Source organism: Cryobacterium sp. TMT2-17-1 (assembly GCF_004402765.1).
Lineage (GTDB): Bacteria > Actinomycetota > Actinomycetes > Actinomycetales > Microbacteriaceae > Cryobacterium > Cryobacterium sandaracinum.
On the sequence record NZ_SOGC01000038.1, the window covers coordinates 1 to 57,671 of the forward strand.

48 protein-coding genes and 1 tRNA gene (1 of these 49 running past the window's edge) are annotated in these 57,671 nt (G+C 68.0%); 38 read left to right on the plus strand and 11 right to left on the minus strand.

All coding sequences use genetic code 11. From position 1 onward, the window contains the following. Positions 1–320: 320 nt before the first annotated feature. Together E3O47_RS10290 and E3O47_RS10295 are read left to right on the plus strand one after the other, a co-directional pair. Positions 321–2,840 (plus strand): DEAD/DEAH box helicase, encoded by a 2,520-nt coding sequence (locus E3O47_RS10290; protein ID WP_241973042.1) that lies wholly within the window; start codon positions 321–323, stop codon positions 2,838–2,840. A 39-nt stretch (positions 2,841–2,879) separates the two neighbouring features. Then, entirely contained in the window at positions 2,880–3,929 is a 1,050-nt protein-coding gene (locus tag E3O47_RS10295; protein WP_104100795.1) for a Gfo/Idh/MocA family oxidoreductase, read from the plus strand. A 410-nt stretch (positions 3,930–4,339) separates the two neighbouring features. Here E3O47_RS10295 and E3O47_RS10300 read toward each other — a convergent pair whose 3' ends face one another. The 4 genes from E3O47_RS10300 to E3O47_RS10315 all read right to left on the minus strand — a co-directional run bounded on the left by E3O47_RS10300 (position 4,340) and on the right by E3O47_RS10315 (position 8,247). After that, the gene (locus tag E3O47_RS10300) at positions 4,340–4,825 is read right to left on the minus strand and encodes a LysM domain-containing protein (RefSeq protein ID WP_134343507.1); all 486 of its coding nucleotides are present in this window, start codon (positions 4,823–4,825) and stop codon (positions 4,340–4,342) included. Positions 4,826–4,900: 75 nt separating this feature from the next. After that, positions 4,901–6,274: an L-serine ammonia-lyase gene (locus E3O47_RS10305; protein ID WP_134401731.1), complete on the minus strand. Its 1,374-nt coding sequence runs from the start codon at positions 6,272–6,274 to the stop codon at positions 4,901–4,903. A gap of 42 nt (positions 6,275–6,316) precedes the next feature. Then, positions 6,317–6,808: a CoA-binding protein gene (locus E3O47_RS10310; protein ID WP_241976895.1), complete on the minus strand. Its 492-nt coding sequence runs from the start codon at positions 6,806–6,808 to the stop codon at positions 6,317–6,319. Between the two features lie 146 nt (positions 6,809–6,954). Then, positions 6,955–8,247 carry an O-acetylhomoserine aminocarboxypropyltransferase/cysteine synthase family protein gene (locus tag E3O47_RS10315; RefSeq protein WP_134420441.1) on the minus strand — a complete coding sequence of 431 codons (1,293 nt, stop codon included), beginning with the start codon at positions 8,245–8,247 and terminating at the stop codon, positions 6,955–6,957. Positions 8,248–8,368: 121 nt separating this feature from the next. Here E3O47_RS10315 and E3O47_RS10320 point away from each other — a divergent pair, with 121 nt between their 5' ends. Then, the gene (locus E3O47_RS10320; protein WP_134420443.1) at positions 8,369–9,544 is read left to right on the plus strand and encodes an FAD-dependent oxidoreductase; all 1,176 of its coding nucleotides are present in this window, start codon (positions 8,369–8,371) and stop codon (positions 9,542–9,544) included. Between the two features lie 133 nt (positions 9,545–9,677). Here the strand turns inward: E3O47_RS10320 and E3O47_RS10325 are convergent, their stop codons facing one another. The 3 genes from E3O47_RS10325 to E3O47_RS10335 form a co-directional block, all read right to left on the minus strand. Continuing rightward, the gene (locus E3O47_RS10325; protein WP_134420445.1) at positions 9,678–10,703 is read right to left on the minus strand and encodes a putative sulfate exporter family transporter; all 1,026 of its coding nucleotides are present in this window, start codon (positions 10,701–10,703) and stop codon (positions 9,678–9,680) included. 127 nt (positions 10,704–10,830) lie between these two features. Then, on the minus strand, positions 10,831–11,931 hold the full coding sequence (locus E3O47_RS10330) for an acyl-CoA desaturase (RefSeq protein ID WP_134343501.1): 1,101 nt from the start codon (positions 11,929–11,931) through the stop codon (positions 10,831–10,833). 182 nt (positions 11,932–12,113) lie between these two features. Then, entirely contained in the window at positions 12,114–13,601 is a 1,488-nt protein-coding gene (locus E3O47_RS10335) for a phospholipid carrier-dependent glycosyltransferase (protein ID WP_134420447.1), read from the minus strand. A 39-nt stretch (positions 13,602–13,640) separates the two neighbouring features. On the opposite strand from E3O47_RS10335, the gene rsmI reads away from it, so the two are divergent. The 21 genes from rsmI to E3O47_RS10445 all read left to right on the plus strand — a co-directional run bounded on the left by rsmI (position 13,641) and on the right by E3O47_RS10445 (position 39,063). Then, on the plus strand, positions 13,641–14,507 hold the full coding sequence (gene rsmI, locus E3O47_RS10340; RefSeq protein ID WP_134420449.1) for a 16S rRNA (cytidine(1402)-2'-O)-methyltransferase: 867 nt from the start codon (positions 13,641–13,643) through the stop codon (positions 14,505–14,507). A gap of 243 nt (positions 14,508–14,750) precedes the next feature. After that, on the plus strand, positions 14,751–16,313 hold the full coding sequence (gene metG / locus E3O47_RS10345) for a methionine--tRNA ligase (protein ID WP_134374562.1): 1,563 nt from the start codon (positions 14,751–14,753) through the stop codon (positions 16,311–16,313). Then, complete coding sequence (locus tag E3O47_RS10350; protein ID WP_241986173.1) at positions 16,306–17,265, plus strand: TatD family hydrolase; 960 nt, start codon at positions 16,306–16,308, stop codon at positions 17,263–17,265. The genes metG and E3O47_RS10350 overlap by 8 nt, the downstream gene beginning before the upstream one ends. Before the next feature lie 236 nt (positions 17,266–17,501). Further along, on the plus strand, positions 17,502–18,302 hold the full coding sequence (rsmA, locus tag E3O47_RS10355) for a 16S rRNA (adenine(1518)-N(6)/adenine(1519)-N(6))-dimethyltransferase RsmA (RefSeq protein WP_233191393.1): 801 nt from the start codon (positions 17,502–17,504) through the stop codon (positions 18,300–18,302). Between the two features lie 52 nt (positions 18,303–18,354). Continuing rightward, positions 18,355–19,290, plus strand: a complete 936-nt coding sequence (locus E3O47_RS10360) for a 4-(cytidine 5'-diphospho)-2-C-methyl-D-erythritol kinase (RefSeq protein ID WP_104100807.1) — start codon at positions 18,355–18,357, stop codon at positions 19,288–19,290. A gap of 146 nt (positions 19,291–19,436) precedes the next feature. Continuing rightward, positions 19,437–21,242: an ABC-F family ATP-binding cassette domain-containing protein gene (locus tag E3O47_RS10365; protein WP_104100808.1), complete on the plus strand. Its 1,806-nt coding sequence runs from the start codon at positions 19,437–19,439 to the stop codon at positions 21,240–21,242. Positions 21,243–21,437: 195 nt separating this feature from the next. Continuing rightward, entirely contained in the window at positions 21,438–22,307 is an 870-nt protein-coding gene (locus E3O47_RS10370; RefSeq protein ID WP_134343499.1) for a MetQ/NlpA family ABC transporter substrate-binding protein, read from the plus strand. Between the two features lie 66 nt (positions 22,308–22,373). Then, on the plus strand, positions 22,374–23,435 hold the full coding sequence (locus E3O47_RS10375; protein ID WP_104100810.1) for a methionine ABC transporter ATP-binding protein: 1,062 nt from the start codon (positions 22,374–22,376) through the stop codon (positions 23,433–23,435). Between the two features lies 1 nt (position 23,436). Beyond that, positions 23,437–24,096 (plus strand): ABC transporter permease subunit, encoded by a 660-nt coding sequence (locus tag E3O47_RS10380; RefSeq protein WP_104100811.1) that lies wholly within the window; start codon positions 23,437–23,439, stop codon positions 24,094–24,096. A gap of 261 nt (positions 24,097–24,357) precedes the next feature. After that, positions 24,358–24,828, plus strand: a complete 471-nt coding sequence (locus tag E3O47_RS10385) for a hypothetical protein (protein ID WP_134343497.1) — start codon at positions 24,358–24,360, stop codon at positions 24,826–24,828. Between the two features lie 2 nt (positions 24,829–24,830). Then, complete coding sequence (locus tag E3O47_RS10390) at positions 24,831–25,643, plus strand: lytic murein transglycosylase (protein ID WP_241973040.1); 813 nt, start codon at positions 24,831–24,833, stop codon at positions 25,641–25,643. Positions 25,644–25,945: 302 nt separating this feature from the next. Further along, on the plus strand, positions 25,946–26,986 hold the full coding sequence (gene pstC / locus E3O47_RS10395; RefSeq protein ID WP_134415466.1) for a phosphate ABC transporter permease subunit PstC: 1,041 nt from the start codon (positions 25,946–25,948) through the stop codon (positions 26,984–26,986). Continuing rightward, the gene (pstA, locus tag E3O47_RS10400) at positions 26,986–28,287 is read left to right on the plus strand and encodes a phosphate ABC transporter permease PstA (protein ID WP_134420451.1); all 1,302 of its coding nucleotides are present in this window, start codon (positions 26,986–26,988) and stop codon (positions 28,285–28,287) included. Before pstC ends, pstA begins: the two co-directional genes overlap by 1 nt. After that, a complete protein-coding gene (gene pstS / locus E3O47_RS10405) occupies positions 28,284–29,963 on the plus strand; it encodes a phosphate ABC transporter substrate-binding protein PstS (RefSeq protein ID WP_166785376.1) in 1,680 nt (559 codons plus the stop codon). Before pstA ends, pstS begins: the two co-directional genes overlap by 4 nt. Then, positions 29,960–32,626, plus strand: coding sequence for a hypothetical protein (locus E3O47_RS10410; protein ID WP_134420453.1), 2,667 nt, complete (start codon positions 29,960–29,962; stop codon positions 32,624–32,626). The genes pstS and E3O47_RS10410 overlap by 4 nt, the downstream gene beginning before the upstream one ends. Positions 32,627–32,736: 110 nt before the next feature. Then, on the plus strand, positions 32,737–33,828 hold the full coding sequence (locus E3O47_RS10415) for a hypothetical protein (RefSeq protein WP_104100817.1): 1,092 nt from the start codon (positions 32,737–32,739) through the stop codon (positions 33,826–33,828). Positions 33,829–33,857: 29 nt separating this feature from the next. Beyond that, the gene (locus E3O47_RS16015) at positions 33,858–34,724 is read left to right on the plus strand and encodes an LPXTG cell wall anchor domain-containing protein (protein WP_166785377.1); all 867 of its coding nucleotides are present in this window, start codon (positions 33,858–33,860) and stop codon (positions 34,722–34,724) included. A 174-nt stretch (positions 34,725–34,898) separates the two neighbouring features. Beyond that, a complete protein-coding gene (locus E3O47_RS10430) occupies positions 34,899–35,528 on the plus strand; it encodes a hypothetical protein (protein ID WP_134343492.1) in 630 nt (209 codons plus the stop codon). Positions 35,529–35,584: 56 nt separating this feature from the next. Beyond that, complete coding sequence (locus E3O47_RS10435; protein WP_241977431.1) at positions 35,585–36,457, plus strand: sortase; 873 nt, start codon at positions 35,585–35,587, stop codon at positions 36,455–36,457. Between the two features lie 224 nt (positions 36,458–36,681). Next, positions 36,682–37,455 carry a phosphate ABC transporter ATP-binding protein gene (locus E3O47_RS10440; RefSeq protein WP_198412015.1) on the plus strand — a complete coding sequence of 258 codons (774 nt, stop codon included), beginning with the start codon at positions 36,682–36,684 and terminating at the stop codon, positions 37,453–37,455. Positions 37,456–37,542: 87 nt separating this feature from the next. Next, complete coding sequence (locus tag E3O47_RS10445) at positions 37,543–39,063, plus strand: CYTH and CHAD domain-containing protein (RefSeq protein WP_134343490.1); 1,521 nt, start codon at positions 37,543–37,545, stop codon at positions 39,061–39,063. A gap of 1 nt (position 39,064) precedes the next feature. Here the strand turns inward: E3O47_RS10445 and E3O47_RS10450 are convergent, their stop codons facing one another. Then, complete coding sequence (locus E3O47_RS10450) at positions 39,065–39,556, minus strand: MarR family transcriptional regulator (RefSeq protein WP_104100822.1); 492 nt, start codon at positions 39,554–39,556, stop codon at positions 39,065–39,067. A gap of 123 nt (positions 39,557–39,679) precedes the next feature. Here E3O47_RS10450 and E3O47_RS10455 point away from each other — a divergent pair. The 3 genes from E3O47_RS10455 (at position 39,680) to E3O47_RS10465 (ending at position 42,216) form a co-directional block, all read left to right on the plus strand. Continuing rightward, a tRNA-Gln gene (locus tag E3O47_RS10455) sits at positions 39,680–39,751 on the plus strand. 62 nt (positions 39,752–39,813) lie between these two features. Then, positions 39,814–41,238, plus strand: a complete 1,425-nt coding sequence (gene glmU, locus E3O47_RS10460; protein WP_104100823.1) for a bifunctional UDP-N-acetylglucosamine diphosphorylase/glucosamine-1-phosphate N-acetyltransferase GlmU — start codon at positions 39,814–39,816, stop codon at positions 41,236–41,238. Then, positions 41,239–42,216, plus strand: coding sequence for a ribose-phosphate diphosphokinase (locus E3O47_RS10465; RefSeq protein ID WP_104100824.1), 978 nt, complete (start codon positions 41,239–41,241; stop codon positions 42,214–42,216). 97 nt (positions 42,217–42,313) lie between these two features. Here the strand turns inward: E3O47_RS10465 and E3O47_RS10470 are convergent, their stop codons facing one another. Continuing rightward, a complete protein-coding gene (locus E3O47_RS10470; protein WP_104100825.1) occupies positions 42,314–42,682 on the minus strand; it encodes a hypothetical protein in 369 nt (122 codons plus the stop codon). Between the two features lie 225 nt (positions 42,683–42,907). On the opposite strand from E3O47_RS10470, the gene E3O47_RS10475 reads away from it, so the two are divergent. Beyond that, the gene (locus E3O47_RS10475; RefSeq protein ID WP_134420459.1) at positions 42,908–43,867 is read left to right on the plus strand and encodes a hypothetical protein; all 960 of its coding nucleotides are present in this window, start codon (positions 42,908–42,910) and stop codon (positions 43,865–43,867) included. Positions 43,868–43,989: 122 nt separating this feature from the next. Here E3O47_RS10475 and gndA read toward each other — a convergent pair whose 3' ends face one another. Next, positions 43,990–45,447, minus strand: coding sequence for an NADP-dependent phosphogluconate dehydrogenase (gndA, locus tag E3O47_RS10480; protein ID WP_104100827.1), 1,458 nt, complete (start codon positions 45,445–45,447; stop codon positions 43,990–43,992). A 339-nt stretch (positions 45,448–45,786) separates the two neighbouring features. Here gndA and E3O47_RS10485 point away from each other — a divergent pair, with 339 nt between their 5' ends. Genes E3O47_RS10485 through mfd form a run of 3 tightly spaced genes read left to right on the plus strand, consistent with a single transcriptional unit; the run spans position 45,787 to position 50,697 of the window. Further along, the gene (locus E3O47_RS10485) at positions 45,787–46,398 is read left to right on the plus strand and encodes a 50S ribosomal protein L25/general stress protein Ctc (RefSeq protein ID WP_134343487.1); all 612 of its coding nucleotides are present in this window, start codon (positions 45,787–45,789) and stop codon (positions 46,396–46,398) included. Positions 46,399–46,436: 38 nt separating this feature from the next. Further along, positions 46,437–47,018, plus strand: a complete 582-nt coding sequence (pth, locus tag E3O47_RS10490) for an aminoacyl-tRNA hydrolase (RefSeq protein ID WP_134401713.1) — start codon at positions 46,437–46,439, stop codon at positions 47,016–47,018. Between the two features lie 52 nt (positions 47,019–47,070). Then, a complete protein-coding gene (gene mfd, locus E3O47_RS10495; RefSeq protein ID WP_134401712.1) occupies positions 47,071–50,697 on the plus strand; it encodes a transcription-repair coupling factor in 3,627 nt (1,208 codons plus the stop codon). A gap of 183 nt (positions 50,698–50,880) precedes the next feature. Here mfd and E3O47_RS16020 read toward each other — a convergent pair whose 3' ends face one another. Then, complete coding sequence (locus E3O47_RS16020; protein ID WP_166785378.1) at positions 50,881–51,051, minus strand: hypothetical protein; 171 nt, start codon at positions 51,049–51,051, stop codon at positions 50,881–50,883. 88 nt (positions 51,052–51,139) lie between these two features. Between E3O47_RS16020 and E3O47_RS10500 the strand changes: the two genes are divergently transcribed. The 7 genes from E3O47_RS10500 to E3O47_RS10530 form a co-directional block, all read left to right on the plus strand. After that, a complete protein-coding gene (locus E3O47_RS10500) occupies positions 51,140–51,871 on the plus strand; it encodes a MazG family protein (protein ID WP_134401711.1) in 732 nt (243 codons plus the stop codon). A gap of 388 nt (positions 51,872–52,259) precedes the next feature. Beyond that, complete coding sequence (hisS, locus tag E3O47_RS10505) at positions 52,260–53,516, plus strand: histidine--tRNA ligase (RefSeq protein ID WP_134401710.1); 1,257 nt, start codon at positions 52,260–52,262, stop codon at positions 53,514–53,516. 106 nt (positions 53,517–53,622) lie between these two features. Then, positions 53,623–54,903 (plus strand): phosphopyruvate hydratase, encoded by a 1,281-nt coding sequence (eno, locus tag E3O47_RS10510; protein WP_104170826.1) that lies wholly within the window; start codon positions 53,623–53,625, stop codon positions 54,901–54,903. Positions 54,904–55,027: 124 nt separating this feature from the next. Then, a complete protein-coding gene (locus E3O47_RS10515) occupies positions 55,028–55,504 on the plus strand; it encodes a septum formation initiator family protein (protein ID WP_134343481.1) in 477 nt (158 codons plus the stop codon). Then, the gene (locus E3O47_RS10520; RefSeq protein ID WP_104100835.1) at positions 55,501–56,022 is read left to right on the plus strand and encodes a DUF501 domain-containing protein; all 522 of its coding nucleotides are present in this window, start codon (positions 55,501–55,503) and stop codon (positions 56,020–56,022) included. Before E3O47_RS10515 ends, E3O47_RS10520 begins: the two co-directional genes overlap by 4 nt. Positions 56,023–56,072: 50 nt before the next feature. After that, on the plus strand, positions 56,073–57,299 hold the full coding sequence (locus E3O47_RS10525; RefSeq protein WP_104100890.1) for a S8 family serine peptidase: 1,227 nt from the start codon (positions 56,073–56,075) through the stop codon (positions 57,297–57,299). 38 nt (positions 57,300–57,337) lie between these two features. Next, positions 57,338–57,671, plus strand: partial view of an NAD(P)/FAD-dependent oxidoreductase gene (locus tag E3O47_RS10530; protein WP_104100836.1) — the start only. Its footprint extends 1,199 nt past the window's final position; 334 of the gene's 1,533 nt are visible here — the first part of the coding sequence; it begins with the start codon at positions 57,338–57,340; its stop codon lies beyond the right edge, outside the window.

Consider the following 57,671-nt stretch of genomic DNA (forward strand, 5'->3'; position numbering starts at 1 on the left):
CGCGCCGAGGCCGGCCAGGGCGGCGGCCACGCCGGCCGTCGCGGGCCGCCCGAGCCTTGCCGGGGCCGATCGGGCCGGCGGCCCGGGCGCGGGAGGCGTCGGCGGCGTCGGAAATGAGGACGAGGAAACGTCGCGGCTGGCCATGTCGCCAGCTTAGATTTGCGGCCTGTGAGTCCTCCGCAACGGCCCGTGACGGCCGCGGTGATCGGGCATATCGTCCCCGTGTTCACGCTCAGCCGGAGGAGAGACCATGCTCGGTTCCGACCCGGCCGCCGGGCGCGGAGCGGATGCCCAGTGGAATAGGGCAGGATCGAAGGATCATGGCAACTCTCACCGCCCTCCCGCATGTCACCGATCCGGATGTGCTGTTCGAGGCCTTCGAAACGTGGGCGGGGGAGCAGGGTCTGTCCCTGTATCCCGCGCAGGAAGAGGCCCTGATCGAGATCGTCTCCGGGGCGAACCTGATCCTCAGCACCCCGACCGGCACCGGTAAGTCCCTGGTCGCCGTCGGTGCGCACTTCGCCGCGCTCTCGGCCGGCAAGCGCACCTTCTACACGGCGCCGATCAAGGCCCTCGTCAGCGAAAAGTTCTTCGCGCTGGTGGAGATCTTCGGCGCCGAGAACGTGGGCATGATGACGGGGGATTCCTCGGTCAACTCCGACGCCCCGATCATCTGCTGCACGGCGGAGATCCTGGCCAACCTCGCCCTGAGAAACGGTGAGGACACTCCTGTGGACCAGGTCGTGATGGACGAGTTCCACTTCTACGGCGACCCCGACCGCGGCTGGGCCTGGCAGGTGCCGCTGCTGCTCCTGCCCGGGGTGCAGTTCATCCTCATGTCGGCGACCCTCGGCGACGTCACGTTCATCGCCGACGACCTCTCGCGCCGCACCCGTCGGACCACCGCGGTCGTCACGGGCGTGGAGCGCCCGGTGCCGCTGCACTACTACTACGAGACCACGCCCGTGCATGAAACGGTGGAGGAGCTACTGAAGACCGGGCAGGCTCCGATCTACATCGTGCACTTCGCCCAGGCGGCCGCGCTCGAACGGGCTCAGGCCCTCAGCAGCGTCAAGGTCGCCACCAAGGAACAGAAGGAGGCGATCGCGGAGCTGATCGGCGAGTTCCGCTTCACCACGAGCTTCGGCAAGACCCTGTCCCGGCTGATCCGGATGGGCATTGGCGTGCACCACGCCGGCATGCTGCCCAAGTACCGCCGCCTGGTGGAGCAGCTTGCTCAGCGCGGCCTGCTCCGCGTCATCTGCGGCACCGATACCCTCGGCGTGGGCATCAACGTGCCGATCCGCACCGTGCTCTTCACCGCACTCACCAAGTACGACGGCGTCAAGATGCGCCAGCTCAACGCCCGCGAATTCCACCAGATCGCTGGCCGCGCGGGCCGGGCCGGCTACGACACGGCCGGCACCGTCGTCATCCAGGCGCCCGACCACGAAACCGACAACCTCAAGGCCATCGAGAAGGCCGGCGACGACCCCAAGAAGAAGCGCAAGATCATCCGCAAGAAGGCGCCCGAGGGTTTCGTGTCCTGGGGTGAGCCCTCGTTCCAGCGGCTCGTGGCGGCCGAGCCGGAAACGATGCACTCGAGCATGCAGATGACCGCGGCGATGCTGATCAATGTCATCGGGCGCGGCGGTGACGCGTTCACCCACGTCCACGACCTGATCTTCGACAACCACGAACCCTGGAATCGCCAGCTCGCGCACGCCCGGCGTGCCCTCGGGATCTACAAGACCCTGCGCGCGGCAGGGATCGTGGAGCAAAGCGCGGCCGGGGACATCCGTCTCACCGTCGACCTGCAGCCCAACTTCGCCCTCAACCAGCCACTGTCGCCGTTCGCGCTCGCCGCGTTCGACCTGCTCGACGCCGACCCCGATGTGGCCGGCCCCGGCAGCGGCCACTACGCCCTCGACATGATCTCCATCGTCGAGGCCACCCTCGACAACCCGCGCCCGGTGCTGATGGGCCAGCAGTTCGCGGCCCGCGGCGAGGCCGTGAACGCCATGAAACGCGAGGGCATCGAATACGACGAGCGGATGGCGCTGCTCGAGGAGATCACCTGGCCGAAGCCGCTCGAGGAGTTGCTGCACGTCACCTTCACCACCTACAAGGAATCCCAGCCGTGGATCGCCGACTTCGAGCTCAGCCCGAAGACGGTCGTGCGGGACATGTACGAGCGGGCCATGTCCTTCGGTGAGTTCGTGGCCTTCTACAAGCTCGCCCGCAGCGAGGGCGTCGTTCTCCGCTATCTCTCGGATGCGTACCGGGCCGCCCGGCAAACCATCCCCGACGACGCCAAGACGGAAGACCTGCTCGACCTGATCGAGTGGCTGGGCGAGCTGGTGCGCCAGGTCGACTCGAGCCTGCTCGACGAGTGGGAGGAACTCATCCACCCGGACCTTGCCGTGCACTCGGATGCTGCGCAGTCGGTGCTGCCGCCCGCGCCCCGCCGCCTGACCACCAATGCGCGCGCGTTCCGCATCCTGGTGCGCAACGAGCTCTTCCGCCGGGTGCAGCTGGCCGCGCTCGAGAACTATGACGCCCTGGGCGAGCTTGACCGGGAACACGGTTTCCACACGGATGCCTGGGTCGATGCCATGGACGGCTATTTCGCCGAGCACGACGAGCTGCTGACCGGGGCGAATGCGCGCAGCGCAGACCTGATCATCTTCGACGAGGGCGCATCCGTCTGGACCGTGCGGCAGATATTCGACGACCCGGCGGGGGACCACGACTGGGGCATCAGTGCCACGGTCGACCTGGCCGACTCCGACGAGCTGGGCGCCGCCGTCGTGCGCGTCACCGGCGTCGACCGGCTGTAGCGGGCCGGGCGGAAGCCGCACCGGGAGTACCGTGGGAGCATGACGCAGTCGCCAGCATCCGTCGCCCCAATCCGCACCGGACTGATCGGGTTCGGCACGTCCGGACGCGTGTTCCACAGCCCGCTCCTCGGCGCGAACCCCGAGTTCTCGCTCGACCTGATCGTCACCCGCGACCCCGTGCGGCGCGAGCAGGCCGGTGAGCGTCACCCGGGGGTGCGCCTGATGTCGACCGCCGAGGACCTGTTCGCCGCCGCGGACGACCTGGACCTGGTCGTGATCGGCTCACCGTCGGGCACGCACGTCGAACTCGCCCACGCCGCCCTCGACGCCGGGCTCGCCGTGGTCGTCGACAAGCCCTTCGCGGTGACGGCCCGGGAAGGCCGCGGCCTGATCGAGAAGGCCGTGAGCCTCGGCCTGCCGCTCACCGTGTTCCAGAACCGGCGCTGGGACGGCGACTTCCTCACCCTGCGTGGCGTAATCGAAGCGGGGGCGCTCGGCGATGTGCGCCGGTTCGAGTCCCGGTTCGAATGGTGGAAGCCGGAGCAGACCAAATCGTGGAAGGTCGGCGCGACCATCCAACAGGGCGGTGGGGTGCTCTTCGACCTCGGCGCCCACCTGATCGACCAGGCCCTGCAACTGTTCGGCCCGGTCGACGACGTCTACGCGGAGACCCTCATTCGACGCCCGGGTGGGGTCGCCGACGATGACACCTTCGTGGCGCTGCACCACGGGTCGGGGGTGCGCTCGCACCTGTGGATGAACGGGATCGCCGCCCAGGTCGGCCCGCGCTTCCACGTCCTCGGCTCCGAGGCGGGCTACACCAAGTGGGGCCTCGACGGCCAGGAGACCGCCCTCGCGGCGGGTGCCCGACCGACCGACCCGGGTTTCGGCGTCGACCCGGAGTCCGCCTGGGGCGTACTCGGACGGGACGGCGCGCTGACCCGGGTGCCGACCGAGCGCGGCAACTATGCGGCGTTCTACACCGGTCTGGCCGACGCGATCCTGCGTGGGGCTCCGATCCCGGTCGACCCGCGGGAGTCGCTGCGCACGATCACCCTGATCGAGCGCATCAACCTGCTGACGCACTAGGGCACGTGCGTCCCGGCCCCGCCGTTGCGGCGCACCCGGACGGACGGGGCCGACTCCACCGCGTGGACGCTGTCCATCGCTTAGGGAGGGCCGTGCCCCGTGTCGAACCAATTCGACGGAGATCCTGCTGTAAAAGTGCGTTCTCGGCGTGACTGGGTGCGATTCGGCCACAATCTCCGTCGAATTCGTTCGCAACGGAGTCGTTGAAGGGACGGCCCGACCGTCCCGCGAGAATGCTCTCCCGCGTGGATGGCGGTGCCATCCGGAGCGTCCGTTTCCGCGTCGGTCTCGGCCCGGAGAATTGTGGGAACCCCACTGCCGTGCCGCCCCGACGTTCGAGGCGTGTCACCACCTTGACGAGCGGACTACCGGAGCCCTAGAGAGAAGCTGGGAATGTACCCCTGAGCGCGCTACCCAGTGGTGGTCCAGTCGAGGTTGATCACGTCCCGGATGTAGATATTCTCACCCAGACCCGACACCGACGGATTCATGCGCAACAGCTGCTGCACCGGTAGGTCGAAGCGCTGCGCGATGGCGAAGAAGTCGTCGCCCTCCAGCACGGAGTAGCTGGTCGGGGCGCCCGCACCATCGGTGACCGGGGCGCCGGTGGCCCCCGTACTGGCGCCCAGGTCGACGGCCGGGCCCTCGGGCAGCGGCTCCACGGGCACGGCCTCGGCGTTGGGCGTGATAGTCGGATTCGGCACAACCGGGGCCTCGGGCTCAGGGGTCGGCGTGGGGGTGGGAGTCGCAGTGGGCGTCGGCGTGAGGGTAACCGTCGCGGTGACCACCGGAGCGGGGGCGCCGGCGCACCCGGTGAGGCCGAGCGGGAGCAGCAGCATGGCGGCCAGAGCGACCCGCGCCCAGACAGGAGTGGTTGTCGGTCGCGCAGAATTCATCGGATGTCCCCCTCGCAGAAAGTTCCGTTCGTGCCCCCGAGCGGATGCGTCCAGCTTAGGGCGCGAGTGGCGATGTCAGCACTCGATCACGTTGACGGCGAGGCCACCCTCACTGGTCTCCTTGTACTTGGTCGACATGTCCAGGCCGGTCTGGCGCATGGTTTCGATCACGGCGTCGAGGGAGACGAGGTGCGTGCCGTCGCCGTGCAGGGCCAGCCGGGCCGCCGACACGGCGGTCGACGCGGCGATGGCGTTGCGCTCGATGCACGGCACCTGCACGAGCCCGCCGACGGGGTCGCAGGTGAGGCCCAGGTGGTGCTCCATCGCGATCTCGGCCGCGTTCTCCACCTGCCGCGGCGTGCCGCCGAGAACGGCGCAGAGTGCGCCGGACGCCATGGCGCAAGCGGAGCCGACCTCGGCCTGGCAGCCGCCCTCCGCCCCGGAGATGGAGGCGTTGGCCTTTACGAGCGAACCGATGGCGACGGCGGTGAGCAGATAGCGACGGATTCCCGCGGCATCCGCCCCGGGCACGAAGCGCAGGTAGTAGTGGCCGACCGCGGGGATGATGCCGGCCGCGCCGTTGGTGGGGGCGGTGACCACGCGGCCGCCGGAGGCGTTCTCCTCGTTGACGGCGAGGGCGAATGCATGCAGCCATTCGGTCGAGGTGTCGCGTTCACGCGACGGCAGCCGGTCATATTCCTCTAGCTGCATGCGCACGGCCGCCGCGCGGCGCTTGACCTGAAGGCCGCCGGGGAGGGTGCCAGTGGCCTCGAGTCCTGACTCCACGCAGTCGCTCATGGCGTTCCAAATCGCGTCGAGGCCGACGTCGAGCGCCTCGGCCCCGTGGATCGTCTCCTCGTTGGCGCGTGCGATGTCGCAGATTGCGACGGCGTAAAGGTCGCAGAGGGCGAGGAGTTCGGCGCTGGAGGAGTACTGCCGCGGCTGTGGCACGGCCCTGCATGGGCCGATCGGGTCGCCGTCGCGCCGAATGAAGCCGCCGCCGATCGAGTACCAGGTCTCCTCGAGCAGGGGGACGGCGTCGTGCCCCCAGGCCGTGAGGGTCAGCGCGTTGGGGTGGCCGGGCAGCCGGGTGCGCGCCTCGAAGGACACGTCGTCCTTTCGCACGGGGATGGCATGGCTGCCGCCGAGCATCAGCACGGCGTCGTCGGCCAGGCCGGACCAGGCGGAGCGCACGTCATCCGGGTCGCAGGTCTCGGGGCGGAGCCCGGAGAGGCCGGCCAGGACTGCGTCGGGCGTGCCGTGGCCGAGTCCGGTCGAGCCGAGCGAGCCGTAGAGCGAGCAGCCGATTCGGGCCACGTCGGCGAGCAGACCGGCCTCGCGCAGGTGGTCGGCGAAGGTGAGCGCCGCCCGCATCGGGCCCACCGTGTGGGAGCTGGAGGGGCCGATGCCGATGGAGAAGAGGTCGAGTGCCGACACATACGCAGTCATCCGACCATCGTAACCGTGCCGGGGTTGTGCCCCGGGGACGGATCAGCGGATGGTTTTGCGCGCCGTGATCTGGCCGGTGTCGAACCCGAGGAGGTGCAGCCCGCCGTGGAACCGGGCGTGCTCGATCTTGATGCAGCGGTCCATCACCACGGTGAGCCCCTTCGATTCGCCGTATTCGGCGGCCTCTTGGTTCCAGATGCCCAGCTGCACCCAGACGGTGGGCGCCCCGATTGCGAGCACCTCGTCGATCACGGCCGGGATGTCGCCGGCGCGACGGAACACGTCGACGATGTCGGGCACCTCGGGCAGCGACGCGAGGTCCGGGTAGGCCGTCTCGCCGAGGATCGTCTTCGCGTTCGGGTTGACGAAGTAGACCCGGTAGTCGCTCGACTGCTGCAGGTAGGTACCCACGAAATAACTGGAGCGGGCCGGATTCGGCGACGCGCCGACGATGGCGATGGACTTCGCCGCCCGCAGGATCTTCAGCCGGGCCTTGGCGTCGGGACCCACCCAGGTGCGCTGGGATTTCAGCAGCTTCGCGAGGGGGGAACCGGTGGGCACTGAGCAGCTGAGCCCATTGGCGAGGTGCACGGTGTCGTGCGCGGCGGCATCCGTGACCGTTGCGGCGGCGCTGTCGGGGGTGGCATCGGGGGTGGCGTCGATGTTCACGTGGTGCTCGCTCATTTGGTCCCCGCAATCCGGCCAAGGGCCTGGTCGAGGTCGTAGATGATGTCCTCGACGTCTTCGATGCCCACGCTGATGCGCACGAGGCCGGGCAACACGCCGGCGTCGACGAGCTGGGTCTCGTTCAGCTGCGCATGGGTGGTGGAGGCCGGGTGGATGACCAGGGTCTTGGCGTCGCCGATGTTGGCGAGGTGGCTGGCCAGGTCGACCGATTCGATGAAGGTGCGCCCGGCGTCGCGGCCGCCCGTCACGCCGAAGCTGAAGACCGATCCGGGGCCCTGCGGCAGGTATTTGAGGCCCCGGTCATAGTGCGGGTGGGCCGGCAGCCCGGCCCAGTTGACGTACTCGATCCGGGGATCGGCGTCGAGCCACTCGGCAACCGCGCGCGCGTTGTCCACGTGCGCCTGCATGCGGAACGGGAGCGTCTCGACGCCCTGGGCGAGCAGAAACGCGGAGTGCGGGGAGAGGGCCGGGCCGATGTCGCGCAGCTGCTCGGCGCGCAGGCGGGTGAGGAACGCGTACTCGCCGAAGTTGCCGGCCCACTCGAGACCGCCGTAGCTGGGCACCGGCTCGCCGAAGAGCGGGAACTTGTCGCTGTGCCAGTCGAAGCGTCCGCTCTCGACGACGACGCCGCCGAGGGTGGTGCCGTGCCCGCCGAGGAACTTGGTGGCGGAGTGGATCACGATGTCGGCGCCCCACTCGATCGGCCGGGTCAGGTAGGGCGTGGCGATAGTCGAGTCGATCACCAGGGGGATCCCGGCCGCGTGGGCGACGGCGGCGAGTCCCTCGATGTCGGCGACCTCGCCGGACGGGTTGGCCACCGTCTCGGCGAAGATCAGCTTGGTTTTCTCGGTGATCGCGGCGGCGTAGTCGGCCGCGTCGGCGCTGCGCACGAACGTCGTCTCGACCCCGAACCGGCGCAGCGTCACGTCGAGCTGGGTGATCGAGCCGCCGTAGAGGTTGGCACTGGAGACGATGTGGTCTCCCGAGCCGGCGAGGCTGGCGAAGGTGATGTACTGCGCGGACAGGCCGCTGGCGGTGGCGACGGCGCCCAGCCCGCCCTCGAGGCTGGCCACGCGCTCCTCGAAGGCCGCCACGGTCGGGTTCGAGAGGCGGGAGTAGACGTTGCCGTACTTCTGCAGGGCGAAGCGGGCGGCGGCATCCAACGCGTCATCGAAGACGAACGCGCTGGTCTGGTAGATCGGCAGGGCCCGCGCGCCGGTCACGGCGTCGGGGATGTTGCCTGCGTGGATTGCCCGGGTCTTGAAACCGTACTCGCGATCTGCCATGGCCTTACGTTAGCGATGATCGGCGGGGGGTTCGGGACAAGGGCGTAACAGTGCGAAACGGATGCCGACTTGCGGCCGCCCCGGTGCCCGCGCCTGCCGCCCGGTCGGGCAGGATAAGGGCATGGAAGAGCGCGTGGAGACGGTCGTCATCGGCGGCGGGGCAATGGGGTCGGCGACGGCCTGGCAGCTGGCGCGGCGGGGCCGGCCGGTCACCGTGCTGGAGCGGTTCACGCCCGGGCACCTCAACGGCGCCTCGCACGGCGCCTCCCGCAATTTCAACACCGCCTACGCCGAACCGACCTACGTGGCGATGCTTGCCGAGGCGCTGTCGCTCTGGCGCGAGCTGGAAGCAGAGACGCAGAGCACACTCCTGCGTCAGGTCGGCGTCGTCAATCACGGGGCGAATCCGTCGTTCGACCGAGTGGCGGCAATGCTGGCCCGGGTGGGCCTGTGCGCCGAGTTTCTCGCCCCGGAGGCCGCAGCCGAACGCTGGCCGGGCATCCGCTTCGACGGCCGGGTGCTGTTCGCCCCCGACGCCGGCCGGGTGAACGCGGACGCCGCGGTGACCGCCCTGCAGACCGCCGCGGCCACCGCCGGGGCCGACGTGCGGCACGGCATCCGCGTGCAGCGCCTGGAAGTGCAGGGCGACGACCGGGTGCGGGTGACCCACGAGGCCGGCACGATCATCGCCCGCCGCGCCGTCGTCACGGTCGGCGCGTGGACCAGCGCACTGCTGGCCGGGGTGATCCCGATGCCGCGCCTCACGGTGACGCAGGAGCAGCCGGCGCACTTCGCCTTGCGCGACGCCTCCCCGGCCGCCGCCGCACACGCCGAGACCGAGTGGCCCGGCTTCAACCATGCGCCCGCCTGGTCCGACCCGCGCTACGGATACTGGTACTCGCCGGTCTACGGCATGTACACGCCCGGCCAGGGGATCAAGGCCGGCTGGCACGGCGTGGGTCCCGGCACCGACCCGGATGCGCGCAGCTTCCAACCCGAGCCCGTTCAGCTGGCTGCCCTGGCGCGCTATGTGCGCGAATGGCTGCCCGGCGCCGACCCCGACACGCTCGAACCGGTCAGTTGCACTTACACGACCACGGCCGACGAGGACTTCGTGCTCGACCGGGTGGGCCCCGTGATCGTGGGGGCCGGCTTTAGCGGCCACGGCTTCAAGTTCACGCCGACGGTCGGGCGAATCCTCGCCGACCTGACCACGGGCACCGCAGCCGCTCCGCCGCGGTTCGCCCTGAACCGGGCGCCGAACGCCGCGGCCGGGGGCTGGCTCTCCCGCCGTTGAGCGCCACCTCGCTGTTCGGCGTCGAACCAATTCGACGGAGATTCTGCTCTGAAAGTGCGTTTTCGGCCTGATTGCGTGCGATTCGGGCCAAATCTCCGTCGAATTCGTTCGGGACGGAGCCGCTGACACCGGCTCAGGGCAGCTGCACGGCGGCGAGGGCGAGGGTGGCGATCAACGTCCAGGAGGTCAGACCCACGAGGAGGGCCCTGCCTCCGGTGCGCAGGATGGAACCGAGGTTCACGGCGGCGCCGAGCCCGAAGAGCGCGGCCGCGAGCAGGTAGGTCTGCACGGTGTCCGCGCCGGCCAGCACGGCGTCCGGCAGCGGGGCGAACGTGCGCACGAGAACGGCGGCCAGGAAACCGGCCACGAACAGGGGCACGAGCGGCGGGCGGGACACGGGGGCATCCGTCACCGTGGCGACGCGCGTCTCGCGGCGGCGCTCGCCGACGGCGATGACGGCGACGATCGGCGCGAGTAGCAGCACCCGGGTGAGCTTCACGACGACGGCCACGGCTAGCGCGGCGGGCCCGGCGATCTGCGCGGTCGCGACGACCTGGCCGACGTCGTGCACGCCGGCGCCGACCCAGTGCCCGAACTGCAGATCGGTCAGACCGAGCGGATGCCACAGCACCGGCAGAACCGCGATGGCCAGCGTGCCGCAGAGTGTGACCAGGGCGATCGGGGTGGCGGTGTCGACATCCTTCGCCTTGACCACCCCGCTCATCGCGCCGATCGCGGACGCCCCGCAGATGGAGAAGCCGGTGGCGATCAGGATCGGCTGGCGGCCGGGCAGGCGAACCGCGCGCCCGAGCCAGTAGGTGCCGACGAAGGTGAGCAGCACGATCAGGACGGTGGTCATGATGGTCACCCAGCCCAAGCCCAGGATGTCCACCAGGCTCAGCTTCAGGCCGAGCAGCACGATGCCGATGCGCATGAACCGGGTGGCCGCGAGCTTCAGGCCCTTGGAAAGGACTCCCGTCAACGCACGGTGGGCGACCGGGAGATTACCGGCGACGATTCCGAAGGCGACAGCGAGCGTGAGCAGCGGCAGGGCAGGGATGACCGCGTGGACGATTCCGGCGAGCAGCGCGGCCGCAGCCGCGACCAGCACACCGGGCAGCGCGGCCGCAGCCGCGACCAGCACACCGGGCAGCCACATTGCACCGAGTTTACGGCCATCTTTGCCCGCGGCGGGCCTGGTACCCGTCGCCGACCCGTGAGAAAAGCCCCTCTCCCGCACGGGGACAGGGGCTTTGCTCACGGCTCGTCGGAGTGCTGCAGCCGATCTACCGGTGGTGGAACCGGGCGACCATCGGGCAGTCGAACGGGTCGCGGGCGCCGAGCCCGACCTTGTTCAGGTAAGCGATGACGATGCCGTAGGACTCGAAGAGCGACGTCTCCGTGTAAAGGATGTTGTGCGTCTTGCAGTATTCCTTGGTGATCTCCTGGGCCTTGCGCAGGTGCGGCCGGGCCATGTTCGGGAACAGGTGGTGCTCGACCTGATAGTTGAGCCCGCCCATGAACGTGTCCATGAACGTGCCGCCGCGGATGTTGCGGGAGGTGAGCACCTGACGGCGGAGAAAGTCCACTTTGCTCTCGTGGGGGAGCTGCGGCATGCCCTTGTGGTTCGGCGCGAAGGACGCCCCCATGTAGACACCGAAGACGGCCAGCTGCACGCCGATGAACGCGAACGCCATGCCGACGGGGAGGAAGTAGAAAATCGCGGCGACATAGAGCACGATGCGGGTGGTCAGCATACTGATCTCGAGCCAGCGCTTGTCGACCTTCTTCTTGCCGAAGACGGTTTTGAAACCCTGCACGTGCAGGTTGAACCCCTCGGCCATCAGGAGCGGGAAGAAGAGATAGCCCTGCTTGCGCGTGACGAACGAGCCGAGCCAGCTGACCTTCGCTGCGTCCTCTTCCCGAAAGACGATGAAGTCGGGGGCGATGTCCGGGTCCTTGCCGATGACGTTCGGATTGGCGTGGTGACGACTGTGCTTGTTCATCCACCAGGCGTAGCTGATGCCGACGAACAGGTTGGCGAGGATGCGCCCGGCGCGGTCATTGGCGCGACCGCCCTCGAACACTTGGCGGTGCGACGCCTCGTGGGCGAGGAACGCGTACTGGGTGAGGATGATGCCGAGCACGCCCGCGACGATGAGCTGGTACCAGCTGTCGCCGAGCAGCACGAACGCGGTCCCGGTTCCCAGGGTGGCGAGCACGAGCATGGAGAAGACGAACCAGTAGAAACCGGTGGCGCGCTTCAGAAGTCCAAGGTTGCGCACGGTGTGCAGCAGCGATGAATACTCGGTGGTGGGGTTTTTCGAATCGCCACCCGGGCGGGTCTTGACAATGCGCACCGTGGGTGCGGCAACAGCTTCCGACATGAGGCCTTTGGTTTGTATCCGGACTTCTCAGTCGATGATGGAGCAGACACTCGTAAAACAGATATCCATATTCTATGGGCCGGACCCCTTGGAAACGGGTGCTTTCACACCGCTTTCCCAGTCGGTATATGCCCACAGAGGCATATAAGTGGCTTCCGGTTTCCCGGAAAAGCACGTGAAAGTCAGCGCCAGCTGGGAAGCCAGATGTGCAGTTGCCAGAACGTAAACGGGGTCTGGATGCCCGTCCAGAGCGGGTAGAAATACGCGCTGAGGAGCGCGGCCGCCACCAGGAAGCCCAGCACGACCCAGCCTGCCCGGGGGAGCAGAACGCCGATCACGAAAGTGAGGCCGAGGAGCAGGTAGGGCTCGAACGCGATCGTGTAGAACTGGAAGACCGTGCGGTTTAGGTACATCAGCCAGGGCAGGTAGCCGGCGACCAGCCCCATCAGGATCAGGCCGACCTGCCACTCGCGATAGCGCGCCAGGCGATACACCAGGTAGAAGGCCGCCGCCGTGGCCGCCCACCAGATCATCGGATTCGCAATGCCGGTGATCGCCTCGGAGCAGGTGGCGACGTCGCATCCGTTCTCGCCCAGAGCGGAGCCGCGGTAGTACATGCTTGTCGGGCGGCTCATGAACAGCCAGGTCAACGGGTTCGCCTGATACGGATGCGGCGTGGAGAGCCCGACGTGATAGGTGTAAGCCGCCACCTGGTAGTGCCAGAAGCTTTGCACCGAGTCGGGAATCCAGGCGAGGGCGCCGGTCCACGCGGCATCCGGCGTAGTGGCCCAGTCGCGGTAGTAGCCTCCCCGGGTGACGAACCAGCCGGTCCAGGAGGCCAGGTAGGTGGCGACGGCCACCGGCACGATCAGCAGGAAGGTCGCCGGTGCCTGCTTGAGCACGGCGGCGCTGAACCAGAACGGGAGCCCGGCGCGGCGCCGGGCGAGGGCGTCGACGAGAACAAGGTAGACGCCGAAGGCGGCGAGGAAGTAGATGCCCGACCACTTGACGCTGCAGGCGAGCCCGAAGGCAAGGCCGGCCGCGAGCAGCCAGGGCCGCCGCCACAGGGTCGGCCCCCAGCCCGGCTCCCGCCCGGCCTCACGCGCCTGGACCAGGCGGGCAGACAGCCTGGTGGCGTGCCGGTCCCGGTCGAGCAGCACAGCGCCAAACCCGAGAAGGGAGAAGAACATCACGGAGTTGTCCAGCAGGGCCACGCGCGACATCACGATGGCGTTGCCGTCGATGGCGAAAAGGAACCCGGCGATCACGGCCAGCACGGTCGACGCGAACAGCTTCTTCGCGATCAACATCAGCAGCACGACCGCCAGCACACCGATCAGGGCGGTGGCGATCCGCCAGCCCCAGCTGTGTTCGGGGCCGACGACAGCCATACCCAGTGCGATCAGCCACTTGCCGAGCGGCGGATGCACCACGAACGACGGGTCGGACAGGAAGACATCGGTCTGCCCGGCGGCGAAGAGGGCGTCCGCCCCCTCGGGCCAGGTCGACTCGTAGCCGAGGTTGTTGAGAGTCCAGGCGTCTTTCACATAGAAGGTTTCGTCGAACACCAGCCCGTGCGGCACGCCGAGATTCCAGAGTCGCAGCACCGCCGCGAGCAGGGTCACCGCCAGCGGCCCGGCCCAGAAGAAAACGCGGCTTGTCACGAACACGTGACCATCGTAGTGATCCGTGGCTGCGAGACTGGGACCATGATCCTCCTGGCTGCCACCCCGATCGGAAACCTGGGCGACGCGTCAAAGCGTCTGATCGAGGCGCTCGGCACGATGACGATTATCGCCGCCGAGGACACCCGGGTCACCGTGCACCTGCTCAAGGCCCTGGGCATCGAGAACCGCCCGCGGCTGATCAGCCTGCACGACCACAACGAGCGCGGCAAGGCGGCCGAACTCGTCGAACTCGCCCGCGACACCGACATCCTGGTGCTCAGCGACGCAGGGATGCCGACGGTATCCGACCCGGGTTTCCACCTGGTGGATGCCGCGGTGGCGGCCGGCGTCGTCGTGTCGGTGTTGCCCGGGCCGTCGGCCGTGCTCGCCGCGCTCGCCGTGTCCGGGCTGCCGACGGACCGGTTCACCTTCGAGGGGTTCCTGCCCCGCAAGCACGGCGACCGGGTTTCGGCCCTCCGCGAGGTGGCCGCGGAGCGGCGCACAATGGTTTTTTTCGAATCGCCCAACCGGCTGGCGGCCTCCCTCACCGATCTGGCTGCGGTGCTCGGGGCCGGGCGCCGCGTCGTGGTCTGCCGTGAGCTGACCAAATTTTACGAGGAAGTGAAGCGCGGTACCGCGACCGAGCTGGCTGAGTGGGCCGCCGGCGGGGTCAAGGGCGAGATCGCCATTGTGGTCGCCGGGGCGGAGGCACGCGTGCTGGATCTGGAGACCGGGGTGGTCGAGGTGCTCGCGCTGGTGGAGTCGGGCATCCGTCTCAAGGATGCGGCCGCCGACGTGTCCGCCGCCACCGGGCTCGGCAAGCGCTCCCTCTACGAGGCGGCGCTGGAGCGCAAGACGGGCAAGCCCGCCGCGGCCCGCGCGGACTTCCAGGCTCTGCCTCTGCCCTGACAGGAGTTCGCGGCCGGGGGGCACGACGGCGCGATCGTGCTCAGCAGATCCCGTGGACTACCCGCACCAAAAGGCGCGCGGCCTGGACGTGCGGGAGTCCCTCGCCCTCCGGGACGCCCCGAACCGGACCCGGGCCCGGCCGCGCGGCAGGTGCTGCCGCCCGACTTCGGCCCACGCACCACGACGAACGCGGCACAAGGTAACACGGCCAGCGTCATCCGCTGCTCCTAATAGGATGAGAGCATGTCCGACGGCTCATCTTTTTACATCACCACGCCCATTTTCTACGTGAATGATGTCCCCCACATCGGGCACGCCTATACCGAGGTGGCTGCCGACGTGCTCGCACGCTGGCACCGGCAGTCCGGCGAGGATGCCTGGCTGCTCACCGGAACGGACGAGCACGGGCAGAAGATCCTGCGCACCGCGACCGCCAACGGCGTCACGCCGAAGGAGTGGGCCGACCGTCTGGTCGAAACCGCCTGGAAGCCGCTGCTGAAGACGGTCGACATCCGAAACGACGACTTCATCCGCACCACCGATGTGCGCCACGAAGTGAACGCGCAGAAGTTCCTGCAGCACCTCTACGACTCCGGCCACATCTACACCGGCGAGTACGAGGGCTTCTACTGCGTCGGCTGCGAGGAGTACAAGCAGCCGAGCGACCTCATCGATGGGGTCGGCGAGTACGCCGGGCAGCAGGTCTGCGCCATCCACTCCATCCCCTGCGAGCTGTTGCACGAGAAGAACTACTTCTTTCGGATGAGCACGTTCGCCGACCAGCTCCTCGCCCTGTACGAGGAGAACCCGAACTTCGTACAGCCCGCGTCGGCGCGCAACGAGGTAATATCCTTCGTCAAGCAGGGCCTCAGCGACCTGTCGATCTCCCGCTCCAGTTTCGACTGGGGCATCAAGGTGCCTTGGGACGACAGCCACGTCGTCTACGTCTGGTTCGACGCCCTGCTCAACTACATCACCGCCGCCGGCTACGGCCACGACGACGAGAAGTTCAGCCGCCTCTGGCCGGCGACGCACGTCGTGGGCAAAGATATTTTGCGTTTCCACGCCGTCATCTGGCCTGCAATGCTCCTCGCCGCGGGCATCGAGGTGCCTCGGCAGGTCTTCGGGCACGGCTGGTTGCTCGTGGGCGGCGAGAAGATGAGCAAGTCCAAGCTCACCGGCATCGCCCCAAACCAGATCACGGATACGTTCGGCTCCGACGCCTTCCGCTATTACTTCATGCGCGCGATCAGCTTCGGCCAGGACGGCTCCTTCTCCTGGGAAGACCTGTCCGCCCGGTACCAGTCCGAGCTGGCCAACGGCTTCGGCAACCTCGCCTCCCGCGTGATCGCCATGGTCGTGCGCTATTGCGACGGCGAGATCCCCGTCGCCGGCGACTTCAGCGAGGCCGACGAGCTCATTCGCGGCACCGAGAAGCGGGTGACGGATGCCGCCACACTGGCCATCGGACACCTCGCCATCCACGACGCCATCGCCGCGATTTGGGAACTGGTCGACGAGCTCAACGGCTACATCACCGCCCAGGAGCCGTGGTCGCTCGCGAAGGACCCGGCCGACCGGGACCGACTCGAAGCCGTGCTGGTCACCGCCGTGCGCGGACTGGGCACGCTCGCCGTGCTGCTCTCGCCGGTCGTACCGCAGGCCACGGCGAAGCTCTGGACCGCCCTCGGCGGCATCGGCCTGGTCACCGACCAGCGCATCGACCGGGCCTGGGAGTGGACCGGCGGCCCGCGGGTCTCCCCGCTCGAGGCGCTTTTCCCGCGCATCGAGGCCACGGTTGGCTGACGAGCCCGGGCCCGAAGCCGGCCCCGTGCGCCAGCGCGAAAAAGGTGCCGGCCGGGACCTGAGCTACCCGCCGCTGCCCGACCCTCTCATCGTGCCGGTCTACGACAACCACACCCACTTGGAGATCGCCGACGGCGAGCAGTCGCTCAGCGTGGCCGAGCAGCTCGACCGCGCGTCCAGCGTCGGCGTGCGCGGCGTCATCCAGGTCGGCGGCGACCTGAAGACCTCGCGCTGGTCGGCCGCGATGGCCGCCCGGGAGCCGCGCATGCTCGCGGCCGTCGCCATCCACCCCAACGAGGCCCCGGTCTACGAGGCCGCCGGCACCCTCGACGACGCCCTGGCTGAGATCGCCGAGCTGGCGACGCGCCCGCGCGTGGTCGCCATCGGGGAGACCGGACTGGACTTTTTCCGCACCGGCCCCGAAGGACACGCCAGCCAGCTCCGCTCCTTCGAGGCGCACATCGACATCGCCAAGCAGAACGGCCTCGCGTTGCAGATCCACGACCGCGACGCCCACGCCGCGGTGATCGAGACCCTGCTGCGGGTCGGCGCGCCCGATCGCACCGTCTTCCACTGCTTCTCCGGCGACGTCGAGATGGCCCGCATCCTCGCCGACAACGGCTGGTACCTCTCGTTCGCGGGAACCGTGACCTTCAAGAACGCCCAGAATCTGCGGGAGGCCCTGGCCGCGGTGCCGCGCCGGCTGCTGCTGGTCGAGACGGATGCCCCGTTCCTCACCCCCGCACCCTTCCGCGGCCGCCCGAACGCGCCGTACCTGCTGCCGCACACCCTGCGCGTCATGGCCGACCACCTCGAAACGGAGGCCACCATTCTCGCCACCCAGATTTCGTCCAACACCGAACTCGTCTACGGGCGGTGGGACGCCGAACCGGTGACGGTGACGGTCACCGAGCCAGAGCCCGACACGAGCTGGTTCGGAGGCCTCGCATGACCCCGCCCCGCCACGGCTACGCTCCCGGAGACGAACCCGAGGCCGGCACCCGACCCGTCAGCGACGAAGTGACCGGCGGCCGGCACGCCGCGCCGGCCGCCGTGCCGGAGCCGGCATCCGCTCTCGAAACGGATGCCGAGCCCGCGGATCCCGCTGCAGCACCCGCTGCTGCTCCAGCCGCCGCTCCCGGCGCACGGTCCCTCCTCGGCCCCGCCGAGATCCGCGACCTGGCCGAGATGCTGGGCGTCAACCCCACCAAGAAGCTCGGCCAGAACTTCGTCATCGACGGCAACACCGTGCGCCGCATCGTCAGGGTCGCAACCGTCTCACCCGGCGACACTGTGCTGGAGGTGGGCCCCGGGCTGGGATCCCTCACGCTGGGGCTGCTCGAGACCGGCGCGACCGTCGTGGCCGTGGAGATCGATGACCGGCTCGCCGAGCAGCTGCCGCTGACGGTCGAGCTGATGCATCCCGGCGCGCCGCTCACCGTCATCCGCAACGACGCGCTCAAGATCATGGAACTGCCCGGCGACCCGAGCCGCCTCGTGGCGAACCTGCCGTATAACGTGTCGGTGCCGGTGCTGCTCTACCTGCTGGAGCACTTTGCCTCCATCCGGGCCGGAGTGGTCATGGTGCAGGCCGAAGTGGGAGAGCGCCTCGCGGCGCCATCCGGTAGCAAGGTCTACGGCAGCCCGAGCGTCAAGGCCGCCTGGTACGGGGCATTCCGCACCGCCGGCAAGGTCAGCCGCCAGGTGTTCTGGCCGGTTCCCGGCGTCGATTCGATCCTGATCGCCTTCGAACGACGCGCCCGGCCGCTCGAATCCGAGGAATTGCGCCGCGCCACCTTCGCCCTCGTCGATGCCGCGTTCCAGCAGCGCCGCAAAATGCTGCGCCAGTCGTTGTCCTCCGTTCTCGGTGACCCATCGAGTGCCACCGAGATCATGACGCACGCCGGAATCGACCCTACCGAGCGCGGCGAGCAGCTCACGGTCGAGGACTTCCTGGCGATCGCCCGCGCCCAGCTCGCCGCACACTGACGCGTGCCGCCGCGGGGCAGTCGCGAGTGTGCGGCTGGGCTAGGTTAGTCACATGACCAACCCGGCCCCTTCCCCCGTGGTGCATGCGCGGGCGCCCGGCAAGATCAACGTTTGCCTCAAGGTCGGTGCGGTCCTCGAAGACGGGTACCACGAGGTGGCCACCGCCTACCAGGCCGTGTCACTGTTCGAAGACGTGCGCGCTTGGCCGGCCGACGACTTCTCGGTCGTGTTCACCGGCACCATAGATGCCTCGGGTCTCGCCGTCGACGGCAGCAACCTCGCCATCAAGGCCGCGCGCGCCCTGGCCCGCAAGGCCGGCTATCGCGGGGGAGTGCGCCTCTCGATCGAGAAGAACGTGCCCATCGCCGGCGGCATGGGTGGTGGGTCGGCGGATGCCGCGGCCACCCTCCTCGCTTGCGACACCCTGTGGGGAACCGACGCCACCCGCGACGACCTCATCGAGATCGCCGCGACCCTCGGCGCTGACGTCCCGTTCGCCTTCACCGGCGGCACCGCCATCGGCACCGGGCGCGGCGACCAGCTCAGCCCAGCCCTGGCCAAGGGGCAGTTCCACTGGGTGCTCGCCCTCGCCGACTTCGGCCTCTCGACCCCCGGCGTCTACAACGAGCTCGACCGCCACCGCGAACGCCACGCCCAGGACATCTTCCCAGCCCAGATCCAGCCCTCCGTCGACACCAACGTGCTGCAGGCGCTTCGGGCCGGCGACCCGCGGATGCTGGCCGAGGCGCTGCACAACGACCTGCAGGCCCCCGCGCTGCACCTAGCCCCCGGCCTGGGCAAGGTGCTCGAGTTGGGCGAGGCGAACGGCGCCCTGGCCGGCCTGCTCTCCGGCTCCGGCCCGACCGTGGCCTTCCTGGTCGCTGATGCCGACAGCGCCCTCGAACTGCAGGTCGCGCTGAGCGCGTCCCGGCTGCGCGTGGTGCGCGCCACCGGGCCGGTGCACGGGGCCCGGATCATCCACGACTAGCCCCCCGTTTTGCCGCAACTGTGGCCCGGTCGGACATCTGTTGCCGGTGTGCCGGCAACAGATGTCCGATTCGGCAACAGTCAGGCCACCGGGTGCGAAACCGGGGCGCGCGGGCCTCTCAGCCGCGCCAGCTAAACTCGAAAGCTATGGCACATTTGCTCGGGGCCGAGTCCCTGCACCTTGAATTTCCCACCCGCGTTATTTTTGACAGCGTCACCGCCGGTCTCAACGAAGGCGACCGGATCGGCGTCGTCGGCCGCAACGGCGACGGCAAGTCCACCCTGATGCGCCTGCTCGCCGGCCGGATGGAACCCGACGCGGGCCGCGTCACGCGCCGGCGCGGCGTCACCATCGGCATGCTCGACCAGTCCGACGACCTCGCTTCGGGCCAGACCGTGGGCCACACCATCGTCGGCGGCATCGACGAGCACGTCTGGGCGGGCGACGCCAAGGTGCGCGACGTGATTGCGGGACTCGTGCGGGACATCCCCTGGGACGCCCTTGTCGACGACCTCTCCGGTGGCCAGCGTCGCCGGGTGGCTCTGGCCTCCGTGCTGATCGGTGACCACGACGTCATCTTCCTCGACGAGCCCACCAACCACCTCGACGTGGAGGGCATCTCCTGGCTCGCCGGTCACCTGAAGACCCGCTGGGCCACGAACTCCGGCGGCCTGGTGGTCGTCACCCACGACCGGTGGTTCCTCGACGAGGTCTGCAACATGACCTGGGAGGTGCACGACCGCCTGATCGAACCGTTCGAGGGTGGCTACGCCGCCTACATCCTGCAGCGCGTCGAACGCGACCGGATGAGCGCGGCCTCCGAATCCAAGCGCCAGAACCTGATGAAGAAGGAACTGGCCTGGCTGCGGCGCGGAGCCCCCGCCCGCACCGCGAAGCCCAAGTTCCGCATCGACGCCGCGAACGAGCTGATCGAGAACGAGCCGCCGCCCCGCGACACCGTGTCGATGCAGTCGATGGCCATGCAGCGCCTGGGCAAGGATGTCGTCGACCTGATCGACATCGGCGTGAAGTTCGGCGAGAAGACCGTGCTGAACGACATCACCTGGCGCATCGCACCAGGCGAGCGCACCGGCATCATGGGCGTCAACGGCGCCGGCAAAAGCACGCTCCTGAACCTGGTGGCCGGCACACTTCTGCCCACCACGGGCACCGTCAAGCGCGGCAAGACCATCAAGGTCGCCGTGCTCACCCAGCAGCTGTTCGAACTCGACGACATCCAGAACGACCGCGTCAGCGAGGTCATCGGCCGCCAGAAGACGTCGTACATGGCCGGCGGCAAGGAAATCACGCCCGGCCAGATGCTCGAGCGCATGGGTTTCATGAGCGCCCAGCTGACCACCCAGGTCAAGGATCTGTCCGGTGGCCAGAAGCGCCGCCTGCAGCTGCTGCTGATCGTGCTCGACGAGCCCAATGTGCTGATCCTCGACGAGCCCACCAACGACCTGGACACCGACATGCTCGCGGCCATGGAAGACCTGCTCGACTCCTTTCCCGGCACCCTCCTCGTGGTCTCGCACGACCGGTACCTGATCGAGCGCGTCACCGACAACCAGTACGCGGTCACCGAGGGCGGCTTCCGCCACCTTCCCGGAGGTGTGGACCAGTACCTCGAGATGCGCAAGAAGCAGACGAGCGGCATTGACAAGCCCGCCGAGGCGAACGCGGCGAACACCTCCGGCGGGAAGGCGGCGCGCAAGCTCGCCATCGGTGGCGCCGACCTCCGCAACGCGCAGAAGGAACTCGCCTCCATCGATCGCAAGGTCGCCAAGCAGAACGCGCGGATCGCGGCCCTGCACGAAAGCCTCGCCGTGCACGACCAGTCCGACTTCGACGGCCTCGGCGTGCTCAGCACCGAACTGCAGACGCTCGAGTCCGCCATCGCCGGCTTCGAAACCCGCTGGATCGAACTCTCTGAGTTGATCGAGGGCTGAAGTCGCAGATGCTGTGACCGCGTGTGACGTTGGCGCGCACGCGGCGCAGCATCTCCCGTTAGCCTTGGAACGTGCCTCGCGACGCAGCGGCACAGACTCCCACCCCTCTTTGTCCCGTGGTCCCTCTGTGCCCGAAATCGCGCCGGCACCCACCGCCGTTCAGACGGCACCGAAGCCAACAAGGGGAACCCCATCGTGAACAAGAAACTGCTCGCCGCTCTCGCGGTCGTACCGCTCGTCGCCCTGCTCGCCGGTTGCTCCGGTGCGGCCGCCGACGAGACCGTGAAGATCGGCGTCGTCGGCGCCAGCGACCCATACTGGGCTGTCTACGAGGAAGCCGCGGCGGATGCCGGCATCACCGTCGACATCGTCGACTTCACCGAGTTCGGGCAGCCGAACCCGGCCCTGTCTGCCGGCGAGCTCGACCTGAACCAGTTCCAGCACATCGTCTACCTCGCCGAGTACAACGTGGCCAGCAAAGAAGACCTCGCGCCGGTCGGCGCCACCGCGATCTACCCGCTCGCCCTGTACTCGACCCAGTATGACGACGTCAGCAAAATCAAGAAGGGCGACACCGTCGCTGTGCCGAACGATGCCAGCAACCTGGCTCGCGCGTTGCTCGTACTGCAGTCGGCGAAGCTGATTACGCTCTCCGACGGTGGCAGCATCTACTCGACCCTCGACGATATCGATAAGAAAAAGTCCAAGGTCACCGTGACCGCGCTCGAGGCCTCGCTCACCGCCACGTCGCTTCCCGATGTCGCCGCCGCGATCATCAACAACGACTTCGTCGAGAAGGCCGGTTTGAAGGTTGAGGATGCCCTCGCCCAGGACGACCCCGCCGACCCCAACGCGCTCCCGTACGTGAACGTTTTCGCGGCCCGCGCAAAGGACAAGGACAACGCCACCTACCAGAAGCTGGTCGAAATCTACCAGACAACGAAGGCCGTTCAGGATGGCGTGATCGACGTGTCCGCCGGTTCCGCGGTGATGGTCAAGACCCCGGTCGCCGACCTCGAGGCCTCCCTCGCCACGGTCGAGAAGGACACCATAGCCCAGAGGTAGCGCCGCCCGACCTCAGCCCAGCACAGCCGCACAGTCCGGCGCCACGCCAGTCAGTAAGGACGTCCCATGCCTGCCCCCACCCCCGTTGTCGAACTGCGTGACGTGAGCAAGGTGTACCTGCCCACGACCCGGGGCGGGGCCGAGGTCGTCGCCATCGACAAGGTCAGCCTCACGATCGACGCCGGGGATGTCTACGGCATCATCGGTTATTCGGGGGCAGGCAAGAGCACCCTGGTGCGGCTTGTGAACGCTCTCGAACGGTCGACGTCGGGCGAGATCCTGATCAACGGCACCGACATCGCCCGCCTGCCCGAGCGGGAGCTGCGCCCGGTGCGGCTGGGCATCGGGATGATCTTCCAGCAGTTCAACCTTCTGGGGTCACGCTCCGTCGCGGCGAACGTCGCCTACCCGCTCGAGGTGGCCGGACAATCGAAGGAGACGCGCCGGGCCCGGGTCGCCGAGATGCTCGACTTCGTCGGGCTCGGCGACAAGGCGGGCGCCTATCCCGACCAGCTCTCCGGCGGTCAGAAGCAGCGCGTGGGCATCGCACGGGCCTTAGCCAGCCAGCCGGGCATCCTGCTCGCCGACGAGGCCACCAGCGCCCTCGACCCGGAGACCACCTCCGAGGTTCTGGACCTGCTCGGGCGGGTGAATAAGGAATTCGGGGTCACCATTATCGTGATCACGCACGAGATGGATGTCATCCAGACCCTGGCGACGAAGGTCGCCGTGATGGACCAGGGCCGGGTGATCGAGCGCGGCGACGTGTTCGACGTGTTCTCGAACCCGCAGCAGGCGGCCTCCGCCCGGTTCGTCTCGACTGTTGTCAAGGGTCTCCCTTCTTCGTCGGAACTCGCCGTGCTGCGGCGGCGTCACCCGGGCCGCCTCGTCACGCTGGCGTTCCGCGACAGCAGCGTCGATCAGGCCCGCGTGTTCGGCGAGTTCGTCTCCGCCGGCGTCACCTTCGAGGTCGTCTACGGCGGCATCAACGAGATCCAGGGCCGGTCGTTCGGACACCTGACGCTGGCACTGGCCACGCCGGGGGCGACGGATGCCGCGGCCGACGCCGCCATCGACGCCGCGCTCGACCGGGTGCGAACCCTCACGACCGTGACCGAGGTGCGCTGAGATGGACAGCCTGATCGACCTGTTGCCCGAACTCTGGATCGCCGCGGGGGAGACCCTCTACATCGTCGGCCTCACGCTCTTCTTCGGCGGGATCGGCGGCCTGCTCGTGGGCCTCGGCCTGTATCTGACCCGCGCCGGCAGCATCCTCGAGAACCGCGGGGTCTTCGTGGTGTTGAACCTGTTGGTGAACATCGTGCGGCCGATCCCGTTCATCATCTTCCTTGCCGCCGCCCAGCCGCTGGCCCGGACCGTGGTGGGAACCGGCATCGGCAACGCGGCGATTATCTTCACGATCTCGCTCGCGGCATCCTTTGCCATGGGGCGCATCGTGGAGCAGAACCTCCTCACGGTGACGCCCGGTGTGATCGAGGCGGCCCGCAGCGTGGGGGCCGGGCCGATCCGGATCATCTTCACGGTGCTGCTGCCCGAGGCGCTCGGCCCGCTCATCCTCGGCTACACCTTCATCTTCGTGGCGCTCGTGGACATGTCGGCGGTAGCCGGCTACGTCGGCGGCGGCGGCCTCGGAAACTTCGCGCTGCTCTACGGTTACCGCCAGTTCAATCCCGTGGTGACCTGGGCGGCCGTGCTGCTGATCATTGTGCTTGTGCAGCTGGTGCAGTTCCTCGGAAACTGGCTGGCCCGGAAGGCATTCCGCCGGTAAGACGACCCCCGAGTGCGGGACATCTTTCGCGCGTTCTTTCAGCGCCGGACATCCCTCGTTCACCTCCGGTTCAGGTGATGCTCCCGGACCGGACATTCGTGGGCTGGACAGTACACGCGGGGTCGGCCTATTCGAGCCGCTTACACGTCACAGTGGCCCCTTCGCTGCATCATCCTTGCCCAGGGAGTCATCTTGTCGCCGAGCCCGAGCATCGTCTTCTCGGCGTTTGAATCCGCCGCCGACCCCCGATTGCATGGATGGGTGGCTTTCCGTGAGAGCGTGCAGAATGTCGGCACTCCCGTTAGGGCGGTCGCCGTGCGTGACGGGCACCGCGCCGGTCCCTTGCTCACGGGAGCGCCGCGGCACTCCGGTATCTGGCGACTGCTCGCCTCGAACCGGCGCGAGCTCGGCCGTAGCTCCTCCGTCTACGCAACGTTCTCCAGCGCGCGAGCCCACGTCCTCGAACTCAAGGGCCAGTGCGATTCGATGGTCGCCACGGTTGTCACGGGTCCCAAGGCCGGCACACACGGGTGGGTGATCAGCGTCGGTGATGTAGTCGTGATGACTGCAGGGCGCTGGTATGGCGCGGCGTCGACCAGCCGCGAGGCCTCGGCTGGAACCATTGAGGCTTTCCACAGCGCGCTCGTCGGTGCGGACGCCCGTCATGCCACGGAGGCCGGGCAGCGCGGCAACCGGGTACTCTCCGACGAGGAACGGGCCCTGTCCTGGTGACCGTGCGCAAGCACCGCGGAACCCCCATGATCGCCACGGTTGCCGGCCTCTCCGTGGTCGGCTGGCTGGTCTTCGGCTGGCTGGTACCCGGTTTCCAGGCACCCGAGGGCGTGCGGGCGAGTCTCGCACCGGCCGCGTCGGCGGTCATCACCACCGTGCCGCCAGAGGTTGCCCGATCGCTGCCCGCGGCCGAACCAGCGCCCGCCACGCTTGCCCTGCCGACGGTTACGCCTCCGATTGATGGCAATGCGGCGCTCGCCGACCCTGCCTGGGCCACCCGCGTCGCCCAAGCGGCCGGCATCCCAGTGCGCGCCCTGCTCGGCTATGCAGGGGCGTCCCTGGCCCTGGCGGCCGAACAACCGGGCTGCCACCTCGGTTGGAGTACCCTGGCCGCCCTCGGCAACGTCGAATCCGGTCACGGCAGCCACGACGGTTCGGCACTCGGAGCGGATGGCGCCGCCCGCCCGGGCATCTTCGGCCCCGCACTCGATGGCAGCGCTTTCGCCGCGATGAGCGACACCGATCGCGGAGTCTGGGACGGCAGCACCGAATGGGACCGCGCGGTCGGGCCCCTGCAATTCATTCCGGCAACCTGGCAGCGATGGGGCGCCGACGGCAACGGGGACGGCGTCGACGACCCGCAACAAATCGACGATGCCGCCCTCGCCGCCGGCCGCTACCTCTGCCACTACGGCGAGCTGTCCCGGCCCGATCGCTGGCGCGCCGCCGTGTTCGCGTACAACCACGTCGAATCCTATGTGAACACCGTTGCCGCGACCGCGAATACCTACGCCGCGGTGGCGGGCGCGCGGTGACGCCGTATATAAACGTAGCGAGCTAAACCGCTCGGTGGCGCACGCCACTTCGCGCTCACCGCGCGGCCGCCGTTCTCCCGTGACTCGGCTGCCGCCGTGATGCGCGCCCACGTGCGGGCGCCCTCTTCGGGGCCCCCGGTCCTGCACCGGGTGCAATCCCGCGCGCTCAACTCTCCACTACGCGTCCACCTCTAGCTGGACAAATCGACGCTCAGTGTTAACCAAGCGCCCCAAACATGTGTCTCGGACGTGCTACCTCCGCGTTCGTTCCGCTCCCCACACCCGAATGTGCAAGGACACCCATGTCGTTTTCGACCCTCTTCGACGCGCCTGCGATCGAGCCGCCAACGGTCGACCCGGCGAACCCGGACTCGTCCCCGCGCCGCTTACTGACAGCGCGTCCCTCGGTCTCGGACTCGGTGTTCCGTTCGGTGGCCTTCTTCGCCGGCTGCATCACCGTGGCGATCATGCTCGCCGTGGGCGTGTTCCTGGCGTTGCGTGCCTCGGAGGCCCTCGGCGTCGCCGGGTTCAGCTTTCTGGTCGAGCAGGACTGGTCGCCGGAGTCGCAGAAATTCGGCATCGCATCCGTCTTGTTCGGCACCATCACGATCGCGGTGATCGCGATGTGCGTCGCCGTGCCGCTCGCCCTCGGCACGGCCCTGCTCATCTCCGAGGTCGCCCAGGGCCGGATGCGCTCCACGCTCGTCACGCTCGTCGACCTGATGGCCGCCGTGCCGAGCGTGGTCTTCGGCCTCTGGGGCGTCTTCTTCCTGCAGACCAACGTGATCCCGGTCGCCACCTGGATCTCCAGCTACTTCGGCTGGATCCCGCTGTTCCGGGTGGCGGACGCCAGTGGGCAAGCGCTCACCGAGGCCAGCGCGTTCACCTCCTCGGCGTTCATCGCCGGCATTGTCGTCGGCCTCATGGTGGTCCCGACCCAGACGTCGGTCATGCGCGAGGCCTTCTCCCAGGCGCCGATCGGCGAGCGCGAGGCCGCCTTCGCGCTCGGGTCGACGCGCTGGGGCATGATCCGTGCGGTCGTGCTGCCCTTCGGTCGTGGCGGCATCATCGGCGGCACCATGCTCGGCCTCGGCCGTGCTCTCGGTGAGACCATCGCCGTCTACATGATCATTTCGCCGATCTTCACGATCAACTGGGAGGTGCTGAAGACCGGCACCAACTCCGTCTCCGCGCTCATCGCCCTCCGCTACGGCGAATCCAGCTCATTCGGCCTCTCCGCGCTGATGGCAGCCGGACTCGTACTGTTCCTGATCACCCTCGTGATCAACTTCACGGCCTCGTCGATCGTGGCACGGTCTCGATCCGGGGCGGAGAGCGACTGATGACGATCACGCACGCACCCAACATCACGCACGCCGCGACCAGCACCTGCACGACGAACGACACCCACACCACGACGATCCCGGCCTACGACGGCACCCCGATCGGACCGCGACGCCGGGTGCGCGGCGCCCGGCTCGACGACCGGTTCAACGTTCTCGGTGCCGCCGCAGCCGGAATCGCCGTCGCGGTGCTCCTCTTCGGCTGGATCACTCCGCTTTCCGGCGGCGTGGGCTGGGCGCTCGTGGCGTATCTGGCGTTCCTTGGCTTCTACGCCCTGCTCGTAAGCTTCACGAGCGACGCGCAGGAGGTCAAGGACCGCGTGATGGCGGTGCTGCTATCAAGCGCCGGTGTGGTGCTCTTCGGCGCCCTGGTCTTCGTCGTGGCGTTCACTCTGATACGCGGGCAGGAAGCCCTGCCTCATCTCAACTTCTTCACCCAGAGCATGGAATTGGCCGGACCCCTCGACGGCCTCGACCTGGGCGGTATCGTGCACGCGATCCTGGGCACGCTCATGCAGATTTCGATGGCGCTGGCGGTCACGATTCCGCTCGGCATCACGACCGCCCTGTTCCTGAACGAGGTCGGTGGCCGATTCGCGAGGTTCGTGCGCACCATTTCGGATGCGATGACCGCGCTGCCGTCCATCGTGGCCGGCCTGTTCGTCTACTCGGCGATCATCGTGCTGATCACGCACCAGCGGTCGGGCTTCGCCGCGGCCATGGCGATCACCGTCATGATGCTCCCGATCGTCATCCGGGCCTCGGATATCGTGCTTCGCCTGGTCGCCGGCAACCTGCGGGAGGCCGCCTATGCCCTCGGTTCCACCCGCTGGGCCACCATCTGGTATGTCGTGCTGCCGACCGCCCGGCCCGGACTGGCAACGGCCGTGATCCTGGGCACAGCCCGCGGCATCGGCGAGACCAGCCCAGTGTTGCTCACCTCGGGTGTCACCGCGGTGACCAACCTGAACCCCTTCGCCGGCCCGATGATCTCCCTCCCGCTGCAGGTCTTCGACTTCGTCAAGTCTCCTGAGCCCACCATGATCGCCCGAGGTTTCGGCACGGCCGCCGTCCTGATCCTCCTGGTGCTCACCCTCTTCGCCATTGCTCGACTCATTGGCGGCACCGGTCCCGGCCAGTTGTCCCGTCGGCGGCGACTGCGCGTCGACGCCGCATCGGAGCGGGACCTGCAACGGATGAGCGTACGGGGTGACCTCGGTCCGGGGATCACCGGAACCAATTCAATGCTCCGGCCGACCAGTTCACCTACCGACCTCACCACGAAGGAGACGTCCTCGTGACGCCGCAAACCCGACAGATTCGCACAGTCCGAGCCTTATTCGCGCTCGTCGTTGTGCTGCTGAGCGTTTTCACGGCGCCAGCTGCCCAGGCAGCGAGTTACGACCAAATCACCGGTACCGGCTCGACCTGGTCGCAGAACGCCCTGGACCAGTGGCGCAAGAATGTTGCCAATAACTACGCGATGACGGTGAACTACTCCGGAGTCGGCTCATCGGCCGGGCGCCGTGACTTCGTCGCGGGCAACGTGGACTTCGCCGTCAGCGAGATCCCGTTCCAGACCGCCCCGGAGGACGGTTCGGCCCCTGAGGTGCCTGCCCGCGGTTACGCCTACATGCCCATCGTGGCTGGTGGCACGTCCTTCATGTACAACCTGAAAATCGGCGGCAAGCGAGTCACAAACCTTCGGCTCAGCGGAGAGGTCATCGCCAAGATCTTCACCGGCGCCATCACGAAGTGGAACGACCCTGCCATCGCGACCGACAACCCCGGGCTGGCCATGCCCGACAAGGGTATCGTGCCCGTCGTTCGCTCGGACGGCTCCGGCTCCACGGCGCAATTCACACTCTGGATGTCCAAGCAGCACCCGGCCCTCTGGAATTCCTTCTGCACGAAGGTCGGCCGGTCTGCCCCCTGCGGCCTCACCTCGCAGTTCCCCACCTACGGCAACGCCAAGGCGCAAAGCGGATCCTCAGGCGTCGCCGGCTACGTGAGCCAGGACTACGGCGAGGGTGCGATCACCTACGTGGAGTACTCCTACGCCAAGAACTCCGGTTTCCCCGTCGCCAAGGTGCTCAACGCCGCGGGTTACTACACGGAACCCACGGCCAATTCCGTGGCCGTCGCACTGCTGAAGGCATCCATCAACACCACACCCGGGCCTACCTACCTCACCCAGATCCTGGACGGCGTGTACAACAACGCGGACCCCCGCACCTACCCACTCGCGAGCTACTCCTACATGATCGTGCCGACCGAAGTCGGCGGCGTCTTCACCGCCAAAAAGGGCCTGACCCTCGGTACCTTCGCACATTACATGCTCTGCGAGGGGCAGCAGCAGGCCGAAGCCCTGGGCTACTCGCCTCTGCCGATGAACCTTGTGCTGGCCGGCTTCGACCAGATCAAGCGAGTGCCAGGCGCCGATGCCAGCGGCGTCGACATCAACAAATGCAACAACCCGACATTCAAATCAGGTGACTCCCCGTCAAGCAACCTGCTGGCCACCACGGCTCTCCAGCCGGCCGCCTGCGACAAGATGGGGGCCAACCAGTGCACCACCGGCACGGCCGGGGCGCTGGCAGACACGGCCGTGTCCGGTAGCGGATCGGGTGGTGGCGCGGCCGGCTCAGCCGCCGCGACAACTGCCGGGGGAACGGCTTCGCCGGCAGGGTCCGGGGGAACAGGTGCGGTGGCGCAAGGCGGGACGGATGCGGCATCAGGCGCGGTGGCCTCGCCCGTGTACGACGAGAACGGCGCCCTCGTGTCCACGGTCGGCGCCACGGCAACCGGCGTGGTCGGCACGGCCATCGCCGCACCGTTCACGTTGGCGGAAGGCGGGTGGGGCGCCCAGCAATCGATCATGCTCGTCGCCGGGCTTCTCCTGCTGGCCGCCGCCGTGCTGCCGCCGGTGCTCGCCGGCCGGTTCAAACCGCGTGTCGCGAAGGCAGGAACCAAGTGAAGCGCGTCACGTTCGCCCCGAAGAACGCGCTCTGGGCCCGCGCCGGCGCCAGCGGAATCGTCGTCGGTCTGCTGGTCGGCGTGGGTGTCGCCGCGCTCGGCTCCCTGGTTCCCTCTGCAGCATCCGCTGACACGTCGACCGCGGTCACGGTCGCGTCGAGGGGCTACGACCCGGACGTCGCCACCGCCCCCTTCCCCGACCTCAAGGTCACCGTGTCCCAAACCGAGGACCTCGTTTCCCAGGGGATCGTCGTCAACTGGAGCGGAGGCACGAAGTCCGAGCGGCCCGATGGCAGTTCGGGAGGTCAGGACTTCCTCCAGATCGCGCAGTGCTGGGGAGACGACCCGACGGATTCCAGCCGCCCGGATCGTACGACCTGCCAGTACGGCGGCTTCCCCGGCAAGGCCGCGTCCACCCGCGACACCGCGGTCAGCCAGGACCAGGTGGCCCCGCAGGACGCGCAGTACACATCTCCCGCCAACGGGTTCACCATTCCGGCGTTCACCGCGATTCCCTACCGCGCATCCACGGGCGGTTCGATCTCGTCGGTGTTCGCCGACTCGGCCAACGTTCTCACGCATCATGTCGTGGATCCCCTGACGGGCCTCGTGCAGAAGGCCACCGGTTCGCCGTCCGACACCGGGGTCACATTGCCCGACGGCATCTCCGGCGTTGACCTGGCCACCAACGAGTTTTACACCCAGTACACGACGAATGAGGTGCCCTGGGCCGGATCGAGCGACAGTGGCGACGGCTCCGTCAAATTCGAGGTGCAGACCGCGATGCAGTCCCCGGGCCTGGGCTGTGGCACACCCGTGACCGCCGCGGACGGCTCTGTCTCCGGAAAATCCTGCTGGCTCGTGGTCATCCCGCGCGGAAAAAGCGACGCGGGGGAGTCCTACATCACCAAGTCCGGCCTGCTGTGGGACTCCTGGAAGCACAGTGTGGCCGTCAAGCTGGACTTCAAGCCCATCGGCCAGCGCTGCGCCATCGGCTCGGCCGAGAAGCAGCTCTCCGGAAGCGAACTGGTCGCCGCGGCGATCGGGTCATGGCAACCCAAAGTGTGCACCGGTGCGGCGGGTTCCTCTTTCGCGCTCAGCATCGGCAACGAGGAGGACGCGCTTGCCGCGGCGAGCCTCACGACACCCAGCCCGCTGGCTCTCACCTCACGTCCCCTGCAAACCGACAGGGTCGATCCCGTCGCATACGCACCGATCGCCCTCAGCGGCGTCGCAGTTTCGTTCTCCATCGACCGCCGGGTGAAACCGGTTGGCGCAGTTCCCCAGGAATACAAGGCCAGGAATACCGAGGCGTTCACGTCACTGAACCTCACGCCTCGCCTGGTCGCCAAGCTCCTCACTAATTCGTATCTCGACTCACTGCCTTCCGGGGCGCCGGCCACGTCGGACTCCCTCAAGTTCTTCGGCTACACCGACTCCGCGAACCCTGGCGCGAACGCGCGCAACCTCATGGTCGACCCCGATTTTCTGGCGGTCAACGACGATGAGTGGAAGTACCAGGACCTGACCGGGCCGTCCCTGGGAGACATGCTCCTTCCCTCCGGGAGATCCGACGAGGCCCAGCAACTGTGGCGTTACGTCCTTTCCGACCCCGCCGCCGTCGATTTCCTGAACGGAACGCCCGACATGTGGGGAATGAAAGTCAACCCCTGGTCGTCCACCAATGCCGCTGTCAACCCGTCCGGGACGGCCATGACGATTCCCCGCACGAATTTTCCGAAGGCTGATCCACTGGAGCGGCCCGCGGCCGCTGCCGGCACCGGAACAACGGCAGTGAACCTGGTCACCTGGCGCCCCTACACCAGCGACTTCGAGAGCGGCGCGTATCTCACCCTGCGCGGCGACGGGCAGGAGCTCGGCGACTGGAACCCCACCAGCGTCCCGCCGAAGTTCGGCAAGAGCGTGCGCAGCCTGGTGGGCAACCAGCGCGTGCTTGGCGTCACCACCGCAGCCGCGGCCGCTCGCTACCAAACGGTGACGGCGTCATTGCAGAACTCAGCGGGCTCGTTCGTGGCGCCATCGCCGGAGTCCATGCTCGCGGCCTCCGCCGCCATGGTGCCGACCAGCACAAACCCCAAGGTGCTCGAATACGACCCGGCGAACCCAAGCGCCAAGGCTGCCGCCACAGCGTACCCAATGACGATGCCGGTCTATGCCGCGTTGAATCCGCTGCAAACGGATGCCGCCCAGAGGGCCATCTACGCCAACCTGATCCGGTACGCGGTGGTGGCAGGCCAGGTACCTGGGACGGAGATCGGGCAGCTGCCGCGCGGCTACACCCCGCTCCCGAAGAGCTGGGTGGACCAGGCGCTCGCCGCCGCGACCGCAATCGAACAGGGCGGCAGCCCGGTCGTAGCAATGGCCATGCCCGAGACTGCCCCTGCGGTCGACAGGCCGGCCTATGTGCCGACCCCGTCAACCTACGGTCCGGCAGAGTTCCAGGCTCAAGCCGCGCCGGTGGTGGCCGACGCCGCGGTCGACCCGGCCGCGACGGGCACCGTCGTCGACCCCTTGGTGGCGAGACCGACGCCCGCGGACCCGGTCATGGGACCGGTACGCGCGGCGGTGCCGGCCGGGCTGCTCTCCGGCCTGCTCGCCGCCTGCGGCGTCCCCTTTATTTCGCGCGTTCGGAGACGATCCTGATGCGCGCCCAACGTGACGCTTCGCGCGGGTTCCCCGCTTCGGACCGTAGCGCTGAGACAAGAGGGACCCATCCGGATCCGTCTCCTGCATCACCCACGAAAGGCACCCCAGTGAACACCAAGAAGGCTCTTGCGCTCTGCGCAACTGTCGGCGTGGCCATCTCCGGCCTTGTCATCGTCAGCCCGGCTAACGCCGAGCCCGTCTCGAACAGCTACTCCATCGTCGGCTCCGACACCCTTGAGGACGTCGTCAGCGCCCTGGCCAACGGTTCGGGCCTTTCGGGCGCGTCGGTTCGTTCGACAGCCAACGGAAACAGCATCGGCTCGTTCGACGCGACCGGCACCCCGTTCATCACGACGAAGTCCTCCGGTGTGCGTTTCGGTCGCCCGAATGGCTCAAGCGACGGGCGCACGGCCCTTCTCCGTTCCATTGACGGCGCCCCGTACACGTCCGGAACCGTCGGCGCGCCCGCGGGCGTCGTCATCACGGGGCAGATCGACATCGCCCGTTCGTCCGGATCAGGCACGGTCGACCCGGCAGGTAGCCTGATCCAGGTGCCTTTCGGTCGCGACGCGATCGCCTACGCGTATGACAGCGCTTCGACGGCAGCCGGCATCGGTACCATCGACACCGCGACCATGACGAGTCTTTACACCTGCAGCGTCACCACCCTCGGCGGAGTGAAGGTCACACCGGTCATCCCGCAGGCCGGTTCCGGAACGCGCAAGGACTTCATGTCCAAAATCGGCGTCACGGATTCGACCCTGGGTTCGTGTGTCACCGTGGGTCAGGAGCACGACGCCTCTGACCTGGGTATCAACACTGTCGCGCCTATGTCGGTGTCCCGCTGGGTCGCCATGAACACTGGTGCGAGCTTCCCCAAGAAGAAGGACACCACGGTCCTGGGCTCCCTGGTCGCAGGCACCACCCCCGTGACAGGCACCGGCACCTCGATGGCCCCGGTGGCCGCCTACTACGCCGACTCTCGTTGGGGACGCGACACGTACCTCGTTGTTCAGTACGCACGAGTTGACCCGACGAATGCCGCATATGACTCGACTCTGGCCGACCTGCTCGATCCGACAAAAAGCGCCAGCCTGACGAACTCCCAGACGACTTTTGCCGCCAAAGCCGGTTCGTTGAAGAAAAAATTCGGCATTCTCGCACCCTCGACCACCACCGCCGTTCGAATCTCCAAGTGACCTCCGCCCAAGAACAGGACTGTAAATAAATGAAGATCAACAAGAAGTCGTGTCTCGTCGCCGCCGGCGTCGTTTCGCTCGCTCTGGTCGCCGGAGCCACGGCCGCGGCGAGTGCCGCGACAGCCGCAACGCAGACGAATGGTTCTGCCGCTCCCGTCTACATGTACGACACGGATGCCGTCCAGAAGTCGGACGGCTACGTCTGGGGCTGGAAGGAGGACCTCTTCGGCTCCTCCACTCAGGGCGACATCAACGGCGAGTTCACCTGCCCGGCGAACTCAACGAATATCTTCGCCTTCCTGGCCACCCCCGGAACCGAAAACACCGTCCTCACCTGGAAGGCGTACGCGCCCCTCGCGTTCAACGGAGCGACACGCAACGTGCTCAACCCGACCCTCGCGCCGATCTCGCTCATCAATAACTCCCAGACTGCGGCCAGGAACGCCGGCGGCAACTACAGCCTGGGCCTCGCGTGCACGATGAACTCTGGTGTCACAGTGACCGCCGCCTTCTACCGTACGATCAGCGTCGTTCCGGTCACCGGCGCCTTCACGTTCCTGCCGCAGGCCGATGTGCCGGTGACGCCGACGCCGACGCCGACTCCGACGCCGACCGCGACTTCGACGCCGACCGCGACGCCGACGCCGACTGTGACGCCAACGCCGACCGCGACGCCGGCTGCGGTTCCTGCTGTGACGCCGGGCCTCAACTCCGGCTCGTCGGGCAACCCGGCGTCTGGCTCGTCAGAGCGCGTTGCCGCAGCGACGAAGGCCGACAAGGAGCTCGCGTCGACCGGAACCGCCAACACCCTTCCGCTGCTGGCTTCGGGCATGCTCGCCCTCGCGGCCGGGGCCGGCGTGATTATCGCGCGTCGCTTCCGCCGCGCTGACAAGTAGGCAGCACACCGTACGTCCGAAGGCCACGGGACGAGTTGTCCCGTGGTCTTCGGGCGTTCGTCGGCGTCTATGCGTCTGTTGAGTCGGTGCATTGGTGCTCGCGCGCGAGATCGCGTTTCCCCGTCGTTTGCTCTGCGTCCAGCATGCCGAAACCTGGAATGGACTAACTTAATTGTGCTCACATCCACTGCCGCGCCCCGCCTGACGGCCGTGACCCTCATCGCAATGTCCTTGATTTGCGGGCTTGCCGGGCTCACCGCGACCCCCGCGAGCGCCGAGGCTGCCACGAATGGGCCTAGCGGTATGAGCGGGGAGCCGACGAACATCCACGATTTCTTCTATGTCAGCGGGCTCACCGTGCTACCCGCTCCGCAGATCGGGCCGGAGGGCGGGGACCTGACCCTGGAGTTCACGATGAAGAACGTCAGTACCGCCCCGATCACCTCGAGCCTCCGGTTCTGGCTCGACAATGCGATCAACCTGCCCGTCCAGACGCTCGACACGGTCGAGGTTGCCAACCTCGCACCGGGGGAGACACGCACCATGAGGGCAACCTTTGAAGATGTCGGCCAGTGGACCTTCTTCCGAGGCCACGTGACGATGACTCCGCCCGTGGACATCGCTGGCACGGCTCTCTGGTCGCTGACCCGCGACTCGTTCACGCTCATCCTGCCGTGGTTCCTCACGGCGATGCTCATGCTCCTGGCAGCGCTCGTCCTGGCGGTGCGCCAGTTGCTTCGGCTCCGCCGGTCGCGACGCCCACTGCCCGACCTCGCACTCGGCTACGGGCCGGTCACATCGTGACGGTCGCCACAACGCTCCGGCGACCGAAGCTGCCAACGCCGCCGCGGCGCATGCCCGTGCCCCCGCGTGCATTCGTGGAGCTGAGCGCGCGCGATCAGGCCATCCGCACCACGCTCACGATCGTTGCCGTGCTCATCTTCGGCTTTCTCGCCAACCTCACAATTTTCGGCCAAGTGCAGCACTTCGTCTCGCAGCAGCAGCTGACGAACTCGCTGCGAGCAGAGCTCGCTCAGGGCACGGCCCCGGTCAGCGAGGGCACCGTGGACCAGGTTCTGCTCGAGGCCGGAGCCCCAGTGGCGCTGATCGACATTCCCTCGATCGGGGTGCACGAGGTGGTCGTCGAAGGAACCGACTCCGGTACCCTGCGTGCCGGACCGGGCCACCGCCGCGATACCGTGTTGCCGGGCCAGGCCGGCTACAGCGTCATCATGGGCCGCGCCGCTGCATACGGCGGCCCTTTCGCCCGACTGCAGGAGTTACGACCGGGGCAGCAGTTCACCGTCATCACCGGGCAGGGCCGTCAGGAATTCTCCGTTCTCGGCGTTCGGTACGCGGGTGACCCCATGCCGGCTCCCCTCGGCGCGGGGAAGAGCCGCCTGATCCTCGTGACGGCTCGCGGCCCCGCGTTTGTGCCGAGCGGGATCGCCCGGGTGGATGCTGAGCTCGTTTCGGAAACGAAACCGGCGGGCGTCCGAGCGACCACATTCGTGACCCTGCCTGCCGTCGACCGGGAGCTCGCCACTGACACCAGAACGGTGTGGGCGCTTGTGTTCGCCTTGCAGTTCCTGCTGCTGGTCGAGCTTGCCGCCGTGTGGGCCTATCGACGCGTCGGCCTCCGCAAAACCTGGACGGTTTTCCTCCCCGTCGTCACCGTGGGCGGCCTGTTCGTGGCCGACCAGATGGTGCGCCTGCTTCCGAACCTGCTGTAGAAACGATGGAGTCCATGAACGACGAAATGATCAACGCTGACGCGACGCAGGTGCTGCCGCTACAGAAGGCGCCACGGCAGCGAGAGAGCAGGCTGCGCCCGCCGGCTCGATCCGCCGTGCCGACCGTGACGAGTCGCCTGTCCGTGCCGTGGCACAAACGCCCGGCCGGCCAGGACCTGTCCCCGGAAGCCCCGGGCCACGCGGCTGTGGGGGACCTCGCCCCACTGGCCACCCTCGAAGGCCGCAACGTTTCCGCCTGGTTCGGCGAGCGTCAGGTTCTCGACCGGGTCAACCTCGTGATGCCCGCGGGCGTCATCACCTCGCTGATCGGGCCGTCGGGCTGCGGCAAGTCGACGTTCCTGCGCATCCTGAACCGGATGCATGAGCTCGTTCCCTCCGCGAGCCTGGCCGGAGAGGTGCTCCTCGACGGCGTAGACATCTATGACCCGGAACGCAAGCTCGTCGACGCCCGCAAACACATCGGGATGGTCTTCCAGAAGCCCAACCCCTTCCCGGCGATGTCGATCTACGACAACGTCATCGCAGGCCTCACCCTCACCGGCCAGCGTGCCTCGAACGACGAGAAGGACTACCTCGTGGAGAGCTGCCTGACCAAGGCCGGCCTGTGGAAGGAAGTGCGGGACCGTCTTCGGGCGCCGGGCGGCGGGCTGTCCGGCGGCCAGCAGCAACGCCTGTGCATCGCCCGATCCCTGGCGGTGACTCCGCGCATCCTGCTCATGGACGAACCGTGCTCGGCCCTCGACCCCACGTCGACGCGGGTGATCGAGGAGACCATGCTCGAACTCGCCCGGGAGGTGACCATCGTGATCGTGACCCACAACATGCAGCAGGCGCAGCGCGTCTCGCAGAACTGCGCCTTCTTCCTCGCCGCTCAGGGCACGCCCGGCGGGATCGTGGAACACGGACCCACCGACGCCATGTTCGGCAACCCGATCGACCCGCGCACCGCGGACTACGTCAACGGCCGGTTCGGGTAACGATCGGCGGCCTGGGATCTGAGAACCGGCCGGAAACTGGGGGTCAGCTTTTCCCCTCCGGGCCGCCTGGCCGAATTACACTGAAGCATGACTTCCGCTGGCTATGCCGAGATCGAACGCACTTTCGACGTCAACCCGGCGACGACGCTGCCGCCCCTGCACGACCTGCCGGGCGTCACCCACGTGGAGCCGCCCGTCGAGCACCACCTCGATGCCCTCTACTACGACAGCATCGACTTGGTCCTCGCCAGCCGGCGGCTGACCCTGCGCCGCCGCACCGGGGGAGTCGACGCCGGCTGGCACCTCAAGCTCCCGGTCGCCGTTGACGAGCGTCGCGAGATTCGGGAGCCGCTGGGCGAGCACCCGGAGCACATCCCGGAGGCCATCCTCAACCTCGTGCGCGCGGTGCTCCGCGGCCGCACACTGGTGCCCGTGGTGCGGCTGCGCACCCGACGCACGGTGCACGAACTCGTCGGCGAGGACGACCAGGTGCTCGCCGAGGTGTGCGACGACGAGGTGCAGGCCGACCGGCTCGCGCCGGAGCCGCTCAGCCAGACCTGGCGGGAATGGGAGGTCGAGCTCGTGCACGGCTCCCGCGACCTGCTCGACGCCGCCCAGGTGCGGCTCGCGTCGGTCGGCGTGGAGCCATCCGGAACCCCGTCCAAACTTGCCCGCGCCCTCGGCGACGCTCTGCCGCCCTTCGTCACGGTCCCAGTACCTCGGCCGACCCGCAAGAGCTCCGCCGGTGCCGTGCTGCTGAAGTACGTGCACGAACAGGTGCGGGCGATCGGCACCCAGGATGCCCGGGTCCGAGAGAACGACGTGGACGGCGTGCACCGGATGCGCGTGGCCACCCGCCGCCTGCGCTCGGTCCTGTCCACTTACCGGGACTGTCTGGACACCGCGGTCACCGGGCCTCTCCGCAACGAGCTGCGCTGGCTGGCCGGCTCGCTCGGCGCCGCCCGGGACGCGGAGGTGATCCGGCAGCGCCTCGCCCACCGGCTCGGGCAGGAACCGGCCGAACTCGTCGTGGGTCCGCTGACGGAGCGCATCGACGAACATTTCGCGGCGGTCATCCGGGGTGCCTGCAGCCAGACCCTCGCCGCCCTCGACTCCGAGCGGTACTTCCGGCTGCTCGACACACTCGACGCCGTGCTGGCCGCCCCGCCGCTGCTCCCTCCGGCGGACAAGCCCGCGAGCATCGTCATCCCCGAACTGATCCGCGCGGACTGGAAGCGGCTGCGCGCATCCGTTTTCCTGGCGCAAGGCACCCCGTCGGGCGCTGTGCGCGACGAGGCGCTGCACGAGGCGCGCAAACGGGCCAAGCAGCTGCGCTATGCGGCCGAGACGGCCACGCCGCTGCGGCGCAGCCGAGCGGTGCGGCTCGTAGCCGCGGCCCGGCAGGTGCAGGACACCCTCGGCGACCATCAGGACAGCGTCGTCGCCCGGGAGAAGCTGCTCCGGCTCGGCATGGCCGCGTACCTGCAGGGTGAGAACGCCTTCAGCTACGGTCGGCTGCACGCAGTGGAACAGAACGGGGCCGCCGCCGTGGAGGCGCGTTTCTTCCGCACCTGGCGGGACTTTCCCAAGGCCTCGATCGCGAAATAACTCAGTCGAAGCCGAGGCTGAGCTTGCGCAGCAGGGTCGCGAGACCGGCCTGCTCGCTCGGCGACAGCATGGCGAGCAATTCGGCCTCGGCGTCGACCAGCCGGGTGATGGCGGCATCCACCCGGGTGAGCCCGGCCGGGTTCATCCCCACGAAAATGCCGCGTCCGTCATTGGGGTCCGTGCGCCGGGTGACCAGCCCGCGCTCAACGAGCCGGTCGATCCGGTTGGTCATCGTGCCGCTGGAGACCAGCGTCTGCTGCAGCAGGGCCTTCGGGCTCAGCTCGTAGGGTGCCCCCGCGCGGCGCAGCGCCGAGAGCACGTCGAACTCCCAGGAGTCCAACTCTGAGCGGGAGAACGCGGTGCGGCGGGCGCGGTCCAGGTGCTTGGACAGACGGGCCACGCGCGACAGCACCTGAAGCGGTGCGAAGTCAAGGTCGGGCCGTTCGCGCAGCCAGGCGTCAACGATCCGGTCGACTTCGTCATGTGCGGGCATCCGTCTATTATCCCGCTCGGGCACGCCAACCGGCGCAGGAGCGCGTCCCAGGAGCGCCGGGGCGCGCTATCGGCGCGATATCTGGCAGACTTGTCACCGTTGGTCGGCCCGCGGTCGACGAATTCCGCCGTGGTGTAATGGCAGCACGACAGCCTTTGGAGCTGTTAGGTCTAGGTTCGAGTCCTGGCGGCGGAGCACTGCATGGCGTCACCATCCGGTCTTCCCCGGGCGGCTCCACCGAAGCTAGAGGAAACCCCGTGACTGATTCCCGACTCGCAATCGTCGTGCTGGCCGCCGGCCAGGGCACCCGCATGAAATCAAGCACTCCGAAACTACTGCACGAGTTGGCCGGTCTGCCCATTCTCAGCCATGTGCTGGCGACCTCCCGCGCCCTCGAAGCGGCACATGTCGTCACCGTGGTGCGCCACGAGCGCGACCAGCTGGCCGCCCTCGTCGGCAAGGACCTGCCCGAGAGCCTGATCGTCGACCAGGACGAGCTGCCCGGCACCGGACGGGCCGTGGAGCAGGCCATCACCGCTCTCCCCGATGACTTCGAGGGCGACGTGCTCGTGGTCAGCGGCGACGTGCCGCTGCTCAACGCGGCCACGCTGGCCAGTTTCGTCGCCGCGCACCGCGACCGGGACGTCTCGGCCACCGTGCTCTCTTCCTTTCCGGAAGATGCCACCGGCTATGGCCGCATCGTGCGCTCCGAAGAGGGCGCCTTCGACCGCATTGTCGAGCAGAAGGATGCGACGGCCGAGGAACGTGCCATCTCCGAGACGAACGCCGGGGTCTACGTCTTCCGCGTAGCCGAGTTGCGCGAGCAGCTGGCCAACGTCACCACCGAGAACGCGCAGGGAGAGAAGTACCTCACCGACGTGGTCGGGCTGCTGCGCCAGGCCGGGGCCGAAGTGCGGGCCGTGCCGGTCGCCGACGCCTGGCTGGTGGCCGGCATCAACGACCGGTCCCAGCTCAGCGAGACCGCGCGCCAGCTGAACGGCCTCATCGTCTACGGCTGGCAGCTGGCCGGCGTGACCGTGCAGGATCCTGCCACCACCTGGATCGACCTCAAGGCGAAGCTGGCTCCGGATGTCATCATCCGGCCGGGCACGCAGATCCTCGGTTCGACCGTGATCGAGACCGGTGCCGTGATCGGCCCGGACACCACCCTCCTCGATTGTGAAATCGGCGAGAACGCGGTGGTGAAGCGCACGGATGCGACGCTCGCGGTCATCGGCGCCGGCGCATCCGTCGGTCCGTTCGCCTATCTGCGCCCGGGCACGAATCTGGGCGCTGACGGCAAGATCGGTACCTTTGTCGAGACCAAGAACGCGACCATCGGCGTGGGTAGCAAAGTGCCGCACCTCAGCTACGTCGGCGACGCGACCGTGGGAGTGGGATCGAACATCGGGGCCGGCACGATCTTCGCTAACTACGACGGTGTGACCAAGAACCACAGTGAGATCGGGTCCCACGTGCGCACCGGGTCGCACAACGTGTTCGTCGCGCCGATTAGGATTGGGGACGGGGCGTACACGGGTGCCGGAACAATCGTCCGTAAGGACGTGCCGGCCGGGGCCTTGGGCCTCACCGTGGCCCCACAACGCAATATGGACGGCTGGGTACAGACCAACCGCCCAGGAACCGATGCGGCGGCGGCTGCGGCAAAGAGTGGAGACTAGGTGTCTGGAATCAAGACCAGCGGCGAAAAGCGACTTGTATTGGTTTCGGGGCGAGCACACCCGCAACTGGCACTGGACATCGCCACGGAACTTGGTACCGAACTCGTTCACACCGACGCACGCACCTTCGCGAACGGCGAGATCTACGCGCGATTCGATGAGAGCGTGCGCGGCTCGGACACCTTCGTGATCCAGTCGCACACCGACCCGATCAACGAGTGGCTGATGGAACAGCTGATCATGGTCGACGCGCTCAAGCGGGCCTCCGCCAAGCGCATCACGGTCGTGGCGCCGTTCTACCCTTACGCCCGCCAGGACAAGAAGGGCCGCGGCCGCGAGCCGATCTCGGCCCGGCTGATCGCCGACCTGTTCAAGGTCGCCGGAGCCGACCGGATCATGGCCGTCGACCTGCACGCCGCCCAGATTCAGGGCTTCTTCGACGGCCCCGTCGACCACCTCTTCGCCATGCCCGTGCTGCTCGAGCACTTCAAGGAGAAGCTCGACCCGGCCACCCTGACTGTCGTCTCGCCTGACATGGGCCGCGTGCGCGTCGCCGACATCTGGAGCGACAAGCTCGGCGCCCCGCTGGCCATCATCCATAAGCGTCGCGACCCGAAGGTCGCCAACCGGGTCTCCGTGCACGAGATCGTCGGCCAGGTCGAGGGTCGCGTCTGCCTGATCGTCGACGACATGATCGACACCGGCCGCACAATCGTTCTCGCCGCCGAGGCCCTGCGCGCCGCCGGCGCGATCGGCGTCGTCGTCGCCGCCACCCACGCCGTGTTCAGCCACCCGGCGCTGGAGCTGCTGCAGAATCCCGCGATCTCCGAGGTCGTCGTCACCGACACCCTGCCGATCCCCGAGGAGAAGCGCTTCCCCACGCTCACCGTACTGCCGATCGCGCCGCTTCTGGCACGGGCCATCCACGAGGTCTTCGACGAGGGTTCCGTCACCTCGATGTTCGAGGGCGCCGCATAGCCGCGGGCCCTTCGCACAGCGAACCCCGGCCGGTCGTCGACGGATGTCGGTGACCGGCCACCAGTCTGTCGGGGCTCAGTCCTGATCGGGACCGGGTCTACGCCGGCATCTCGGTGCTGGGCGCCCGGGGCGCCGAGGGAATGATGCCGAGCGGCACGACATATGTCTCGCGCTCGTTCAGATCGATCGCGTAGCACTGCCAGCCGAAGCCGCCCGGACCGTTCAGCTCGAAGCGGGCGTCGAAGTCGACGGCGCCCGGATAGTACCGAGCCGTGGCCACGCTGCACGCATTGGCGGCCGTGGTCGTCGCCACCTGCACGCTCGTCAGGATGCCGGGCACGATCAGCGCCACGAGCCCGAGCACGACGACGATGCGCATGATCAGGAGGGTGCGCGGACTGCGCAGGGGCCGGCCGGCGTCCAGCGGCTCGTAACCGGAGAGTTCGGGGTGGTCGTCGCTCGTCATCAGGCTCCCAGTATCGCAAACAAGGCTGCTTCGTGCTGAACCTCCCCAACAGTTGCCCCAGCGGACGACTGTTGCCGGTGTGCGGGCAACAGTCGTCCGCTGCGGCAACGTTTGTTCCGCCGGGAGCGACGCGGCCACCCCTCCCCAGGCTCCCCGGGCCGCGCGGGCCCCACGGAACACGGGGGGAGCGGCACCGTACCCGCTTCACACCGCGAACCTCGGCAGATGGCTGACGCGCGAATCGACGAGCACACCGGACTGTACCTCTCGGGCGGGGCCGCCGCCACAGAGTCAGACGACCGGCACTTTCGGCGCGAGGCGCAGTTCGGGAGGAGTGCACTACGGCTACGCCGCGGTGTCTTCACCACGACGGAACACTGGGGGCCGCTCCCACCGCGACAGAGGCACCTCGCCGAGATCCGCGCGGTCGTCGCCACGCGAACGCGCGACCCTCTGATCAGCCATCAATCGGCGGCGGCCGTGTGGGGGATTCCCCTGGCCGAGGCCTGGCCGAGCACGGTGCACGTGCTCGCACCACCGCAGTCCCGGGCGCGGAGCAAGAATGGCGTGACGGTCCACCGCATCGACGTTCCCGACGGTGACATCGTCGACGTCGACGGGATGCTCGTGACCAGTCCCGCGCGCACCCTGCTCGACCTGGCGCGCACCAGGAGTTTCGCCACAGCCGTCGTCGCGATCGATCATGCCCTCAATCCGCGAAGTGCATCCCCGGAGGTCTTCCTGACGGACGAGGTGCTGCGCGAGAAACTCCAGGAGTCGGTGTCGCCCCGGGGGTGGGTGAAGGCGGAACGGGCCATCCGCTTCGGACGGCCCAATGCGGACAACCCGGGTGAATCGCTCAGTCGTGTGGCGATCTTCGAGCTGGGCTTCCCCGATCCCCTGCTGCAGACGTGCCATCGCAACCCTCGCGGCGGCTTCTACTTCACCGACTTCGAGTGGCCGGCCTATCGTCTGATCGGGGAGTTCGACGGGCAGGGCAAATACCTGAAGGCGGAGTATCTCCGGGGACTCACGCCCGGGGAGGCGGTCACCCGGGAGAAGGTGCGCGAGGATGACCTCCGCTCGGAAGGCAATCGCATGGCCCGCTGGGGTCCCTCCGATGTGCGCCAGCGCGGGTCGCTCTTGCGCATCCTCACAACCGCAGGCCTCCCGGTCCTCCGATAATCTGCCGGCTGACACACAGGTGTTGCCGGGGCGTAAAACTGTTGCCGGAGCGGACAACTGTTGCCGGTGTGCGGGCAACACTCGTCCGCTCCGGCAACAGTTGCGCCACCGGAGGAGCGGCTCTAGAGCGAGGAGCCCTCGGTCTCGATCTCGCTGCGGTCCCCCGACCACAGGGTATGGAAGGTTCCGGGCATGTCGACGCGCTTATAGGTGTGCGCGCCGAAGAAGTCGCGCTGGCCCTGCACGAGTGCGGCGGGGAGCCGTTCACTCGCGAGCGAGTCGAAGTAGCTGAGCGCCGACGCGAAGCCGGGAACCGGGATGCCCGACAGTGCCGCCGTCGAGACCACGCGGCGCCACGCCGACTCGCCGTCGGCGACGGCCTGGGCGAAGTACGGGTCGGCGAGCAGGGAGGCGATCGACGGGTCGTTGGCGTAGGCGTCGACGATGCGGTTCAGGAACTGGGCCCGGATGATGCAGCCGCCGCGCCAGATCGTGGCGATGGCGCCCTTGTCCACGGTCCAGCCGTACTTCTTCGCACCGGCGATGATCGCGTCAAAGCCCTGGGCATAGGCAACGACTTTCGACGCGTAGAGCGCCTGGCGCACGTCGTCTTGGAAGGTGTGGCCGACGACGGCGATTTCCGGGCGCGCGGTGATGGCGGCGCGCACGGGGACGCGCTGCTCCGGGTGGCTGGACACGGCGCGGGCGAAGACGGCCTCGGCGATGCCGCCGACGGGCACGCCCAGGTCGAGCGCGTTCTGCACGGTCCACACGCCGGTGCCCTTCGAGCCGGCCTCGTCGAGCACGACATCGATGAATGGCAGGCCGGTCTTGGCGTCGACCTGGCGCAGCACCTCGGCGGTGATCTCGATCAGGTAGCTCTCGAGGTCACCCTCGTTCCACTCGGTGAACACATCGGCGATGGCGGCGGGGGAGTGCCCGGTCACCTTGCGGAGCAGGTCGTAGGCCTCCGCGATGAGCTGCATGTCGGCGTATTCGATGCCGTTGTGGATCATCTTGACGAAGTGACCGGCGCCATCCGTGCCGATGTGAGTGACGCAGGGGACGCCGTCGACGACGGCTGCGATCGATTCGAGGATCGGGCCGAGGGTCTTGTAGGCCTCCACCGAGCCGCCGGGCATAATGCTGGGGCCCTTGAGGGCACCCTCTTCGCCGCCGGAGATGCCGGCCCCGACGAAGTTCACGCCCGTGGCGCGCACCTCTTTCTCGCGGCGGATGGTGTCCTGGAAGTCGGCGTTGCCACCGTCCACGATGATGTCGCCGGGCTCGAACAGGGTGGTCAGTCGGCTGATCACAGCATCCGTGCCCGCACCGGCCTGCACCATGATGATCGCGGTACGCGGCTTCTGCAGCGACGCCACGAACTCCTCGATGGTCTCTGAGGCGACGAAGCCGGCCTCGGGGTGCTCGGTCGTGAGCAGGCGGGTGCGCTCGGGGGAGCGGTTGAACACCGCCACGGTGTTGCCCGCACGGCTGGCCAGGTTGCGGGCGAGGTTCGAGCCCATCACCGCCAGTCCCACTACGCCAATGTTTGCCTGTGCTGCGCCGGTTTCGGCCACGTTTGCTCCTTCAGCTATCTGTTCTCAGAACTCCTTCAAGGCTAGTCGCTCGGCCCATGGCCGTGACGTGGAGTGACGCGGGCGGCGCCGGTGACGGATGCCGCTGCGCGCGTTCGCCGCGCGCCGTCGCCTCCGCTAGACTTACGAGTTGAACTTCGGCGAGGGCTGCCGCCCGCCGGGAAACCGAGGGTGCGGCATCCGTTATCGACGCGGCGGAATGCTTCACGGCCTTTCCTCACGCTGACACGCGTTCGAGTTGAAAAATGAACCAGTACCCACCTTTGCGGGCATCGTCCGCAAACCAGATCTGGGCCGTAGCGGTCCGCAAGGAGAAACACCATGGCTGACGCCACCAACAAGATTGTCGCCGACCTGCGCGTGAAGTTCGGCAAGGGTGCTGCCCGCAAGCTGCGCGTGCTGGGCAAGATCCCCGCCGTCATGTACGGCCACGGCACCACCCCGGTTCACGTCGCGCTCCCCGCGCACCAGATCGGCCTGCTGCTGCGCCGCGCGAACGCAGTCCTCGAGCTGGACATCGACGGCAAGAGCCACCTGACCCTGGTCAAGGACGTCCAGAAGGACCCGTTCCTCCAGATCATCGAGCACCTCGACCTGATCGTCATCCGAAAGGGTGAGAAGGTTCAGGTCGAGGTTTCCGTGCACCTGAACGGCGAGTCGGCCCCCGGCACCATCGCCGACCTGGACACCAAGACCCTCCTGCTCGAGGTCGAGGCCACCAGCATCCCGCAGAACCTTCCGGTCTCCATCGAGGGCCTCGAAGACGGCGACCAGATCCGCGCGAAGGACGTCGTGCTCCCCACGGGCGCCACGCTCATCTCCGACGAAGACGCCGTCGTCGCGTTCGTGCACCTGCCGGCCGAGGAAGAAGAGGAAGAGGAAGAAGAGGCCGAGGCCGCCGAGGGCGACGCCGAGGCCGCTCCCGCCGAGTAGTCATCCCCTTCTGGTTTCGTCGTAAGCGGAGGATTCCCCTGGACGACAATCTTTGGCTCGTAGTCGGGCTCGGCAACCCCGGGCCCGACTACGCCGGTAATCGACACAATGTCGGCCACATGGTGGCTGCCGTGCTCGCCGACCGCCTGTCGGCGGCTTTCAGGAACCACAAAACGAATTCGTCGGTCGCCGAGGGGCGCAGTTTCCCCGGGGGGCCGAAGCTGGTGCTGGCCAAGCCGAACACGTTCATGAACGTGTCCGGCGGGCCGGTGGCCGCGCTGCTTCGCTTCTACTCGCTGGAGCCCGCGCACCTGATCGTCATCCACGACGACCTTGACCTCCCGTTCGACACGATGAAGATCAAGGTCGGCGGCGGCCACGGCGGCCACAACGGCCTGCGCGACATCATCGCCGCAGCGGGTACGAACGAGTTCATCCGCATCCGCGTCGGCATCGGGCGCCCGCCTGGCCGGCAGCCGGCCGCGGACTTCGTGCTGCACGACTTCACGTCCTCGGAACGTTCGGCTCTGCCCAACCTGTTGACGGATGCCGCCGACGCGATCGAACTCATCGCAGCCGAGGGCGTCACTGCCGCGCAGCAGAAGTTCCACGCCCCCTGATTCCCCTTGATCGCCCGGGTTGGCTGTCAGCTGGGTTGCGTAGAATGCTCCGGTGACTCTCCAGGGCTTAATTGCCACACTTTCGCGCGCCTCCACATTCGACAATGCCCTCGCCTTCGCGAACCGGAACGTCGATTTCTCTCTCACCGAGGGGCTTCGCGCCCCGCTGCTCGCCGCCCTGCTCGAGCAGCGCACCCGGCTGGGCAAGGCCCCGGCCCTGCTGCTGATCACCGCCACCGGGCGGGAGTCGGAATCGCTGCATGAGAACCTTGCCTGCTTCGCCGCCGACGCCGAGATCATCGACTTCCCGGCCTGGGAGACGCTGCCGCATGAGCGGCTCAGCCCCAGCGCCGAAATCGTCGGCAAGCGCCTCTTCGCCCTGCGACGGATGCGCGAGTGGGAGGAGAGCGCCCCGGCCGCCCGACGCCCCCTGATCGTCATCGCCTCCGTGCGCGCCGCGCTGCAGCCTGTGGCCGACAACCTCACCGACTACGAGCCGATCGACCTGGTCGCCGGCCAACGTGGTCACGACCTCTCCGCCATCGCACGTGAGCTCGTCAACGTTGCCTATGCCCGGGTGGACATGGTCACGCGGCGCGGTGAGTTCGCGGTTCGCGGCGGCATCCTCGACGTCTTCCCGTCGATCGCCCCGCACCCTTTCCGGGTGGAGTTCTTCGGGGACGAGGTCGAGCAGATCCGCGCGTTCTCGGTCGCGGACCAGCGCTCCTTTCCTGCCCCGGTCGACTCGGTGAGCCTGCCGCCGAGCCGCGAGCTGCTGCTCAGTCCCGCCGTTCGGCAGCGGGCCCGCGAGATGCAGCACGAGTTCCCGAGCCTGTCCGGCCTGCTCGCGAAGATCGCCGAGGGCATCCCGGTCGAGGGCATGGAGAGCCTCGCACCTGCTCTCGTCGACCGGCTCGTGCCGATCACCCACTATCTGCCCGCGGAGGCGGCCGTCGCCGTCATCTCGCCCGAGCGCGTCGCATCCCGGGCGATCAGCCTGGCCGAGACCAACCGGGAGTTCCTGGGCGCGGCGTGGAGCGCCGCGACCGCGGGCGCCGAGGCGCCGATCGACCTGGAGTCGGGCGACTTCCTCACCCTCGGGCGGCTGCGGGAGGCCGTGCAGTTCAGTGCGCCCGGCGCCCCGGCGTCCGCGCACGTGTGGTGGACCCTGAGCTCCTTCCAGGCGGCGCCGACGGATGCCCCGGTGCTGCCCGAGCACCGGGAACTCGACGACCTGCTCACGGTGCGGGTCGAGGGCGACGCCGTGCCGAGCTTCCAGGGCAGTGTCGAGGGCGCCGTCGGTCACCTGGCCGAGCGGCTGAAGGCCGGCTGGACCGTCGGCATCGTCGCCCAGGGTGCCGGGCTGGTCGAACGCGCCGCCGACGTTCTGGCCGAGCGGGAGCTGCCCGCCCGGATCGTCACGGAATGGCCGAGCCGACCCGAGGTCGGTATCGCCTACCTGCTGAAAGCATCCGTCGACCACGGTTTCGAACTGCCGGAGGCGAAATTCTCCCTGGTCAGCGAGTCCGAATTCTACGGCCGCACCGTGGGCTACGACGCGCGCCAGGTGAAGAAGCTGGCCAGCCGGCGCAAGAACGTCGTCGACCCGCTGCAGCTGAAGGCCGGCGACCACGTCGTGCACCAGACCCACGGCATCGGCCGGTTCATCGAGCTCACCCAGCGTGAGGTCTCCAGCGGCGGGCGCAACCCGGTCAAGACCAAGCGTGAATACCTCGTGCTCGAATACGCGCCGTCGAAGCGCGGGCACCCGGGTGACAAGCTCTACGTGCCCACCGACCAGCTCGACCTGGTCAGCCGCTACGTCGGCGGGGAGGCGCCGACGCTCAGCAAAATGGGCGGCAGCGATTGGTCGGCCGCGAAGACCAAGGCGCGTCGTGCCGTGCGGGACATCGCCGTCGAACTCGTCAAGCTCTACTCCGCACGGATGGCCAGCAAGGGCCACGCGTTCGGGCCGGACACCCCCTGGCAGCGCGAGTTGGAGGAGGCGTTCCCGTTCGCCGAGACGCCCGACCAGCTCACCACCATCGACGAGGTCAAGGCCGACATGGAACGGCCCATCCCGATGGACCGGCTGCTCTCCGGCGACGTCGGGTTCGGCAAGACCGAGGTGGCCGTGCGCGCCGCCTTCAAGGCGATCCAGGACGGCAAGCAGGTCGTCATGCTGGTGCCGACGACCCTGCTCGTGCGCCAGCACATGGAGACGTTCCAGGAGCGCTTCGCCGGATTCCCGGTGCACCTGCGCGCGCTCAGTCGATTCCAGACCGAGAAGGAATCCCGCGAAACCATGGCGGGCATGCTCGACGGCACCGTCGACCTCGTGATCGGCACCCACCGGCTGCTGTCGGACTCCATCGTGTTCAAGGACCTGGGCCTCGTGATCATCGACGAAGAGCAGCGCTTCGGCGTGGAGCACAAGGATGCGCTGAAAAAGCTCAAGACCAACGTGGATATCCTCGCGATGAGCGCCACGCCCATCCCGCGCACGCTGGAGATGGCGGTCACCGGTATCCGGGAGATGTCCACCCTGGCCACCCCGCCGGAGGACCGGCACCCGATCCTCACCTTCGTCGGACCGTACTCCGACCGCCAGGTGGCCGCGGCCATCCGGCGGGAGCTGCTGCGGGAGGGCCAGATCTTCGTCGTGCACAACCGGGTGTCCAGCATCAACCGGGTGGCCGCGAAGCTGGCCGAGCTCGTGCCGGAGGCGCGGATCGCCGTGGCGCACGGCCAGTTGCCGGAGGCACAGCTGGAACAGGTCGTTGTGGACTTCTGGGAGCGCAAATTCGATGTGCTGGTCTCGACGACGATCATCGAGACCGGCCTGGACATCGCCAACGCGAACACGATCATTATCGACCGCGCCGACAAGTTCGGGCTCAGCCAGTTGCATCAGCTGCGGGGGAGGGTCGGCCGCGGCCGGGAGCGCGCCTACGCCTATTTCCTCTACGACGAGAACAAACCGTTGACTGAGATCGCCCACGACCGGCTGTCGACCATCGCCGCGAACAACGAACTGGGCGCCGGCATGCAGGTGGCGTTGAAGGACCTCGAAATCCGCGGCGCGGGCAACCTGCTCGGCGGCGAGCAGGCCGGGCACATCGCCGGGGTCGGCTTCGACCTTTACCTGCGCATGATCGGCGAGGCCGTGAGCACCTTCCGCGGCGACGTCGCGGAGGGCCAGACGGAGCTGCGGCTCGAACTGCCCGTCGACGCCCACATCCCCGAAGACTACGTCGACAGCGAGCGGTTGCGCCTCGAGGCCTACCAGAAGCTGTCCGCCGCAAGCTCGCCGACGGCCGCGAAGGACCAGATCGACCTGGTCCTCGACGAACTCACCGATCGCTACGGCGAGCCGCCCCAGCCGGTGCAGAACCTCATCCTGGTCTCCCGGCTGCGCTGGCTGGCCCAGCAGGCCAGTCTCGGCGAGGTCGTCGCGATGGGTTCGAACCTGCGCGTGTCGCCGGCGAACCTCGCCGACTCGATGCAGGTGCGCCTGCAGCGCATGTACCCCGGGTCGCGCTACTTCACCCAGAACGGTGCGCTGACCGTGCCCATGCCGCGCATCAACGGGGAACCGCTCGGGGATGCGGCGCTGATCGCCTGGGCCGGCAACCTGCTCGACGCTCTCTTCCCGCGTCCCGTCGTCGCGGTCGCGTAGCCCGCCGCGGCCGGGTGGCCCGTCGCGATCGCGTGACGAGTGGCCGTGGGTCCGAACCGTCTTTCAGCGGTTCCGTCCCGAACGAATTCGACGGAGATTCTGTCCAAATCGAACGTAAACACACCTAGAGAGCGCTCTTTCGAGAAAATCTCCGTCGAATTGGTACGACGCCGGATACTCCACTCAGGTCTCCGGTGCGCCGCTGCCAGGCATCGGGCGCAGGATCGCGGCGGTGGCCCGCAAACGGCTCCGGGTACCCACGATGAACACTGAGTCGCCTACCCGGCGCTCGCCGGCCACCGTGAGCTCCGGCCGCATCCCGATGCCTGGCAGCGGCAACTCCGTGAAAATCATGGCGCCGGCATAGACCGGGGCTGGGGCTCCTCACGGGACGGATCAGGCCCCGCAGACTCCGTCAATTCCGGGCGATTAGAGTTGTCGCGTGTCCTTTACAGAGAATCCCACCGTCCCGGCATCCGTCCCGGCATCCGCCTCCAATCTCGACGAACTCGTGCGCGTGGTGGCTCTCCTGCGTGCACCGGGCGGATGCCCGTGGGACGCAGAGCAGACCCACGAGTCTCTGGTGCAGTACCTGACCGAAGAGACGCACGAGCTGATCGAGGCGATCGAGTCGGGCAGCCGCGACGAGATGCTCGAGGAGCTCGGCGACGTGCTCTACCAGGTGGTCTTCCACGCCGACCTCGCTGCGCACACCGCGGGCGAAGACTTCGACATCCACGATGTCGCCGCGCATATGACCGCGAAAATGGTGGGGCGGCATCCGCATGTCTTTGGCGACCTGAACCTGGAAACGGCCGACGACGTGGCCCTCGCTTGGGATGATTTCAAGGCCGCGGAGAAGCCCTCCCGCACGAGCGTGCTCGACGGGATCCCGCAGGGTATGCCGGCGCTCGCGCTCGCCGACAAGGTGCTCGGCCGAGCCCAGAAGATCGGGCTGCTCGGCACCGAGGCCGCGTTCCCGCTTCCGATCGAGACCGAGGGCCAGCTCGGCCCGCTGCTGCTGGCCATCGTGTCTGCGGCCAAGAGTCAGGGGCTCGACTCCGAACGTGCCCTGCGCACGGCCCTCCGCGGTCTGCAGGACGAGATCCGCGAGGCCGAGACGACGGATGCCGGCGACGTTGCCGACGCCGGCATCATCGGCCTGCCCGGCTGAGGCCTGCCCGGCTGAGGCTTGCGCGGCTGAGGCTTGCGCGAAGGCCTGCGCTGAGGCCACGCGGCGGTGCCGACAGGGCGGTGGCGGAACAGTCCAACCATGAGCCAGACATCTGTCAATGGTCTTCTGTCCGCTCAGATCGGTGACGAATTCGATGCCTCGCAGCAGTTCATCGCCATCGCCGTCTGCTTCGCATCGCCCTGGCGCTGGCCCAGGAGAAGCAGGTCACAGCGCAGGCCGAGGAAGTGGCCTGGATGTCCACCCTCCTGACCATCGTCAGGGCGCCGGTGACAACCACTTCGACATCTTGCACTACATCGCATGAGAGACCGTGTCGGGCGTCCCGGCGGAAATCGACGGGCCGACCCGAACTGACACAATTGGGGCTATGGCAACACCAGTGACCCCTCCCCGCGGCATGCGCGACTTCCTCCCCGCCGACAAGGCGTCCCGGGAACACGCACTGGCCGTGATCCGGCGAAGCTTCGCGGCGCACGGCTTCGACGAGATCGAGACCCCGGTGATGGAAGACGCGGCCCGACTGCACTCCGGGCTCGGCGGCGACAACGAGAAACTCGCCTTCGCCGTGCTGAAGCGTGGGTTGAAGCCGACGGATGCCGCGGCCGCCGCCGCATCCGGCGACCTGCTCGGGCTGGCCGACCTGGGCCTGCGGTTCGACCTCACCGTTCCGCTCGCCCGGTTCTACGCGACTCACCGGGCGGAACTTCCGACGGTGTTCCGGTCCATCCAGATCGCGCCGGTCTGGCGGGCGGAGCGTCCGCAGAAGGGCCGCTACCGGCAGTTCGTGCAGTGCGACATCGACATCATCGGCGAGTCCGGCCTGCTTGCCGAGATTGAGCTGATCACCGCGACCGCCGCCGCGCTCGACGCTCTCGGCCTGACCGGGTGCTCCATCCGCGTCAACGACCGCCGCATCCTGACCGCCCTGCTCGCCCATTGGAGCGTGGCTCCCGAGCTGAACGAACGCGCGCTGATCGTGATCGACAAACTCGACAAGATCGGCGTCGACGGGGTTGTCACGGAGCTCGCCGGCCTGGGCATCGCCACCGACGGCGTGGCCGATACCCTGACCCAGATCGCCGATGCCGGCTGGACGGCCGCCGAGCCGACGCCGCCGGCCTGGCTCAACACGGACGCCTTCGCCGACCTGCTCGCGCTGCGCGCCGCGATGCCCGAGGTTCGGCTCGTGTTCGACCCGACCCTCGTGCGCGGGATGGGCTACTACACCGGCACCATCTTCGAGATCTCACACCCCGATCTCGGCTACTCCCTCGGCGGCGGCGGCCGGTACGACGGCATGATCGGCCGCTTCCTCGGCACCGAGGTGCCGGCCTGCGGGTTCTCGATCGGGTTCGAGCGCATCGTCGACCTGTTGGGCGTGGATGCGGCATCCGCTGAGAACGCCGTCGTACTGGTGTACAACAAGGGAACAGACCCGGCCCGGCTCGTGGCGCTCAAGCGAACACTGGTCGAACAGGGCCTCCGGGTGCGCCTCGAACAGCGCACCAAGAACGTCAAGGCGCTGCTGGAACGCGCGGCCGGAGCCGGTTACGGGCGCTACTCGTTCGTCGGGGCGGATGCCTCCGGCGCGGGCGAACTCGATTTCCGTCCCCTCGGCGGCTGAGGCCAGTCGCTAGACTGTTATGGGATTGGAACACGGCGCTGTCTTCCTCGATTCCTTCAGACCAACACCCCAACAATTAAAAAAATATAGGAAACAGGAGATAGCTGTGGCTCTCATTGAGGCAGTAGTAGCGCGCGAGATTCTTGACTCCAGAGGCAACCCGACCGTTGAGGTCGAGGTATTGCTTGATGACGGTTCGGTCAGCCGTGCCGCCGTTCCGTCCGGCGCATCCACCGGTGCGTTCGAGGCTTACGAGCTGCATGACGGCGACAAGTCACGTTATCTGGGCAAGGGCGTCCGCAAGGCCGTTGACGCTGTCATCGACGAGCTCGGCCCGGCAGTCGAGGACCTCGACGCCGCTGACCAGCGCATCATCGACGCCGTCCTGAACGAGACCGACGGAACCGACAACAAGCACCGCGTCGGCGCCAACGCTATCCTCGGCGTCAGCCTGGCCGTCGCCAAGGCCGCCGCGACCTCGGCCGGCCTGCCGCTGTTCCGCTACCTCGGTGGCCCGAACGCACACACCCTTCCGGTCCCGATGATGAACATCATCAACGGAGGCTCCCACGCCGACAACGACGTGGACATTCAGGAATTCATGGTCGTCCCACTCGGAGCCGAGTCCTTCGCCGAGGGCCTCCGCTGGGGCACCGAGACCTACCACGCCCTCAAGGCGCTGCTCAAGTCCAAGGGCCTCTCTACCGGCCTCGGCGACGAGGGTGGATTCGCCCCCAACCTGCCGAGCAACCGTGCCGCTCTCGACCTCATCGTCGAAGCCATCCAGAACGCCGGCTACACGCCCGGCAAGGACATCGGTCTGGCGCTCGACTGCGCCGCCTCCGAGTTCTACAAGGACGGCGTCTACCACTTCGAGGGCAAGGAACTCACCGCCCTGGAGCTGTCCGCGTACTACGTCGAGCTCGTTGCGGCCTACCCGCTCGTCTCGATCGAAGACCCGCTCGAGGAAGACGACTGGGACGGCTACGTTCACCTCACCGCCGAGCTCGGAGACAAGGTCCAGATCGTCGGCGACGACCTCTTCGTGACCAACCCGGTGCGCCTTGCCAAGGGCCTGGCCCTCGGCACCGCGAACTCCATCCTGGTCAAGGTCAACCAGATCGGCACCCTGACCGAGACGCTTGACGCGGTGTCCCTCGCGCAGCGCGCCGGATACACCGCCGTCATCTCGCACCGCTCCGGTGAGACCGAGGACACCTTCATCGCCGACCTCGCGGTTGCGACGGATGCCGGCCAGATCAAGACCGGAGCACCCGCCCGCAGCGAGCGCGTCGCGAAGTACAACCAGCTGCTCCGCATCGAGGAAGAGCTGGGCGAGGCCGCCGTGTACGCGGGCCGCTCTGCCTTCCCGCGCTTCAAGGCGTAGTTCGACTGGAGCTCTCGGAGCGCGGGTTCACCCCGCGGCTTCGGGAGCTCCATTTTTTTGTCCGATTGCGGTTAGGGTTCCAGTGCGGGACAACCGCGACCAGCGATTCACGAAGGGGGTTGCCGTGGCCAGGAAACGCGCCGAAGAACAGCCCGTCGCGCTGCCCCCGACCGAGACCGCGGCCGCTCGCTGGCTGCGCGGCCTGCGCCTGTCCGGGTTTTCCCTGGTGATGATGGGCCTCCTGATCATGGCCGTGATCGTCCTGGCGCCCGGCATCCGCACCTACGCCGACCAGCGCCAGCAGATCGAATCGCTCACGGCGGCGGTCGAGGCCCAGCAGGGCGCCGTGGAAGAGTTGAAGAGTGAGCGGGAACGCTGGAACGACCGCACCTACGTCACCACGCAGGCCAGGGACCGACTGTCCTATGTGCTTCCCGGCGACGTGAGCTTCCTCGTGATCAACGATCTGGCCCTGCCCGTCGCGGGCGACGCGGCCGCACCGGTCGCCACCCCCACCATCCAAACCACCAACGTCGATTGGCTCTCCTCCATGTTCGCCTCCGTAATGACGGCCGGTCTGGCTCCCGAGGCCGCGAAATGACCAGGCCTCCCTTCGATTCGGTCACCGAGGACGACATCACCATCGTCTCGGCTCAGCTGGGACGCCCGGCCCGCAACGTCGTGGGCATCGCCGCGCGCTGCGTTTGCGGCGCCCCGACCGTGGTGGCGACGGCGCCGCGCCTTGCCGACGGCACCCCCTTCCCCACGCTGTACTACCTGACGCACCCCGCGGCGACCGCCGCGCTGTCGTTCCTCGAGGCCACCCAGGTGATGAACGAGTACAACCAGTTGCTGGCCGATGACGAGCAGGTGCGTGCCCGCTACCGGCGTGCGCATGAGGGCTTCCTTGCCGACCGCGAGATCCTGGGCACGGTTCCGGAAATCGTCGGCATCTCCTCCGGTGGTATGCCTGAACGCGTGAAATGCCTGCACGCGCTGGCCGCCCACTCTCTGGCCGCAGGCCCCGGAGTGAACCCGATCGGAGATCTGGCCCTCGGCCGGGCGGCCTGGACGCCCGCCGTCTGCGAGTGCCTCGACTACACCACGGCCGACGAGTGACCCGCTCCGCCTGGCGTCGGATCGGCGCGGGCGTCGCCCTGGGCCTGACCATGGCGCTGGGCGGGGCTTTCGTTGCACCGACCGCGCCGGCCTTCGCGGAGAACACGCAGGTGCGTGACCTTGAGTACTGGCTCAATGACTACGGATTCACCCAGGCCTGGAATACGACCCGTGGCGCGGGCGTGACGGTGGCCGTCATCGATACGGGTGTCGCCGACGTCGCCGACCTCACCGGTGCGGTCGTCGGCGGAACGGATGTCTCCGGGCTCGGCTCCGCCAATGGGCAGACGCCCGTCGGAGAAGGCAGTGAGCACGGGACTCTGGTGGCATCCCTGCTGGCCGGACGCGGCACGGGTGAGGGGTCCGGCGTGCTGGGAGTGGCTCCCGAGGCGTCGCTCCTGGCCGTCTCGGTGGCCTTCGGCACCAGCGACGCCACCCTCAGCAACGACGACCAGATCGCCGAGGGCATCCGCTGGGCCGTCGACAACGGCGCCGACGTCATCAACATGTCCCTCACCCGCAACACCTTGGACTGGCCGCCGAGTTGGGACGACGCCTTCCTCTACGCGTTCGAGAACGACGTCGTGGTCGTCGCCGCCGCCGGGAACCGAGGCAGCGGCACCACCGAGGTCGGAGCCCCGGCCACCATCCCTGGGGTGCTCACGGTCGCCGGTGTCGACCGCAACAAGGGCGCCAGCTTCGACGCGTCCTCGCAGGGCATCACGATCTCGGTGGCCGCGCCCAGCGAGCAACTTGTGGGCGTCGTTCCGGGCGGCGGCTACGTGCAGTGGAACGGCACCAGCGCGGCCGCGCCCATCGTGTCGGGCCTGGTCGCCCTGGTGCGCGCCGCCTATCCCCGCCTCGATGCTGCGGAGGTGATGAACCGGGTCATCGAAACTGCCGACCCGAACGGGCGGGTCGTGCCCAGCCCGATCTACGGCAACGGTCTGATCGATGCCGCGGCGGCGGTCACTGCGGCCGTGCCGGCATCCACGAGCCCGGAACCGGCCGCCCTGCTGGAGGAGTGGATCCGGGTACACCGGCGGGCGGACACCGAGGTCGAGCCCACGCCGCAGACCGCCACGCAGGTGCCGGTCGCGCCGCAGGAAGACCCGGCGTTGCCTGCCCCCAGCGTCGTCGCGGCATGGTTGCCCAGCCCGCTCACGCTGACGTATGTCACAGTGCCGCTCCTCGTCCTGGTCGGGTTTGGTACTCTGGTAACGCTGCTCGGCACCGGGGCCACTCGGCACATCAAGCGAATCCGGTCAAAACGGTAAGTTTTCGTGCAGCCAAATCATGTAGGAGGACTTTCATAGTGCCCAAAATTCTTATTGTCGGTGGCGGCTACGCCGGGTTCTACACCGCGTGGAAGCTGGAGAAATGGCTTCGCGCCGGCGAGGCCGAGGTCACCATGGTCGACCCTCTGCCGTATATGACCTACCAGCCGTTCCTGCCGGAGGTCGCAGCCGGCTCCATCGAGGGTCGCCACGCCGCAGTCGCGCACCGTCGTCACCTCAAGAAGACCAACGTCGTGACGGCCAAGGTCACCCACATCGACCACGCCACGAAAACCGCGACCATCACCCCGCCCATTGGCGAGCCCTACGAATTCGTCTATGACGTCGTCGCGGTGACGGCCGGCGCCGTGT

Coding starts and splice junctions, on each gene's coding strand:
- E3O47_RS10290 (WP_241973042.1), top strand. CDS start 321: ATGGCAACTCTCACCGCCCTCCCGCATGTCACCGATCCGGATGTGCTG.
- E3O47_RS10295 (WP_104100795.1), top strand. CDS start 2,880: ATGACGCAGTCGCCAGCATCCGTCGCCCCAATCCGCACCGGACTGATC.
- E3O47_RS10300 (WP_134343507.1), bottom strand. CDS start 4,825: ATGAATTCTGCGCGACCGACAACCACTCCTGTCTGGGCGCGGGTCGCT.
- E3O47_RS10305 (WP_134401731.1), bottom strand. CDS start 6,274: ATGACTGCGTATGTGTCGGCACTCGACCTCTTCTCCATCGGCATCGGC.
- E3O47_RS10315 (WP_134420441.1), bottom strand. CDS start 8,247: ATGGCAGATCGCGAGTACGGTTTCAAGACCCGGGCAATCCACGCAGGC.
- E3O47_RS10320 (WP_134420443.1), top strand. CDS start 8,369: ATGGAAGAGCGCGTGGAGACGGTCGTCATCGGCGGCGGGGCAATGGGG.
- E3O47_RS10325 (WP_134420445.1), bottom strand. CDS start 10,703: ATGTGGCTGCCCGGTGTGCTGGTCGCGGCTGCGGCCGCGCTGCCCGGT.
- E3O47_RS10330 (WP_134343501.1), bottom strand. CDS start 11,931: ATGTCGGAAGCTGTTGCCGCACCCACGGTGCGCATTGTCAAGACCCGC.
- rsmI (WP_134420449.1), top strand. CDS start 13,641: ATGATCCTCCTGGCTGCCACCCCGATCGGAAACCTGGGCGACGCGTCA.
- metG (WP_134374562.1), top strand. CDS start 14,751: ATGTCCGACGGCTCATCTTTTTACATCACCACGCCCATTTTCTACGTG.
- rsmA (WP_233191393.1), top strand. CDS start 17,502: ATGCTGGGCGTCAACCCCACCAAGAAGCTCGGCCAGAACTTCGTCATC.
- E3O47_RS10360 (WP_104100807.1), top strand. CDS start 18,355: ATGACCAACCCGGCCCCTTCCCCCGTGGTGCATGCGCGGGCGCCCGGC.
- E3O47_RS10365 (WP_104100808.1), top strand. CDS start 19,437: ATGGCACATTTGCTCGGGGCCGAGTCCCTGCACCTTGAATTTCCCACC.
- E3O47_RS10375 (WP_104100810.1), top strand. CDS start 22,374: ATGCCTGCCCCCACCCCCGTTGTCGAACTGCGTGACGTGAGCAAGGTG.
- E3O47_RS10380 (WP_104100811.1), top strand. CDS start 23,437: ATGGACAGCCTGATCGACCTGTTGCCCGAACTCTGGATCGCCGCGGGG.
- pstC (WP_134415466.1), top strand. CDS start 25,946: ATGTCGTTTTCGACCCTCTTCGACGCGCCTGCGATCGAGCCGCCAACG.
- pstA (WP_134420451.1), top strand. CDS start 26,986: ATGACGATCACGCACGCACCCAACATCACGCACGCCGCGACCAGCACC.
- E3O47_RS16015 (WP_166785377.1), top strand. CDS start 33,858: ATGAAGATCAACAAGAAGTCGTGTCTCGTCGCCGCCGGCGTCGTTTCG.
- E3O47_RS10445 (WP_134343490.1), top strand. CDS start 37,543: ATGACTTCCGCTGGCTATGCCGAGATCGAACGCACTTTCGACGTCAAC.
- E3O47_RS10450 (WP_104100822.1), bottom strand. CDS start 39,556: ATGCCCGCACATGACGAAGTCGACCGGATCGTTGACGCCTGGCTGCGC.
- E3O47_RS10470 (WP_104100825.1), bottom strand. CDS start 42,682: ATGACGAGCGACGACCACCCCGAACTCTCCGGTTACGAGCCGCTGGAC.
- E3O47_RS10475 (WP_134420459.1), top strand. CDS start 42,908: ATGGCTGACGCGCGAATCGACGAGCACACCGGACTGTACCTCTCGGGC.
- E3O47_RS10485 (WP_134343487.1), top strand. CDS start 45,787: ATGGCTGACGCCACCAACAAGATTGTCGCCGACCTGCGCGTGAAGTTC.
- E3O47_RS16020 (WP_166785378.1), bottom strand. CDS start 51,051: ATGATTTTCACGGAGTTGCCGCTGCCAGGCATCGGGATGCGGCCGGAG.
- hisS (WP_134401710.1), top strand. CDS start 52,260: ATGGCAACACCAGTGACCCCTCCCCGCGGCATGCGCGACTTCCTCCCC.
- E3O47_RS10520 (WP_104100835.1), top strand. CDS start 55,501: ATGACCAGGCCTCCCTTCGATTCGGTCACCGAGGACGACATCACCATC.
- E3O47_RS10525 (WP_104100890.1), top strand. CDS start 56,073: ATGGCGCTGGGCGGGGCTTTCGTTGCACCGACCGCGCCGGCCTTCGCG.